Raw genomic sequence first — 57,671 nt, forward strand, 5'->3', positions numbered from 1 at the left:
GGGAACGACTTGGCCGGACGCACGTTGGCGTACAGGTCGAACTTGCGACGCATGGCGACGTTGATCGAGCTGAAACCCTCGCCAACCGGCGTGGTCAGCGGGCTTTTCAGCGCCACCTTGTTCTTGGTGATCGAGGCCAGGGTGGACTCGGGCAGCAGATCGCCGTGCTTTTCCAGCGCGACCAGGCCAGCGTCGGCGTATTCGTAGGTCAGGCCAGCTTGCAGCGCGTCGAGCACGAACAGCGTGGCATCCATGATCTCCGGGCCGATACCGTCGCCGCGGATGACCGTGATTGTCTGCGTCATAACGTTGGGTTTCCGAACTTGAAGGGGGAAGCGCCAGCCGGAAAGCCGGCGGATCGGCGCAATGAGGTTTCACCGGCAATTATGCCCGATGCCGGTGAAGGCGCCCAAACCGACCATCGTCTAAGAGCGGAAGGCGCCCAGACGCAACGCGCCACCTCGATGGGTGGCGCGCGCCTTGCTGGATTTTACCAATCGCCAATCCCCATTCCCGCGCCTCAGCGACAGACTCAGTCGTGCGCGTGCTGGGCTGGCGCCTGCGCGCCGCCTTCGAGCTGGTCGAGGAAATCCACCGCGCGACGCAAGTGCGGGATCACGATGGAGCCGCCGACCACCAGGCCGACCGAGAAGGTTTCGAAGAACTCTTCGCGACTGACGCCGGCTTCCTTGCACTGGGCGACGTGGTAGCTGATGCAGTCGTCGCAGCGCAGCACCATCGAGGCGACCAGGCCGAGCAGTTCCTTGGTCTTCACATCCAGCACGCCCGCCTGGTAGGTCTGGGTGTCCAGCGCGAAGAACCGGCGCACCACCTGGTTCGGCTCGGCCAGGATGCGCTGATTCATGCGCTGACGGAACTGCGTGAACTCGCGCAGGCGGTCGGTGCTGCCGTCGTCGGAATCACTCATGCCTGACCGCCCGCGCTGCCGGCCAGCAGCGGCTCGAGCTTGCCGGCCCGGTGCATGGCCATCATGTCGTCGTACCCGCCTACGTGAACGTCGCCGACGAAGATCTGCGGCACGCTGGTGCGCTTGGCCAGGGCAACCATCTTGTCGCGCTCGGCCGGGTCCAGGTCAATCCGCACTTCGTTCCAGGTCTTGCCCTTGCTCTTGAGGAAATTCTTGGCCGCCACGCAATACGGGCAAATGGCGGAGGAATACAGGGTGATCTGCGGGCCGGGGGCCGCGTCCTGATCAGTATGGTCTTGGCTCACGGGAAACTCCGTGGTTGGTGTGAAGTCCACCACATGGTACCGGGCGACTGGAATTTCCATGTCGTCACCGCAACACTGTGGGTTAATCGATGATTCACGCCGTCGCGCCGTGCTGCCCGCATGCTCCGCGCACTACCTGGGAGTTCCACTTGCGCCTGCTACCGCTCGCCACTGCCCTCACGCTGGCTGTTGCCATGGGTGTGGCACCTGCGCAGGAAAACCGCCTGCCCGACATCGGCTCGTCGGCCGGTGAGTTGTTGACCCCGGCACGTCAGGCCGAGTACGGCAAAATGATGCTGGCCGAGTTGCGCAACTACGACTACGTGCTGGACGACCCGCTGATCACCGACTGGCTGCAGACCATGGGCACCCGGCTGGGCGCAAACAGCGACCAGCCGCAGCAGCCATTTACGTTTTTCATGCTGCGCGACCGCCAGATCAATGCGTTCGCCACGCTGGGCGGCTATGTCGCGGTCAACGCCGGACTGGTATTGACCGCCGAGCGCGAGGACGAAGTGGCGGCGGTGCTGTCGCACGAAATCGCCCACGTCACCCAGCAGCACGTGCTGCGTGGGGTGGAACGGGCGCAGCGCGACCAGATCCCGATCCTGCTCGGCATGCTGGCGGCGGTGGTGGCGGCGCAGCAGGCCGGGGGCAACTCCAAGGGCGACGCCACCATGGCCACCATCACCAGTGCGATGGGGCTGATGCAGCAGCGGCAGATCGACTACACGCGCTCCAACGAATCCGAAGCCGACCGACTGGGCATCCGCACACTGGCGCGCAGCGGTTACGACGTGGATGCGATGGCCGGCTTCTTCGAGCGCATGTCGGTGGCGATGCGCGCCAATGAAGGCGGCTACAGCGCACCGGATTTCCTGCAGACCCACCCGGTCACCGTCACCCGTATCAGCGAAGCCAAAGCGCGCGCCGAGCAGATGAAGAAGAACACCGTGGTGCTGACCACCTCGGTACCGGGGGGGAGCCGCCAGGAGCGCGTGGACCCGGCCGACCCGTCGCTGTCGGAACCACTCAGCCGCAATGGCAACGCGCTGCTGCCCTACGCCCTCCGGCTGCCGGTGGACGCACTCAGCCGTGGTGCCGACCAGCGAGGCTTCGATTGGGCCAAGGAGCGCCTGCGCGTGCTCAGTGCGAGCACGCCCGATGCGGCCATTCGCGAATACGAAAACCTGCGCCGCAGCGCCAAGCAGGGCCTGACCGATGCGCAGCGTTACGGGCTGGCGCTGGCGCAACTGCGCAACAGCGGGAGCCGGCCGGGCGAGCCGGTCGCCGAGCTGAGCAGCCTGCTTGAGGCGCATCCGGATAATCTGTGGCTGGCGCTGGGCCTGAGCGAGGCGCAGGCGCGCGTGGGCCAGCGCGAGGCGGCCAATGCGCGCTTCGATGCGTTGCTCAAGCAATCGCCGAACAACCGCGCGGTGGCGCTGACCTATGCCAGCGCGCTTAACGAGCAGGCCAGCAAGGAGTCCGGCCAGCGCGCGCGCCAGGTGCTGGAACCGTTGTTGCACCGGAGCAGCGACGACCCGTTGCTGCAACAGAGCTACGCGCGTGCCTGCGAGCTCTCCGGCGACCAACTGCGCGCCAGCGAGGCGTATGCGGAAGCGGCGTTCCTGAATGGCCGCGCCGAACAGGCGCTGATCCAGCTGGAAGCGCTGAAAAAGAAAGATCTCGACTATGTGACACGGGCCCGTGTGGATGCGCGCATCACCGCCATCACTCCGACCGTGCTGGAGCTGCGCCGCCAGGGCATTCGCGATCCGGATTTATCCACGCGCTGAGCGCTGGTGGGCGTCGCCAGCTGTAGCCGACAGCAGCGTGTGGACTGGCCGCCTGCGGCCATGCAACTGCCGAGTCCGCTGCGCCAGGCCATCACCATCGCGCAGGCGACGCCAGCAATGTCACATTAGAGTCACAAAACCGTAGTCTACTGGCGATCACCACAGCCAGACGGTAAGCCCCGCGTGCAGAAACGCATTCTGATCGTCGATGACGAACCCGCGATCCGCGACATGGTGGCGTTCGCGCTGCGCAAAGGCGAGTTCGAGCCCATCCATGCCGGTGATGCCCGCGAGGCGCAGACCGCCATCGCCGACCGCGTGCCGGATCTGATCCTGCTGGACTGGATGTTGCCGGGTACCAGCGGGCTGGACCTGGCACGGCGCTGGCGCAAGGAGCAACTGACCCGCGAGATTCCGATCATCATGCTGACCGCGCGTGGCGAGGAAAACGACCGCGTCGGCGGCCTGGAGGCCGGCGTCGACGACTACGTGGTCAAGCCGTTCTCGGCCCGCGAGCTGCTGGCACGCATCCGCGCGGTGATGCGGCGCACCCGCGAAGACGACGAAGACGGCAGCGTGGCCGTGGGACGCCTGCGCATCGATGGCGCCGCGCACCGCGTGTTCGCCGGCGATGCACCGGTGCCGATCGGCCCGACCGAATATCGCTTGCTGCATTTCTTCATGACCCACCCGGAGCGCGTGTATACGCGCACCCAGCTGCTGGACCATGTCTGGGGCGGCAGCGTGTATGTGGAAGAGCGCACCATCGACGTGCATATCCGCCGCCTGCGCAAGACGCTAGAACCGTTCGGCCTGGAAAACATGGTGCAGACCGTGCGTGGCTCGGGCTATCGTTTTTCTTCGGCGACCTGACGTGCCGCAAAGCCAGCCGGCCGCAGTCTGGCCGGCCGGCTGCCTACCTGACGCTTCGTGGTAACGCCTTCCATGCCCCAACATATCCGTTCCGCCTGGCTCAAGACGCTCGGCACCCTCGCGCTGTTGTTGGGCGCTGCCGTCGTCGCCGGCGTGCTGATCGGGCATGTGTGGATGGCCCTGACGCTCACCGCCCTGGGCGTACTGGCCTGGCATTACTGGCGGCTGCGCCAGGTGCTGCGGCGGCTCACCGCACGCCAGCGTGCCGAGCCTGCCGCCGGCATCGGCGCCTGGAACGAACTGGACCGGCTGCTGTATCGCAGCCAGGCCGAAATGCGCGGGCGCAAGCGGCGCCTGATCGAGATGTTGCGCACCTACCGCGCCGCGGCGCAGGCGCTGCCGGATGCGGTAGTGGTGGTGGATCGCAACAGCCAGCGCGTGCAGTGGTTCAACAAGGCGGCGGGCGGTTTGCTCGGCCTGCACCATCCCGGCGACATGGGCGTATCGGTGGTGGAGCGACTGCAGCCGTTGCCGCTGGCGCATTGGCTGGCAGCCGGGCGCAATGCCGAACCGATGCTGGATGCCGCCTCGCCGGCGGACCCGGATCTACGCCTGAATCTGCGCCTGATTCCCTATTCCGACGACTACTGGCTGCTGGTGGCGCGCGATGTCAGCAAGCTGCTGCGGCTGGAGCAGGTGCGTCGCGATTTCGTGGCCAACGTCTCGCATGAATTGCGCACACCGCTGACGGTGGTGCATGGCTATCTGGACATGCTCGACCCGGAAGACTTCCCCGATTCGGGCCCGATGCTGGCGGAGATGCGCAAGCAATCGCAGCGCATGGCGCAGTTGGTCGAAGACCTGCTGACGTTGTCGCGACTGGAATCGCAGGAAGAACTCGGCGAAGAACACGTGGCGATGGCGCCGATGCTATCGACCCTGCGTCGCGAAGCCGAGGCGCACAGCCAGGGCCGCCACACCGTTGACGTCATCGACGAGGCTGGCGTGGACCTGCTCGGCTCCAACAAGGAACTGCACAGCGCGTTTTCCAATCTGGTCACCAACGCGGTGCGCTACACGCCGGGCGGCGGCACGGTGACGATCCGTTTCGTACGCGAAGGCGATGGCGCGGCGCTGGCCGTGCGCGACACCGGCTACGGCATTCCCGCCTCGCACCTGCCGCGTATCACCGAACGCTTCTATCGCGTGTCCAGCAGCCGCTCGCGCGAGAGCGGCGGCACCGGGCTCGGGCTGTCGATCGTCAAGCACATTCTGGGGCTGCATCAGGCGCGCCTGGACATCGAAAGTGAAGTGGGACGCGGCAGCGAATTTTCGTGTCATTTCGTGGCTGCACGTGTCGTGCAGCGCGAACCATCGGTGCCACTGTCACGCTCGGCGTGATATGTAGTCAGTGCGCGCCCGGCGCGGTGCGATGGTCGCGTCTCGTGCGCCGCATCGCCTTCGCTGCAGTTGCGCGGTAACCACGCACATAACCCGTCTTGATGATCGATTCCATGGGCCACGCCAAAGAACTGCACGACATCACACCCGGCGACGACATCGCCACCGATCCGTTGCGTGATCCGGCGCTGTACATCAACCGCGAGTTGTCGCAACTGGACTTCAACTTCCGGGTGCTGGCGCAGGCGCTCGACGAGCAGGTGCCGTTGCTGGAACGGCTGCGCTTCCTGTGCATCTCGTGCACCAATCTGGACGAGTTTTTCGAGATCCGTGCGGCCACCGTGCGGCACGCGCAAGAGTTCGGGCTGCCGCCGGCACCGGACGGGCTGAGCCCCACCGCCATCCTCAACGCCGTGCACGACCGCGCTGCCAAGCTGGTCGAGCAGCAATACCACGCGTGGAATGAAGTGCTGCGCCCGGCGATGGAGGACGCCGGCGTTGCCGTGCTCAGCCGCTCGGCATGGACTTCGCGCCAGAAACGCTGGCTGCGTGCCTACTTCCGCAACGAGATCATGCCGGTACTGTCGCCGCTGGGGCTGGACCCGGCGCATCCGTTCCCGAAGATCCTCAACAAGACCTTGAACATCGTGGTGGTGCTGGAAGGCCAGGACGCGTTCGGCCGTGCCGGGCATCTGGCCATCGTGCGCGCCCCGCGTTCGCTGCCGCGCATCATCCAGCTGCCGGCAAGCCTGTCGCCGGAGGGCGCGCAGAGTTTCGTATTCCTGTCCTCGGTGTTGTCCGAATTCGTCGACGAACTGTTCCCGGGCATGCAGGTCATGGGCTCGTATCAGTTCCGCGTCACCCGCAATTCCGAGTTGGTGGTGGACGAGGAAGAAGTCGAAAACCTGGCGCTGGCCTTGCGCGACGAGTTGGTCACGCGCGGCTACCGGCCGGCCGTGCGGCTGGAGATCGCGCACGATTGCCCGGCGCCGATCCTGCGCACCTTGCTGCAAAATTTCGGCCTGAATGAAAACGCGGTGTATCGCATCGTGGGGCCGGTCAACCTGAGCCGCGTTACGCAGGTCTACGATCTGGTGCAGCGCCCCGAACTCAAGTACCCCTCGTTCAATCCGCGCACCTTGCGCGACAGCGAGGGCATCTTCGAGATCGTCAAAAAGGGCGATGTATTGCTGCATCACCCCTTTGATGCGTTCACTGCAGTGCTGGATGTCATCCGCCAGGCCGCGGTCGACCCGAACGTGCTGGCGATCAAGCAGACGCTATACCGCACCGGCAAGGATTCGTTGATTGTCGATGCGCTGATTCTGGCCGCACGCAACGGCAAAGACGTCACCGTGGTGGTGGAGTTGCGTGCACGCTTCGACGAAGAAGCCAACCTGGGTCTGGCCGACAAGCTGCAGGAAGCCGGCGTGCAGGTGGTCTACGGCGTAGTCGGCTTCAAGACCCACGCCAAGATGCTGCTGATCGTGCGGCGCGAGGGGCGCAAGCTCAAACGCTACGTGCACCTGGGCACCGGCAATTACCACAGCGGCACCGCGCGCCTGTATACCGACATCAGCCTGATCACCGCCGATGCCGAGATCGGCAACGATGTGCACATGCTGTTTCAGCAGTTGTCCGGGCTTGCCCCGCGCATGAAGCTGGACCAGCTGCTGCAGTCGCCGTTTACGCTGCATGCCGGCGTGCTGAAGCGGATCGATCGCGAAACGCGGCTGGCCCGCAAGGGTCGCCCGGGCCGCATCATCGCCAAGATGAACGCCCTAAACGAACCGCAAGTGGTGCGTGCGTTGTACATGGCGTCGCAGGCCGGGGTGCAGATCGATCTGATCGTGCGCGGCGCCTGCACGCTGCGCCCCGGTGTGCCGGGCGTGTCGGACAACATCCGCGTGCGCTCGATCGTGGGGCGCTTTCTGGAACATAGCCGCGTGTACTGGTTCGGCAACGACGGCGCCGCCGAGTTGTATTGCGCCAGCGCCGATTGGCTGGAACGCAATCTGTTGCGGCGGGTGGAGACCTGCTTCCCGATCCTGGAACCGGATCTGGCCAAGCGCGTCTACCGCGAGGTACTGCAGAACTATCTGGACGACAACGTCAGTGCCTGGGAACTGGATGCCGAAGGCGTGTACCACAAGCGCACGCCTGCCCCGGGTGAGCCACCACATTCGGCGCAGGTGACTTTGCTCGATCGGATCTGAGCAACGCTGCAGCACGCAAGGTGGGAAGCCGTTCGCGCAGACGCGCGGCATACCCGCAACGGCGGCCTGCAGGTGGCACCCAGCGATTGCGAACACCAGCTGCGCCCTGACGCTGATGGGCCCACGCATGACATCTCACGGGGCCAACGGCCCATCGGCTACCATGCGGCCATGCCAATGCCCTCCCCCACGATTCCGCCCCTGCGCGATGGCGATTTTCTTGCCGCCATCGACCTAGGCTCCAACAGTTTCCACATGGTCATTGCGCGCTACCTGATGGGTCAGCTGCGCGTCGTCGATCGCCTGCGTGAGACCGTGCGCATGGCCGATGGCCTGGATGGCAAAGGTGGTCTCTCCAACGAGGCACGTCAGCGCGCGCTCGAATGCCTGGCGCGCTTCGGCCAGCGCATTCGCGACGTGCCCTCGCTGCGCGTGCGCGCCTTGGCCACCAACACGGTGCGTCAGCTGCGGTCGCCGCAAGCATTTCTGATGCCGGCCGAAACCGCGCTGGGGCATGCGATCGAGGTGGTCAGCGGGCGCGAGGAAGCGCGCCTGATCTATCTGGGCGTGACCCATGCGCAACCGCCCAAGCCCGATCAACGCCGGCTGGTGATCGACATCGGCGGTGGCTCGACCGAATTCATCATCGGCCAGGGCTTCCAGACGCTGGAACGCGAAAGCCTGCAGGCCGGTTGCATTGCCAGCACGCGGCGATTTTTCCCGGGCGGCAAGTTGTCGAAGAAAAAATGGAAGGATGCGCTGACCGAGATCGGTGCCGAATTTCAGCAGTTCGCCGGCCAGTACAAGGCGCTGGGCTGGCATGAGGCGATCGGTTCGTCCGGCACGCACAAAGCGATCGGCGAAATCTGCGCGGCGATGAAGCTGACCAAGGGTGCGATCACCGCGCAGGCGCTGCCGGCGCTGCGCGATGAGCTGCTCAAGGCCAAGCGCATCGAAGACATCCAGCTGCCCGGCCTGGCGGCCGAGCGGCGGCCGATCATCGCTGGCGGCATCCTGGTGCTGGAAGCTGCATTTCAGGCGCTGGGTCTGGAGAAACTGATGGTCAGCAAGGCGGCGATGCGCGAAGGCATCCTGTACGACATGCTCGGCCGCGGCGGCCAAAACGACCCGCGCGATAGCTCGGTGGCCTCGCTCGTGCAGCGCTACGGCATCGATGAGGTGCAGGCGCAGCGCGTGGAAGCCACGGCCTGCCGCCTGTTCGATCAGGTCTGCGAATCCTGGCAACTGGATGGCGACGATGCGCAGGTACTGCGGCGTGCCGCACGCCTGCATGAGTTGGGCCTGATCATCGCGCACAGCCAGTATCACGTGCATGGCAGCTATATCCTGGAACATTCGGATATCGCGGGTTTTTCGCGGCAGGAACAGCAGGTCCTGGCGGCGCTGGTACGCACGCACCGGCGCAACGTGCCCAAGACCGCCTTCGATGCGCTGCCGGACCGCCTGCTGCTGCCCACCCGACGCAAGGCCGCGCTGCTGCGGCTGGCCGTGTTGCTGCACCGTGCGCACGAAGCGGATCCGATCCCGACACTGGAACTCACCGCCGACGACACGCGGCTGTCGTTGATCCTGTCGCAAAGCTGGATCGACTCGCGCCCGCTGCTGCGCGCCGACCTGATCGGCGAAGTCGAAAGCATGGCCGGCCTGGGCATCGCGTTCAAACCGTTTGTGACCTGAGTTCTGCAGCCTCAGGCGGGATTTGGGATTTGGGATTTGGGATTCGGGATTAGAGTGGCTAACAAAACGTAGCGAGCAGTCGTCAGGCGGGTGTGGACGGCGCGGAGGAACCGGAGTGTACGAGTGGTACATGAGGATTCCGAGCACCGGCCGCGCCCGCCTGGCGGCTGCGCAGTAGTTTTGTTAGCTGCTCTTAGTCGGCTGCGGGGCTTTGATGTCTCTACCTGACGGGCGGCGGTTGCGCTAGACGCAGGCAGTGCGGCGCCTTTGCGAATCACGAATCCCGAACTCCTAATCCCGTCGCACTTGTCACCGCCGCGTCTTGTCGGCGCAACATCAATGCCATCGCCCTGCCGGAAGCTAGCGAAAACCGGAGAACGGGCATGCGCTACGCGATCGTTACCGAAACCTACCCCCCCGAGGTCAACGGTGTTGCATTGACCGTGCATGGTCTGGAAACCGGCCTGCGCGCGCGCGGACACCAGGTGGATGTGGTGCGTCCACGCCAGAGCGTCGATACCGCGGCGACCGATGCGCTGCTGGTACGCGGTGCATCGCTGCCACGCTACCCGGGATTGAAATTCGGCCTGCCGGCCACGCACCGTCTCGTACGTCATTGGCGCGGCACGCAGCCGGATGCGATCTATGTGGCCACGGAAGGCCCCCTGGGCTGGTCGGCGATGCGCGCAGCACGCCGGCTTGGCATTCCGGTCGCCACCGGCTTCCACACCCGCTTTGACGAATACCTACCCGACTATGGCGCCGCCTGGCTGCAGGGCACCGCGCTGCGCTGGATGCGGCGCTTCCACAACCAGGCCGATGCCACCTTGGTACCCACGCGTGAGCTGCAACAGTTGCTGCGCAATGACGGCTTCGAGCGCGTGCAATTGCTGGCGCGCGCGGTGGACAGCCAGCAATTCGATCCTGGCCGTCGCGATCTCGCATTGCGCGCCGAGTGGGGCATCGAAGGCGAAGGCTTTGCCGCCATCTACGTCGGGCGCATCGCCAACGAAAAGAATCTGCCGCTGGCCGTGCATGCCTTCCGCAGGTTGCAGCAGATTCGCCCGAAAGCGCGTTTCGTGTGGGTGGGCGATGGCCCGGCACGCGAGAAGATTGCGCACGAAAATCCCGACTTCATTTTCTGCGGCGTCCAACGTGGCGATGCATTGGCGCGTCACTTCGCCAGCGGTGATCTGTTCCTGTTCCCCAGCCGCAGCGAAACCTTCGGCAATGTGACGCTGGAAGCAATGGCCAGCGGTGTGGCGACAGTCGCTTTCGATTACGGCGCGGCGCGCGAATATCTGCGCAATGGCCATACCGGCGCAGCGGTGGACACCGACGAGGCCTTCATCCAGGCCGCCGTCGCACTCACCGAAGACGATGCAGTGCGCCAGCGCATGGGCACGGCAGCGGCACAGGCCATGAAAAAACTGCACCCAGACAATGTGGTCTCCGATTTCGAAGCCTTGTTGCTGGGCATCAGCGCTGCACGGGGGCGTTATGTCGTCAACGCGGCTTGAGGTCTTGCGCGGTCACGAAGCGCGCTGGTGCCGACGCGCCAATCACTGGTGCCGGCGTAACCCGGTCCGGCGCGCATTCGCCACCATCAGCCGCTTGGGCGACGGCGTGTTCTGGTACGTCTTGATGGGCTTGCTGGTAGTGCTCGACGGCATGGACGGCGTGCGCGCATCGGCGCACATGGCTGCCACCGGTGTGCTCGCATTGACGTTGTACAAGGCCCTCAAGCGCTGGACCCGCCGCCCGCGGCCCTACGCCGCCGACGTGCGTATCCGCGCATGGGTGGCTCCGCTGGACGAGTTCAGCTTTCCCTCCGGCCACACCTTGCATGCGGTGTCCTTCAGCATCGTGGCACTGGCGTACTACCCATGGCTTGCCCCCTTGCTGGTGCCGTTTTCGGCCGGCGTAGCGCTCTCGCGCGTGGTGCTGGGCCTGCATTACCCCAGCGATGTGCTCGCCGCCACGGTCATCGGCGTCCTGCTGGCCAGCCTGTCGTTGTGGGGGCTGCCGGTGATGTTTGGGTAAACACCGGCCGTTTGCGACAGCGTCACTACGTGACGTGCATGCAAACAAGCAACCAAGGCGGAACCGCCGGGCAGAAAGGTTTCTTTGCCTCACCCTTCCCCACCGGGAGAAGGTGCCCCGCAACGGCGGATGAGGGTACGGGCCAAGCCTCGTGCACTTGCCTTGGAAATTCTTTCGCGAACGCCGGAAAAGTCACGACGCAGCACATTGCGACGTCAGCGTGCGGCTTCGCCCCCCCTCCCCCGCCGCTCCACGCCTTGGCCCACCCCTGCGGCGCGTGCGCACCAATGCACGCGCGCCGGTGGCGCGCACCGTGCATTGCCGCCTCGCAGCGAAAGGTGGCGAGCCCTAAGCGCTGTGCTTTCAATCACTGATCGCCGATCACTAATGACGCTCGCTGATCGACACCCCCCGAACGTGCATTCCGGAATCACCAACCCGCAATTTCGAATCCTGACCGGAATCCCGCATCCCGAATTCCCGTGCTCGCCCCTGACCGCCCCGCGCTCCCGCCGTACAATGGCGCGATGACGACACTGTTCATTTCCGACCTGCATCTGGACCCGGCCCGGCCGGCGATCACCGCGCTGTTTCTGGATTTCCTGCGCACGCAGGTCCCCGGCAGCGATGCGCTCTACATCCTCGGGGATCTGTTCGAAGCCTGGATCGGCGATGACACCCCGTCCACCGCTGCCGATGAAGTGGCGGTGGCATTGCATGCGGTGGCCGATGCCGGCGTCCCGGTCTTCTTCATGCCGGGCAACCGCGATTTCCTGGTGGGCGATGCCTACTCGCAGCGCGCCGGCTTCCGCATTTTGCCCGACCCCACCGTGATCGACCTCTACGGCCATACGACGCTGCTGCTGCACGGCGACCTGCTGTGCACCGACGACACCGCGTATCAGGCCTTCCGTGCGCAAACGCGCGACCCCGTGTTTCAGGCGCAGTTTCTGGCGCAGCCGCTGGCCGCCCGGGTGGCCTTCGCGCAGCAGGCGCGTGCGGCAAGTCAGGCCCGCTACGCCGAACTCAAGCAAGGCGACCAGGCGCAGCTGGAAACCGTCACCGACGTGTCGCAGGCCGAGGTGGAAGCGACCTTCGTACGTTACGGGCTGGATCGCATGATCCACGGTCATACCCATCGCCCTGCAATCCATACCCTGCAAGCCGGTGGCAACACCTGCACGCGCATCGTGCTGGGCGACTGGTACGAGCAAGGCTCGGTCTTGCGCGTGGATGCCGATGGCGTATCGCTGGAGCAGCTGGCGTTGTAAGACAACTCATCCACACGCTGTGCCTGCACTGGCAAGACACAGCGATGCTGAATTAAATGCCCGCGCCGGATCTTCTCAAGCGCGCCTTATGCGACCGCCTCGCCGCTCCGTAGGAGCGTCATTGCTCTTGCTGAAATCTGCGCGCAAATCAGTCTGCATTGTCAATCAATGACTGCAACGCATCACTGCATGCTTCGCGCACGCTCGGAGTAGTCGACGAAATCCGCATTCACTACGTCGTACCACAGCAACGTGCCATCCGCCTGCACGCGGAAACGGTCGCGTACCGGGCTGGTCTGCGGGTCGCCAGGGCAACCGTCGCCGTGGCGTTCGCGCACCGCAAAATCGAACGCGTCCGGCGAAGGCGCATCGCCTTCCTCGGCCATGAGGCTGATGCAGTTGTCCGGGTACACATGGTCGCTCTGCAAGCGGGCTTCAAGCATCTTCAACGCACGGGTTTGCGCGTCGTCACTGGCAGGCGCTGCAGGCGCGGTAACGGCGGGCTTGGGCTGCGTGGCAACGGGGTCGGCCGGTTGCTGCTTGCACCCGGCAGCCGCCAGCGCGGCCAGGAGAACAAGCGCATAGCGCAGGGACGTGGACATGAGAGCTCCGCTCGACAGGACAGGACAGGGCCGGCAGTCACCGCCGGTGCGCCTAGTCTGCGCGATCCACGCGCGCGGGTGTAGTCAAAAAGCCCGGCAGGTGCGGTGCCGGGCCGGACTTGGATCAGTCCACAACACTCAACGGAAGCCGGCAATCGTGGCCTTGGTGTTGACCAGCACGCGTTGGTTGTCGGCGGTACTGGCATTGCCCATGGGCACGCCGTTGTAGCTGATGTTGGGGTTAGACCAATAGTTCAGACGCGGGCAGCCGCCGGAGCAATCGTAGGCCATGATGGTGCGCCAGCTGTTGCCGTAGCGGTAGCCGTGGCCATAGGCGTAGGGCGAGGTGCTTGGGTCGTTGGTGGCATCGTGGCGTGCGCTCTGCAGATGCCCGATTTCATGCGCAAAGCTGTAGTAGCCGGTGGCGCAATCCCAGTACACCGAAGCGAATGCGCTTGCAGCGGTTGAGCCGATTCCCGATGCCAGACCGCAGTAGCTGCTGTTGTCCAGCACGATCACGCCCACATCGGCGGTGTAGGTGTTGCGGCTGGTGTGGATGCTGTCCATGTAGCCATCGTTGGTCACGCGGAAGCGCTGCAAGTCGGTAGTGAAGTTGCCGGTCTCGGTATAGCTGGTGGTCTCGTAGCGCGCCAGCTGCAGGGTGATGCCGACGTTGCTGTTGATGTAGCCCTGGTTGGCTTCGGCCACCGCCAGCTGCACCAGCGATTGCATGTTGCCGCCGTAAGCGGTCACGGCCTTGTTGGTGGCAACCACCAGCACGCGAATGGTCGCCGGGCTGCCGGATGAGGCAGCAGCGGCAGTGACGCGTCCATCGCCGGGCATGTCGAACGTCGGCAGCAAGCTGTAGTCGGCCGGATGTTCCTGCGGCATGCGTTGCTCATCCACTTGCACCAGCACGTGACGCCCATCGGCGAGCGGACGCAGGCGATACAGCTTGCCGGCGTAGCGAATGGTGCCGGTGACGGTGTCGCCGCTGCGCACCAGGATGGCCGAGTTCAGCGGGTCGACGCCCGAGAGCGTGCGTGCCCGAGTGCCGGCACGCGGGCCGAGGTTGCCGTACCACACGCTATCGCCGCCTTCCAGCGCATCGACCTTGGCCTGAGTGGCGGTGATGGTCTGGCCATCCAGCTGCAGTTCCAGCAATTTTTCCGCGGCGGTCACCGCGCCGGCATCGAGCTGGACCACCTGCGCATTGGCAGTGGACGGCGCGCTCAACACGCGTTGCAGCGAAGGTTCGGCTGCCGCGGTGGCGGTGGCGCCGCGGCTCAGCGCAGGACCGGTTTGATACAGCGGTTTGCCAGCAGCGGCGGCCGAACCGGCCAAGCACATGGCGATCAGACCCACCGTGGTGCACATCGACTTCGACTTCATCGTCTTTCTCTCCTAAGACATGAAAGTTACGGATGCGAAACACCGGGCCCCTGCCCCCGGGACGCCATTAGGGCGCGTTGCAACGTACCTAATGCAAGTTGTTACAACAGAAAATTACAGTTCTGTGATGTTTGCCGATGACTGGATGCGATTCCGGCCGCATGCGCGGCGACGTAGCGCACAGTTTCGGTTGAAGGGGTGTCGGCAAGACGCGCGTCATGCTGCATCGCCGATGTTGCAGCGGTGGGAGGCAGACGAAGTACGCAGATAGACCGACAGACCGAACGTCGCTCGCCATCCAACGCGCGTCGATCAGGCGGGCATCGCCGTTGTTTGCTGGGCCCGTATCGAATGGACATGTCGGATGCCAGTTCTAGGGGCGCGGCCGGCAGCCACTTGTTTGTTGTTCCTGGCGTTTTGTCAGCCGCTCTAACGAGAAGGTTCTCGGTTGTCTTGGAAAGTGTCGGCGCGCTGCATGCGGCGCGTGCAAAGCGCTTGATCCGTGCTTTGGCTGCAGGACCCTTACCTGCCCACCATCGCGGGACGCGCGGTGAATCCGTCCATGCAGGCTCTTATGCAGCAGCCATGCCGCACCAGGTCCCGCGACGGTGGTCGGCCAAGGACCGGTCGTGATGGCCGGTATGCCTGGCTTTTGGAGCGAGCCATCGACCAAGTCCCTGGCGTGTGTCTCTCACCGCGTGCAGGACGTGGTGACCGCAAGGGCTGGCTTCGCTGCGTCGCTTCCGGTTGGTGAGGGCACGGCAGCCTCGACCAGCGCAACTTGCGAAGCGCGGATGGCACCGAGCGCGCCTACATCACTGTGCGACCCGTGCCCGACAGAGCATGCGTGTGTGCCCCTGCATGACAGCGGCATCGAATCACGCGCTTAGCCGGCCTGCTCCACCAGATCAGCGAGTTCGTCTTCGTCGAAACCGGCAAGCAGCCGCGCCTGCAGATTGAACGGGCCATGCAGATAACCGCCGGCATATTCGCGCAACAACGCCTTGAAGCGCGCCCTTGGTTCGATACCGGCCTGTGCGCAATACCAGCGGTACCAGCGCGAGCCGGCGGCCACGTGCGCCACTTCCTCGCGCAAGATGGTCTCCAGCACCTCGGCCGTGGCGGCATCGCCGAGCGCACGCAGTTTGACGATCATCGCCGGTGTGACATCCAGGCCGCGCGCTTCCAGCACCCGCGGCACCAAGGCCATGCGTGCCAGACCGTCATGCGCGGTTTTTTCGCACATTTCCCACAAGCCGTTGTGCGCGGCAAAGTCGCCGTAGTCGCGATCGTGTGCCTGCAGGCGTGCGCGCAGCAGCATGAAGTGACGCGATTCGTCGTCGGCCACCGCCACCCAATCGGCGTAGAACCCATCGGGCAGACCACGGAACCGATAGACCGCATCCCAGGCCAGATCGATCGCATTGAGTTCGATATGCGCAATCGCATGAATGAAGGCAGCGCGTCCTTCCGGCGTGCCCAGTCCACGCCGCGGCAGCTCGCGCGGATGCACCAGCACCGGCGTGGCGGGCCGGCCCGGCATGCGGATCGGCTCCGGCGCAGGCGCTGCCGGATCGATCGCAAGATGGCCTGCGCGAAAGGCTGCGGCGTAGTGTTGGGTCAACGCAACTTTCTGCAGCGGGTCGGCCTCGGCAAGGCACAGGCGCGCAGCGTCGAACAGATCGGCATTTTCGAACGAGCCGATGCTCATGCTGTCGACCACATCAAATGATGGCTCGCTGCGGAAACGCGGCGCACCCGCATGCGCTCACAGGCGTTTCGCCTAGAACAGCCTGCCGGCAGCGCCAGCCCGGCAAACGCGGCCAATCGGCCGCGTCGCCGCGGTAACTCAGGCGCGGCGACGCTTCTTGGCATCGTCCGAGCGCAGTTGCTGGATGCGTTCGAAATAGCCCGGCTCGATACCGGTGATGTATTCGCCGTTGAAGCACGAGGAATCGAACTGCTGGATGTCCGGGTTGCCCTCGCGCACGGCCACTTCCAGGTCTTCCAGATCCTGGTAGATCAGCCAGTCGCAGCCCAAAAATTCCTGGATTTCCAGCTCGCTGCGGCCATGCGCGATCAGTTCTTCGGCCGCCGGCATGTCGATGCCGTAGATATTGGGATAACGCACCGGCGGCGCGGCCGAGGCCAGATACACCTTGCGCGCACCGGCGTCGCGCGCCATCTGCACGATCTGCCGGCTGGTGGTGCCGCGCACGATCGAATCGTCGACCAGCAGCACCACGCGGTTGCGGAACTCCAGGTGGATCGGATTGAGCTTGCGCCGCACCGATTTCTGCCGCTCGCCCTGCCCCGGCATGATGAAGGTGCGGCCCACGTAACGGTTCTTGACGAAACCCTCGCGGTATTTCACGCCGAGCACATTGGACATTTCCAGCGCCACATCGCGCGAGGTATCCGGGATCGGGATGATGGTGTCGATATCGTGGTCCGGGCGCAGCCGCAGGATCTTCTCGCCCAGCTTCAGGCCCATGCGCATGCGCGCCTTGTGCACCGAAATATTGTCGATCATCGAATCGGGACGCGCGAAGTACACGTACTCGAAGATGCACGGCGCGTTGACGGTCGGCGCAGCGCAGACTTCCGAAAACAGCTCGCCGCGCGCGGTGATCACCATCGCCTCGCCGGGACGCACGTCGCGCACGCGCTGGTAGCCAAGGATGTCCAGCGCGGCCGATTCGGAGGAGACGATGTATTCGGTACCTTCGGCGTGTTCGCGCTTGCCCAGCACCAGCGGACGGATGCCGTGCGGGTCGCGGAAGGCCACCAGACCCAGGCCCAGCACCACGCTCACCACCGCATAGCCGCCCTTGCAACGACGGTGCACGCCGGCCACCGCGCGGATTGCCGCCTCGGGGGTGAGCATGCGCTGCGCGTCCAGTTCGTAGGCGAACACGTTCAGCAGCACTTCGCTGTCCGAATCGGTGTTGATGTTGCGGCGGTCGGCTTCGAACACCTGCTGGCGCAGGGCCTCGGTGTTGATCAGGTTGCCGTTGTGGGCCAGCGCGATGCCGTAGGGCGAATTGACGTAGAACGGCTGCGCCTCGTCCATGCCTTCCGAGCCTGCGGTCGGGTAGCGGCAATGCGCGATGCCGACGCGACCTTCCAGCACCGCCATCTTCTTTTCGTCGAAGACATCGCGTACCAGGCCATTGGCTTTTTGCACGCGCAAGCGCGTGCCGTCGGCGGTGGCGATGCCTGCGGCGTCCTGCCCACGATGCTGCAGGACGGTCAGGCCGTCATAAAGTTGCCCGGCGACGTTCTGGTTGCCGACAATACCGACGATGCCACACATGGTGCGCGTTCTCCGCTTCGGCTTGCGCCGTTACTGTGAAGGGGGCCGTGCCTGGCCGTGGGATTCGACCCGAGCCGGGTCGCTTTCTCCGCCGCGAACCTGCGCCGGATCGATGTTGGCCGGCATCGCCTGCGCCGGACTGCGTCCGTCGCTGGCGGCGTTGCCGGGTTTGCCGAGCGCCCGCGACACGGTGTCGCTCAGTCCAGACCCGGACAGCATTTTGCCCAGGTCCGTATTATCGCCTGTCGAAGGCAACTTCCCCAACTCCGTGGGCAGGTTGCCCAGTTCCATGGATGGCATGTCCATCGACGGCATGCGCCAGGCCGGAAGTTGCGCCCGCATCCAGCCTGCGCCTGGCTGCAGCATGGGCAGCAGCACCGACTGGCGCCATGCCGGCTCGCGCGGCAGCGGGGTGAAGCCCATCAGCAACACCAGCACGCTGGCCAGAAACCCCCCGCGCACCACGCCCAGGCCGAAGCCGAGCATGCGGTCGGTGCCGCCGAGCTTGATCGCATCCACGCCGGCGCGGATCACCATGCCGATCACCGCCACACTGATCAGCACGCCGACGAACACCATCGCGTAACCGCCGAACGATTCGGTGGCCGACGGATGCTTGCCATCGGCCAGCCAGCGCGCGGCCGCGCCGCCGAACATGAAGGTCGCCCAGCCGGCCAGCAACCAGGACAACGTGCCGACCACGATCGCGACGAAGCCGCGCAGCAGGCCCAACAAAGCCGACACCAGAATGATGACGCCCAGCACCATGTCGATCATCGGCAACCTCTCCGCGCGGCGCGTACGCCGCTAGTGCAATCTGGCTCGGTCTTCATTGCCCTCCCCTCCGTGGGTGCGAGGCGTTCGGAAATCCACTGACTGCGGGCCGCGCAGTGCAGGCAGTTAGCGGACCCATGACGGGGCGCCAGCACTGCAGTGTACGAGCGGCTGCCACATGCGCAGCGGCCGCGTTTGCTTGCGGCCGGCGCACAGGTTACGGATGTGGCCGCACCATGCCGGAAATACCGACCTTGGCTGCCACCTGCGCACGCAACTGTTCGGCATCGCCGCGATTGGCGACCGGGCCGACACGCACGCGGTTGAGCGCGCCCTTGTCGGTCCGTACCTGTTCGACGAAGGCGCTGAAGCCGGCAGCGCGCACGCGGTCGCGCAAGGCATCGGCATCTTCGGCGCGCGCGAACGCACCCAGCTGCACTGCAAAACCGACCGAACTGGCCGCGGGCGCTGCCGGCGCAGTAGCTGCCGGCTTGGCAGGCTCAGGCCTGGCAGCGACGTCGGGCTTGGCGACGGCAGGCGTCCGGGTTACAGGCTTGGCGACTTCGGGCTTGGCCGGCGCGGGCTTGGCCACTTCGGTCGGCTTGGGCGCGGCCACCGGCTTGGCGGGCTCTGGCGGCAGGCTTTCGGTCTTGGTCGGTGCGGTGGTGCTGGCGGCGGCGACGCTGCTGCCAGGTTTCGCGACGGTCGCCGGCGCTGGCGTGCTGGCGACCGGCGCCGGAGCGGCGGCGTTGGCATCCAACGTCACCACCTGGGCGTTGACGTCGCTGCGCACCTTCACTGCCTGCAGGCGCGCCGATTCGGCCTGGGCCTGGTCGGCATACGGTCCAATCCGCACGCGCCAGGCCGGGCGGCCGTTGATCTGGGTTTTTTCGCTGAAGCCGGGCAACTGCGCCTGCTTGAGCCGCGCGATCACCGCATCGGCGTCGGCGCTGGTGGCGTACGCACCGAAATTGACCGCGTAATTGCCAGCGGCCACTTCCGGCGCGGAAGGCGTGCTGGACGGGGCGGCAAGATCGGCCGCATCGGGGTTGTTCTGCACCGGCGACGGCGCACCGGCCATGCCCAGCGCGCCACCGGCCGGCGCATTGCCCGGGGTGACCAGCGGCAATTCGCGGGTTTCGAACTCGCCATTGGCGGGTGCTGCCGGTGCCTCGAGCGGCACATCGGCCACACCGCTCGACGGCGCGGGGCCCTTGACCAGCATCGGCAGGAAGATCACGGCAAGCGCCACCAGAACGATGGCGCCAATCAGTCGCTGTTTCAGAGCAGTGTCCACAGTAAAGAGCGCTACAGGCGTGGCGGGGTGCCGCAGTGATTATAAGGCCGGCGCCACCTCGCCGACCCTAGTGGGCTGAACGAAGTGCGTTCAGCGCGTCGGCAACGGTGTGAAACGAGCCAAACACCAGCACGCGGTCGCCGGTCCTGGCCATGTCCAGGACCGCGCGCACTGCGCTGGCAACGTCGCGATGGCACGGCGCTTGCGCGGCGGCACTGCCCTGCAGACGGGCCTGCAACGCCTGCGCAGATTGCCCGCGCGCGCCCTCCAGCCCCGCCAACACCCAGTGATCGATCTGCGCGGCGACTGCCTCCACCACGCCCAGCACATCCTTGTCGGCCAATGCGGCGTAGATCGCATAGCTGCTGCCGGCGTGCGCCTGCGTACCAAGCGCGGCGGCCAGCGCGCGCGCGGCCTGCGGGTTGTGGCCGACATCCAGCAAGACCTGCACGCCATCGACTTCAAGGCGCTGCAGTCGGCCGGCCACTTGCGCGTTGCCGATGCCCTGCGCCCAGGCTGCAGCGGGCACCTCCAACGGCAACGCCTGCAATGCGGCGATCGCGGCAGCGGCGTTGGCCAGCTGCACCGGCGCGTGCAGTGCCGGCATCGGCAATTCCAGTGTCACTGCCACATCGCGCCAGCGCCAGCGTGGCGCATCGGATTGCGGGCTCTCGGCGTGCGGTGTGTCGATTGGCTCGAAGAAATAATCGCTGCCGGCACGGATCGCATTGGCACCCAGCTGGTAGGCGCGCCGCAGCACGCTGGACGGCGGATCGATCTCGCCCAGCACCACCGGCTTCCAGGCGCGGATGATGCCGGCCTTCTCGGTGCCGATCGCCTCGCGGTCTTCGCCTAGCCAATCGGTATGGTCGATATCGACGGTTGTGATCACCGCCACATCCGAATCGACGATGTTCACCGCATCCAGGCGTCCGCCCAGGCCGATTTCCAGCACCGCCAACTCCAGCGTGGACCGCTGAAACAACCACAGCGCCGCCAGCGTGCCGAACTCGAAGTAGGTCAACGCAGTGTCGCCGCGTGCTGCCTCAACTGCGGCAAACGCGTCCACCAGCTGCGCGTCGCTAGCCTCGTTTCCATCGATGCGCACGCGCTCGTTGTAGCGCAGCAAGTGCGGCGAGGTGTAGGCCCCAACCTTCCAGCCTGCGGCACGGCCGATCGCCTCGATGAAGGCCACCGTCGAGCCCTTGCCATTGGTCCCACCCACGACGATGACGTGCGTTGCCGGCGCTTCGATCTGCAGCCGCACGGCGACCTCGCGCACACGCTCCAAGCCCATGGCAATGGCGCTGGGATGCTGCTGCTCGATGTAGGCGAGCCAGCCGGAGAGCGTAGTGGGGGTGGTCATGGGGTTACCTGATGTCGTGCGACCGACATTATCGCGTTTGTGACGCCAGTGTGGCCTACCAACGGTCGCAACACTGGGTGCATGGCCTGGGCAGATGGCGCTGGCGAGGCAACGCACCTTAGAGCGGCTAACAAAGCTACTGCACAGCAGTCAGGCGGACGCGGTCGGTGCTCGGAATCGGCATGGACCACACGTACGCTCCGGTTCTGAGCGCGCCGCCCACACCCACCTGACGACTGCTCGCTACGTTCTGTTAGCCGCTCTTAGTTTCCTGACGGGCAATGGTGCGCATGAGGCAAAGATGAAATCGCAAGTCATCACCTGAGCGACCACATCACGCCATCCAGGACGGCAGGTCACGACCCAATCACTGATGGGTGGCATTGAGATGAAGATTGCGCACTGTGGAGCCAGCAGCGGAGCGTTTCCCCTCGATCACTGCCTGTACATGTCCGCCACCCAAATCAGGAGCTTCACCAGCCAACATACAAAGCCGTTGCGGGGCCCCACGCGGCATGGGGTCCACGGTCACCGCATGCGGGCATAGCAAACTCCCAGACGCCGAGCGGATCACGACATCTTCTGAGTACACATCGCCAAAGACTTGTGTCCATACCCAGGGACCGAGTCTGACAATCAATGCCCATCCCAGCATCGCAATGACGATCCCCAGCAACGACCATCGGAACATGACGCTACCGACACCATGTCCTTCGATCTGACGTTGAAGCCGGCCAGTTGCATTGGCCCAGAGCAACAAGGAAAAAAACATCGCAGCTGCAACACATGCGACCACAACGGTCAGATCGATTAATGCATTCGTCGGCGGAAGAAACCTGAAATAGTGGACTAGCAGAAAAAACGCGAATGTCAGAAAGAGGCAGGCGAGCTGCAGACTTCCTGTGTACCGCGACATGTCCATGATGACTCGTCTGCGTCCTGGTAGACCTGCGCTGACGTCGCCAGACGCTACAACGCCCGATGCTTGGCCTCGCCAAAGAACGGTGTGTGGTGGGCGCAGTCGTTGAGGCGGACCACTTCGAGGTGCTCGACGTCATCGCCTTCGAACAGATTGAGTGTGGTCGGGGCCTGGCGGAAGCTCCACAACTTGGACAGCGGCAGCCCCAGGATCTTGCACAGGATCACGCGGTTGACCGCGTCGTGCGCGACCACCAGCAAGGTGTCGTCGGCGCCCAGTCCATCGGCGGCGCGCACCAGGCCGCGCCAGCTACGGTCCAGCACCTGGCGCAATGATTCGCCGCCAGGCATCAGCACGGTGTCGGGCTCTTCGCGCCAGGCGCGCAGACGCGCGGGATCCTTGTCGTTGATCTCGCTGGCCAGCAGGCCCTCCCATTCGCCGTGCGCGATTTCCTGCAGGTCGGCATCGGTCTGCAGCAGTGACTCGCGCGCCGCGCCCAGCGCGGCCTTGGCAGTGGCCTGCGCGCGCGACAACGGCGACGCCACTGCGCGATCGATCTGCAGCGTGTGCAGCCGTTCGCCCAATGCGCGCGCCTGGCCTTCGCCGACCGGCGACAGCGGAATATCGATCTGGCCCTGGTAACGGCCTTCGGCGTTCCACGGCGTCTCGCCGTGACGAGCAAGCAGGATGCGCATGCGCTGGGAGTTCCTTGGGGGAGGGACCGGCTCGCCGCAGCGAAACCGGACCGCATCATAACCCCTGCCGCCGCCCCGCCGGCCGGCCGCGTCAGCGCACGCCGAGTTCCTTCAAGAGCTGTGGTGCCGGGGCGACTTCGGTCATGATCCAGCGCAGATAACGACTATCCACGGCGATCATGCGGGTCATTGCCGGGTCGAAGACCCAGTTGCTGCTCACCGACTCCCAATTTCCGTCGAATGCCAGGCCGACCAGCTTGCCCTGCGCGTCCATCACCGGCGAACCGGAGTTGCCACCGGTGATGTCCAGGTCCGACAGGAAGTTGACCGGTACCGTGCCCAGGCGCTTGTCTTCCAGGCCGGCATAGCGCTTGGCCTTGACCGCATCCAGCAGGGCCTTGGGCGAATCGAACGGATCGACGCCGGTGTCCTTGGCGGCGACTCCCTCCAAGGTGGTGAACGGCGTGTAGGCCATGCCATCCTTGGGTGTGTAGCCCTTGACGTGACCGAAGGTGATGCGCAGCGAGGAGTTGGCGTCCGGATAGACGAACTCACCCTGGCTCTTCTTGTAGTCGGCCAGCGCCTGCAGATAGCGCGGGCGCGCCAGCAGTTCCTCGCCTTTGCGACGTTTTTCCTCGCGCTCGATCTGCAGCAGCGCCGGCATCAGCGCCACCGCATAGCGCAGCGCCGGATCGTCGCTGGCCTCGAACGCCGCGCGGTCGGCATGCAGCCACTTCAAGCGCTCTTCAGTGCTGCCCAGCGTGGTGCCGGCCAGTCGCGCCGCGGCGGCCTGCGCGTCGGCGCCGGCCAGCCACTGGTCCAGCGCCGGCAAGCGCTGCGCAGCGGGCAGCTTCAGGTACTGGTCGAACCAGTAGCGCTGTAACTGCCCATCCATCGAGGCGACGTAGCGACGCTCCATCTGCTTCTGCGCGCCCTCGATCTCCGGCAGGTCGCGCTCTTGGTAGCCTGGTTCGCGTTCGGCGTCAGGTTTGGCGCGTTCGATTGCCAGCCGGTACAGCGACAGCGCGCTGCCGAGCACGCCGGTACGGCGCATCTGGCGCAGGACCAAGTCGCGGTCGCGGGTGGCCTTGGCCTGCTCGTCCAGCGCCAGCAGTTGCGTATGTGCCTGCAGCGCGGCGCGGCCGTCGCGGCCCTGGCGCTTGAGCCAGGCCAGCACGGCGCGTTCCTCGGCCTGCTTCTGCGTGGCCGCGTCGATGCGCGTGAAACCCTGCAACTGGCCTTCGTAGTTCTTGGCTGCGTTGTTCCAGTTGGCCATGGTCGCGGCGTACTTCACCTGGATATCCGGGTCCTGCTTGCCGGCCTGCTCGACCAGTGCGATCAGGTCGCGGTACTGACGTCCAGCGATGGGATAGGCCCAGTTGGCGGTGTTGTCGAATTCGGCGGCCAACGCGTAGCGATTGGTGCGACCCGGGTAGCCGGCAACCATCACGAAGTCGCCGGCGCCCAGCGGCTGGTCGGCAAATTTGAGGAAGTGCTTGGGACGGTACGGCACATTGTCCTTGGCATAGGCGGCGGGCTTGCCGTCCTTGCCGACATAGGCACGGTAAAACGAGAAATCGCCCGTGTGGCGCGGCCACATCCAATTGTCGACGTCGCCGCCGAATTTGCCGATCCCCGATGGCGGCGCGTAGGCCAGGCGGACGTCGCGGATCTCCAGGGTGCGGAACAGCCGGTAGGTGTTGCCGCCGGAAAAGCTATACAGCTCGCAGCGGTAACCGGCCTCGGACTCGCAGGCCGCGACCTGTGCCTTGTCGAACGTTTCCAGCGCCTGGGTGCGCTTGAGCGCATCGTTACCGGCGCCGTCGATCGCCGCCTTCGCCTGCTCGGTGACGTCGGTGATGCGGTCGAGCACGTAGATGCGCGCGTTCGGCCCGGCGCTCAGTTCCGCGCCGGCGCTGGTGGCGCTGAACCCGTCGCGGATCAGATTCTTCTGCGCAGTGGAGTTGAGTTGGATCGCGCCGTAGGCGCAATGGTGATTGGTCACCACCAGCCCTTGCGGCGACACAAAGCTGGCGGTGCAGCCGCCAAGCGACACCACGGCGCCCATCGGATCGCCGGTCAGGTCGGCCAGTTGCTGCGGCGAAAGACGCAAGCCTGCTTGCTGGAGTGGGCCGGCAATCTCCGGCAATTGTTGTGGAACCCACATCCCCTCGCCGGCCTGTGCAGATGAAGTCACTGCCAGCGCGGCCAGCATGGAAACAGCAAGTAGGTTCGGACGCATCCACAGCCCCAGGGTTATTTTCGTTATAGTGTAACGCTGGCGTCTGCGAACTACCCCATGACTGATGGCAGGGTCTGCGTGTGCTGTCTCGACACGCAGACATGGTCGGCGCGCAGCACGCGCCAGCTGATCGGCCCGCAGCGTACCGGGGCTGAGCGTCGGCTTAGACGCGGCCGAACGCGGGGTCGCTACGACTGGACCTGCCGGTTTCCAGATGCCCGGCCAGCCGGCGACGGAAGGCGCTACCCGGTTGCTCGACCACAAGGTCGTACCAGTGATCGCTGGCGGCGAGCGCTAAGCGAATGGTCTCGCGCTGACCTGCGGCCAACTGCAACGTGCGTTCGGTTGGATCTGCGTAGTCCAGCGCACGTAGCTGCAAGGTGCATGCGTGCTGCCCCGCATTGCCGATCTCCAGCACCAATGCGTCGCCATCCTGCCGCGCATCTACCCACGGCGCTGCCGATGGCGTGGAGGTCGGTGAACTCTCGCCAGCGAATTCGCGCAGGAAGCCATTGGGCCCATGCACACGCAAAGCGTACGCACCGTGCTGTGTCGCCCCGACCGGCACATCGTCCAGCTGCGTGCCGGGCAGCACCGTGTAGTACCACGGGCCGCCGCTGGCAGCGCTGCTGTAGACGTTGAACGCTGCTGCAGCTGCGCCGCTATTGATGAACTGCAACTGCAGGCCTACGGCATCGTGCACGCGTGCGTGCACCTGCAAGGCATATGGCAGCGCCCGCGCAGGACGTTGTCCTGGCTCCTGTTTCGGCATCGTTGCGGCGGTGGGTGGCGCCGGCTGCGGTTTATCGCGTACGGCAGCTGTACGTGCGCGATAGTCCTCGACCGACGGCAACGCGCTCAATGCCGAATCGTCCGGCTTGCGGAAGTCGAACACGCTGGTGAGATCGCCACTCACCGCGCGACGCCACGGGCTGATGTTCGGCTCGGCCACGCCGAAGCGCCGCTCCAGCAGGCGCAGTACCGAAGTGTGATCGAATACCTGCGAGTTGACCCAGCCACCGCGCGTCCAAGGTGAAATCACCAGCATCGGCACGCGAACACCCAGACCGATCGGCAAGCCGTCGTAGACCTCGCCGCGCGTGTCGACATTGCTGCGGCCCATGCGTGCGTCCAGTGCCGGCAATGGCGCGGGCACATGATCGAAGAAGCCGTCGTTTTCGTCGTAATTGATGATCAACGCGGTCTTTGCCCACACCTCCGGATTGGAGGTGAGTGCATCGATCAAACGCGCCACCAGCGACTCGCCGTACGCAGGCGGTGCTTCCGGGTGTTCGCAATAGGCGGTGGGCGGAATGACCCACGACACCTGCGGCAGACGATTGGCCTGCACATCGGCGGCGATCGCGGCAACCAGATGCTCGGCCTGGGTGGTGGCGGCATTGTCCGCGGTGGAACCGGGCACGCATGCACGGGCACGCTGGTAACGCTCGTCGTCTGCGTGCAGATCGCGATAGTGCGAAAAATACGCCAGCGAGTTGCAGCCGAAATTGTCGTATTCCTGATACACGCGCCAGTCCACGCCGGCAGCCTGCAGACGCTGTGCGTACGTGGTCCATTCCAGCGCTGCATAGCCGAGCGCGTCGCGCGCCATGTCCGCGGTCCAGTTGCCATCGTCGGCATTGGTCACTGCCTGCGCACCGACGTTTCCCACGCTCGGGCCGCTGGTACCGGTGAACAGATACATGCGATTGGGGTTGGTCGGCCCGTGCAGGGAGCAGTAGTAGCCATCGCAGATGGTGAACGCGTCGGCAAGCGCGTGGTAGTAAGGGATGTCGTGACGCTGGAAATATCCCATCGTCAATTCGCCCTTGTACGGGACCCACGCATCGTATTCGGCCCAGCGGACCGGATCCTGCCCATGGCCGGCCTTCCAGGAGTGATCCAGGCTCTTGATCAGGGGCGCGCAGGTATTTTGCGAATCGAACGCAAACGGCAGCAGGCGCCGTCCATCGGCTGCGGGCTGGCTCCATACCGGATGACCATCGCGCAGTTGCAGCGCGCGCGGATCGCCGAAACCACGCACGCCACGCAGTGCACCAAAGTAATGATCGAACGAGCGGTTTTCCTGCATCAGGATCACCACATGTTCGAGATCGCGCAAGGTGCCGGTCCGCGAGTTGGCTGGCAGCGCAAGCGCGCGGCCGATCGACGATGGCAAGGCGCCAGCAGCGGTGAGCGCGGCCACGCGCTTGAGGAAATCGCGGCGCGAAGGGGAAGACGTCATGGCGGCAAAACCTGCAGAAAAGTACGCGTACGTCGACACGTATAGCGGGCGAGCGCGACAGTTTTGCGACAGCCACCGTCATCAATGTTTCATGAGCCGTTGACACCCTGCGTCGCGAAACGCCGGCGTTACGCCGTGCATCCGCCCTCAGCCGTGCCCGAACAGGACCGCCCCATGACTTCCGCTCGTCGCTTTCATGTCACTCCGCTGGCGCTTGCCCTGGCAACGCTGCTTCCCGTCATCGCGCAGGCCGCGTCGCCCGCCGACCCGGCCGACCCGGCTGCCGTTGCTCCGGCGGAGGCAGCGCTGCCGGCCGATGCCAATGCCAATGCCAATGCCAATGCCACGCAATTGGATGCGATCAACGTGGTGTCGCAAGGCAGCACGCGCCAGGTGCAGCGCATCAGCCGGCAGGACATCGAGCAGCTGACACCCGGCAGCAGCGCATTCAAGGCGGTGGAAAAACTACCGGGCGTGCAGTTCCAGTCCGCCGATCCGTTTGGCACGTACGAATGGTCCACACAGGTCACCTTGCATGGCTTCGATCAAAGTCGCCTGGGTTATACGCTCGACGGTATTCCACTCGGCAACATGAGCTACGGCGTGACCAATGGCTTGCACATCACGCGCGCCATCATTTCGGAAAACCTCGGGTCGGTGGAGATTGCGCAAGGCGCCGGCGCGCTTGGCACTGCGTCCAATACCAATCTGGGCGGCACGATGCAGTTCTACTCGGCCGATCCGCTGACCACGCCCGGCGCGCGGTTGGTGCAGACGGTGGGCAGCGACGCGACGCGCCGCACCTTCGTACGTGCCGACACCGGCGATCGCGATGGATTATCGGCATATCTGTCCTACGCCAATGCCAGCACCGACAAGTGGAAGGGCTATGGCGATCAAAAATCCGAGCAGGCCAATCTCAAGACGGTGTACCAATGGGGCGACGGCAACCGTCTGAGCCTGTTCGTGGATACCTCGCGGCGCAAGGAATACGACTACATGGATCTGTCGTTGACCAGCCAGCGCGCGCTCGGCTGGGATTACGATTACCTGCAGCCGGATTGGGCCACCGCCGTGCAGATGGCACGCGCTTATCAGAACACCGGCGCCACCAGCGGCGTGGCCAACGGCTACCCGCAATCGCTGGCTGGCCTGCCCAGCGACTACAGTTGGCTCGATGCCAGCTACTACGCCGGCGGCGGCCTGCGCCGCGACAATCTGGCCGGCTTGTCGGGCACCTTCGTGTTTGGCGGCGCCACGCTCGATGCCAGCGGCTATTACCACGGCAATCGTGGCGAAGGGCAATGGGTGACGCCGTATGTGCGTACCTCTGCAGACATTCCATTGTCGATGCGCACCACCGACTACGGTCTGGACCGCTTCGGCGGCACCAGCGCATTGAAATGGTCGTGGGGCAATCACGATCTGGAAGTGGGCGCATGGGCAGAAAACGCGCGCACCTCGCAGGGCCGCAATTACTTCGCGCTCGGCACCCAGGGATACACCTCCCTGTACAACGTGTACGAAGCGCAGACGCCGTTTCGCCGCGATTTCCTGCAGCGCTACACCACCCAGACCCGCATGCTGTACCTGCAGGACACCGTACGCCTGCTCGACGACCGCTTGACCCTGAACTACGGCGCAAAGGCGCTCAACACCACCACGCGCGCGCAATCGCTGGTGCCGACCACCGCACTGGCGCAAGGCCGTATCCGTGCCGAAGATAATTTCCTGCCGCAGGTAGGCGTGAACTACAAACTCGATGAGCGCCAGGACCTCTACGCGTCCTACAGCAAGAACATCGCCGCCTTCGGCTTCACCCCGTTCGCCACCTCGCAAGCCGCCTTCGACCGCAGCCGCGCCACGCTGGAGCCGGAGCAATCGCAGACCGTGCAGGTGGGCTATCGCGTGCAGGATGCGCAGTTCCAGCTGTCGGCTGATGCCTACTTCACCAAGTTCTCCAATCGCCTGCTGACCACCTCCCCGTGCACCGCGGTGCAGACCTGCGCCTCGATCCTCAGCAACGTCGGCGCAGTGCATAGCACCGGTGCGGATCTGGCACTGATGTGGCGCCCGACCGAAGGCTTGAGCTGGTTGAACTCGCTCTCGTGGAACCGCTCGCGTTACCAGGACGATTACCTCAACAACGGTGTGGTCGCGACGTCCGGCAAGGATGTGGTCGGCATCCCGGCGTTGATGTTCTCTTCCAGCGCCAGCTATCAGATCGGCAACCTGCGTTTGGATCTGGATGGCAAGTACGTGGACAAGCGCTACATTACCTTCCTCAACGACTCGCAGGTGCCGTCGTACTGGCTGTTCAATGCCGGCGCGCGTTACGACTTCGGCCGTGTCGGCGGTGTGGCGGATGTGGCCCTGGCGCTCAACGTCAGCAACCTCACCGACAAGCGCTACTTCGCCAGCACCGGCACCAACGGCTATGTCGCCTCCGATCCGGATGGCTATAACCAGACCATGGTGGTTGGCGCACCGCGGCAGTACTTCATGAGTCTGGATGTGAAGTTCTGAGCAACTCTGCACCGTCCAAGGCGCCCTCACCCGACGCTACGCGCCACCTTCTCCCGCGTGCGGGAGAAGGCAGGCCGACGGCGCCCCGGCGCCGTGAGCCGGTCTGCCGCGCCCTTTCCCGAGCCTTCACGTTCGCTCGGCTTGTTCGGCGTAGCCGCCTTCAGGCTTCATCGGTTTTCTGTCTGCCCTGCTGCTCCTTTCTGCTTTCCCTGCGTGGTGGCCTGCATGCTTGCTGGCCTGCCTGTTTCCCGAAGTCCCTACCCTTCCCCCGCTCCCTACCCTTCCCCCGCCTGCGGGGGGAGGTGCCCGAAGGGCGGATGGGGGCACCCAGCCCGCATCCGACGCATGCTGTCTGCCACCCAACCGAGCGCCACCGGCGTTTCGCACCCGGACTGCACGCACCCGCAGAGCACTGTTCTTGCACCCCCACATGGCACCAGCCTCACCCCGCATATAATCGAAGGCTTATCTTTCACTCAGCAGGCCCGCCAGATGGCGCAGACGATGAAGGCGCTGGTCAAGCGCGAAGCGAACAAAGGCATCTGGCTGGAACAGGTTCCCGTGCCCACGCCCGGCCCCAACGAGGTGCTGATCAAGCTGGAAAAGACCGCCATTTGCGGCACCGATCTGCACATCTACCTGTGGGACGAGTGGAGCCAGCGCACCATCAAACCCGGCCTGACCATCGGCCATGAGTTCGTCGGCCGCGTGGCCGAGCTCGGTTCGGCAGTGACCGGTTACCAGGTGGGCCAGCGCGTGTCGGCCGAAGGTCACATCGTGTGCGGCCACTGCCGCAACTGCCGCGGCGGCCGGCCGCACCTGTGCCCAAACACGGTGGGCATTGGCGTCAACGTCAATGGCGCCTTCGCCGAATACATGGTGATGCCGGCCAGCAACCTGTGGCCAATTCCCGACCAGATTCCCTCCGAGCTGGCCGCCTTCTTCGACCCCTACGGCAATGCCGCGCACTGCGCGCTGGAGTTCGACGTCATCGGCGAAGACGTGCTGATCACCGGTGCCGGCCCGATCGGGATCATTGCCGCGGGCATCTGCAAGCACATCGGCGCGCGCAACGTGGTGGTCACCGACGTCAACGACTTCCGCCTCAAGCTGGCCGCCGACATGGGCGCCACGCGCGTGGTCAACGTGTCCAAGACCTCGCTCAAGGACGTCATGGCCGACCTGCACATGGAAGGCTTCGATGTGGGCCTGGAAATGAGCGGCAACCCGCGCGCGTTCAACGACATGCTCGACTGCATGTACCACGGCGGCAAGATCGCCATGCTCGGCATCATGCCGCGCGGCGCCGGTTGCGACTGGGACAAGATCATCTTCAAGGGCCTCACCGTGCAAGGTATCTACGGCCGCAAGATGTACGAGACCTGGTACAAGATGACGCAACTGGTGCTGTCGGGTTTCCCGCTGCAGAAGGTGCTGACCCACCAATTGCCGATCGACGATTTCCAGAAAGGCTTCGACCTGATGGAAGAAGGCAAGGCCGGCAAGGTCGTGTTGAGCTGGAATTGACCGCACAAACCGCTTGAACGCAAAAGGCGCCCGAGGGCGCCTTTTGTGTGTTCGCTCAGTGCAGCCGTGTCACGGCCAGGTCACCGTGGCGGTGGCGACGGTCCGGCCTTCGGTATTGGGACGACCGAAACCGAATTCGGCAGGCTCGCTGGTGTCGTAGTAGCCGATGCTCAACGCAAGCGGGCCAACGCTCTTGCCGACGGTAATCGCGTAATCGTCGTAGTCGTGATCCACCTGCTTCAGCGCCGATGTGTAGCGGGTGTGCCCGACATGCGCACCGATGCTGAACTTGTGCGGCAACGGCCAGTTGGCATCCAGCGCATAGTAATAGCCGTCGGTCTTGGTGCCGTACAGATCGTTGGTGTATCCGACGGTGAGGCTGTAGGTCTTCAGAAACGTCGTCTTGGTGACCAGTTCGTTGTAGTTCGTCTCGCCCGCACCCGGATAGTTGTAGCGGGTGACCGCGACATCGAGGTCCCACTGCTTGCCCAGTTCGACACCATAGCCGACCGTTGCATCCACTTCCCAGTCCGGATCGCCTTCGCCGGGATCGACGTTGGATGTCCAGGCGGCCACGTAGAAGCCGGAAGGATGCTTGTAGGTCAGCCCGGCCTGGAATGCGGGATCCCCGTTGGTCTGGGACACACCGCGGAACACGTAGTCGCTGGTGACTGCAAAGGTGCCGGTGAACGGCGACACGGGGGCTTCCTCTTCCTGCGCCTGCGCCAACGGCGCGGCACTCAGCGAAAGCAAGAGACAACAAGCAAGCGTAGACATCTTCATGGGGGCATCTCCTAGAGCGATGGGTGATCGAATCGCGCGAATCGGCACTGACTTCACTTCATAGTTGGACTGCCATTGCAGCGCAACATAAAAGTATCGCTCGCTTGACACAGCGCACACCCTCGGCGCGTCAGAGGCCGATCGGAGTGCTACCGGCAACGTCATCGACTCCAGAAACCGCTTCTTGAGACGCAGTCTGCAAAGAATCGCCGCATTCCCCTACACCACGTCAGGCCAGACCGCAGTCCGCCAGGTCCCGGTATCGTCGCCGCTACCGCCATCTGCTGGTCGAGCCAAGCGCTTTCCCCATCCGCACGGCGGGCATCCTCGCCCATGCGCGGGGGAGCATCGCTGACGATCATACGGCAGGAAAGACCCCGTAATGCCGCGCCGCCAGCCGCAACTGCTGCCCCGGCTGGAAGCTGCCAGCCGATGCCGGCAGCTCCACTTCCACCTCGTTGCCGGCGGGCTCCAGCGTTGCGCGTAGGCGCAGGCGTGCCCCGCTGCGCTGCGACCACGCCACCGTCGCCGGCCAGCCAGCCTCATCGGGCACCAGATCTTCTGGCCGCACATAGACCTCTACCGGCCCCGCTGCCAACGCGGCATTGGCCAGCGGCAGTGCATGCCCCGCCACCTGGATCTGGCCTTGCGCCAGCACGCCAGGAATCCGGTTCACTGCCCCAACGAACGAATATACGAATGGCGAAGCCGGCTTGTCGTAGATCATTGCCGGGGTGTCGAGCTGCTCGATGCGGCCGCGGTTGAGGATGGCCACCCGGTCGGCCAATTCCAGCGCTTCTTCCTGATCATGGGTGACGAACACCGTGGTCAGGCCGGTGCGCTCGTGCAGCTCGCGCAGCCAGCGGCGCAGATCGCGGCGCACCTGCGCATCCAGTGCGCCGAACGGCTCGTCGAGCAACAACACGCGCGGCTCGATTGCCAGCGCACGCGCCAACGCCACGCGCTGCCGCTGGCCGCCGGATAGCTGAGTGGGATAACGCTGTTCCAGGCCCTGCAGCTGCACCAGCGCCAGCAGTTCTTCCACGCGTGCACGAATGCGCGCTTCGGCCCAACGCGCATTGCCGCGACGGACGCGCAGGCCAAACGCGATGTTCTCAAACACGTCCATATGCTTGAACAGTGCGTAATGCTGGAACACGAAGCCGACCCGGCGCGATTGCACGCTCATGCGGGTGGCATCCTCATCGCCAAACAGCACCTGCCCGCCATCGGCATGCTCCAGCCCAGCCATGATCCGCAGCAGCGTGGTCTTGCCCGAGCCGGAAGGCCCAAGCAACGCCAGCAACTCGCCCTGGCGCACATCCAGGGTGATGTCGTCCAGCGCGGTAAAGGTCTCGAACTGCTTGCGCAGGTGGTGAATGCGGATGCCCATGATCACCTCAGTGGCGGTGGTTGGCGGCCAGCGAATCGCCGTGCCGCCATTCCAGATACGTCTTCAGCGCCAACGTCAGCAGCGCGGTCAGTGCCAGCAGCGAGGCGCAGGCAAACGCTGCGCTGTAGGCATATTCGTTGTAGAGAATTTCCACATGCAGCGGCAGCGTATTGGTGCGTCCACGGATATGCCCGGACACCACCGAGACCGCACCGAACTCGCCCATCGCACGCGCCGCGCACAGCAACACGCCGTACAGCAGGCCCCAGCGGATATTGGGCAGCGTCACTCGCCAGAACATCTGCCACCCGTTCGCGCCCAGACTCAGTGCCGCCAGTTCTTCGTCGCTGCCCTGCTGCTCCATCAGCGGCATCAATTCGCGCGCGATGAAGGGGAACGTCACGAACGTGGTCGCCAGTACGATGCCCGGTAACGCAAACACGATCCGCGGCAGCTGAATCACACATTCGCCAAGCGCCGGCAGCTGCACATGCCAGCCTTCGTCGATCAACGGCCAGGCCCAGCCGCTGCGGCCGAAGATCAGCACGAAGATCAAGCCCGCCACCACCGGCGAGACCGAGAACGGCAGGTCGATCAGGCTGATCAGCAAGCGCTTGCCGGGGAATTGGTGCTTGCTGACCGCCCACGCCGCCGCCACGCCGAACACCAGGTTCAGCGGCAGCACGATGGCAGTGACGATCAGGGTCAGCTTGATCGCCGACAATGCATCCGGGTCGACGATCGCGCGCAGAAAGGTCTCCCACCCGCCACGCAAGGCCTCGGCGAACACCAGCACCAGCGGCAGCAGCAGAAACGCCAGCAAAAAGAGCAAAGCACCCAGGATCATCAGCCATTGCACCCAACGCGGCTCGTTGGTGGCCGAATCGGTGATGCGACGCGCCTGCTTGGTCATGGCATGGGTCGGCAACATGGAGGGCAGCGAAGAAACGGCATCGCTCATGCGGGCCTCCGTTGATAGCGCAGCAGGCGTGCCTGCAACGTATTGACCACTAGCAAAATCACGAATGACAGCAACAACATGGCCGCGGCAATGGCGGTGGCGCCAGCGTAGTCAAACTCTTCCAGCCGGATGGTGATCAGCAGCGGCGCGATCTCGGTCGAATTGGGCAGGTTGCCGGCGATGAAGATCACCGAGCCGTACTCACCCACGCCGCGCGCAAACGCCAATGCGAATCCGGTCAGGACCGCCGGCCATACTCCCGGCAGCACCACCCGCCACACCGTCTGCCAGCGCGAAGCGCCCAATGTGGCAGCAGCAGCCTCTATTTCACGATCGCTCTCGGCCAGCACCGGCTGCACCACGCGCACCACGAACGGCAGGCCGACGAACACTAAAGCCAGCACGATGCCCAGCTGCGTGTAGGCCACCTTGATACCGATCGCCTCCAGCCAGCGGCCGACCCAACCATTGCCGCCATACAGCGCGGTCAGCGCAATGCCGGCCACCGCCGTCGGCAATGCAAACGGCAGATCGATCACCGCATCGAAGAAACGCTTGCCTGGAAACTGATAGCGCACAAACACCCACGCCACCCAGGTACCCATCACCGCATTGAAGGCGCCAGCCGCGAGCGCGGTACCGAAGCTCACCTGCAGTGCCGACAGCACGCGCGGCTCGCTCCATACCCGCCATAGCCCCTCCCAACCCAGACCGCTGGTCTTGATGAAGATCCCCAACAACGGGATCAACACAATCAGGCCAAGCCAGGTCAGGGTGATTCCCAGACTCAAGCCCAGCCCCGGCATCACGCGTCGGCGCGATGACGGCGCTGGGTGGGGTGCAACCGACATCGACATCGTCTACTTGTTTGCCTGGATCTGGTCGAACACGCCGCCGTCGGCGAAGTGCTCCTGCTGCGCTTTGTCCCACGAGCCGAACGCTTCCTGGATGGTCACCAACTTGATGTCCGGAAAACGCGCTATGTCGGCCGGGTCGGCAAATTCGGGATGCCGCGGGCGATAGAAGTGCTTGGCTGCCAGCTTCTGTCCTTCCGGCGCGTACAGATAGCGCAGGTAGGCTTCGGCCACATCGCGCGTGCCGTGCTTGTCGACGTTCTTGTCGACCAGCGCCACCGACGGCTCGGCCAGGATCGACAGCTTGGGCACCACGATCTCGAACTTGTCCTTGCCCAGCTCCTCGCGCGCCAGCAGCGCCTCGTTTTCCCAGGCCAGCAGCACATCGCCGATCCCGCGCTGCACGAAGGTGGTGGTGGCGCCGCGCGCGCCGGTATCCAGCACTGGCACATTGCGGAACAACGCCTGCATGTAGCGCATGGTGCGCTCGCGGTCGCCCTTGAAAATATGGTCGGCGTACGCCCAGGCGGCCAGGTAGTTCCAGCGCGCACCACCGGAGGTCTTGGGATTCGGTGTCACCACCGCCACCCCCGAGCGCAGCAGGTCCGGCCAGTCGTGGATGTTCTTGGGGTTGCCCTTGCGGACCAGAAACACAATGGTCGAGGTATACGGCGCACTGTTGTCGGGCAGCCGCTTCTCCCAATCGGTATCGATCAGTTTGGCCTTCTGCGCGATGGCATCCACGTCGTAGGCCAGCGCCAGCGTCACCACATCGGCCTCGATGCCATCGATCACCGCGCGCGCCTGCTTGCCAGAGCCACCGTGCGAGGTTTCCACGGTGACGGTGTCCTGCGGGTGCTGCTGTTTCCAGTGCGCGGCAAAGGCGGTGTTGTAGTCGCGGTAGAACTCGCGGGTGGGGTCGTAGCTCACGTTGAGCAGCCCGATCTCGCGTGCGCCCGCCGGGCCGGCCAGGACCAGCAAGGCGCAAAGAAGGGAAGCAAGACGGAAACGGGGGTATGTCACGACGATCTCCTGGCCGGTTGAGCACAGCTGAACAGCAAGCATGCCATGCTGCGCAGCGGCACGCAGGCGGTGAAATGACATCAGCGCCGCCGCTTATGCCGATTTTGCATGACGTAGTGGTATGCCACCGTGATCGTTAACATGGCGCTTCTTTCTGCCACTGCAACCGCCATGACCACCGCTCCCGCCGCGCTGACCGCCCATTACGCCGCCGAACTGGACGCCATCCAGGCCCAGGGCCTGTTCAAGTCCGAGCGCATCATCACCGGCGCGCAGTCGGCGCAGATCACCCTGGCCGATGGCCGCCACGTCCTGAATTTTTGCGCTAACAATTATCTTGGCCTGGCCGACCACCCGGACATCATCCAGGCCGCCAAGGACGCGCTGGATAGCCACGGTTTCGGCATGGCCTCGGTCCGTTTCATCTGCGGCACCCAGGATCTGCACAAGCAGCTCGAACACACCATCGCCGAGTTCTTCGGGACTGAAGACACCATCCTCTACGCGGCCTGCTTCGATGCCAACGGCGGCCTGTTCGAACCGTTGCTCGGCGAACACGACGCGATTATTTCCGACGCACTCAACCATGCTTCCATCATCGATGGCGTGCGCCTGTGCAAGGCCAAGCGCTTCCGCTACGCCAACTGCGACATGGCCGACCTCGAAGCGCAGCTGCAGGCGGCAGACGCGGCCGGTTGCAAGACCAAGCTGATCACCAGCGACGGCGTGTTCTCGATGGACGGCTTCATCGCCCCGCTGGACGAAATCACCGCCCTGGCGCGCAAATACAACGCGCTGGTGCATATCGACGAATGCCACGCCACCGGCTTCCTTGGCGCCACCGGCCGCGGCTCGGCCGAGGTCAAGGGCGTGCTGGACCAGATCGACATCTTCACCGGTACGCTGGGCAAAGCCATGGGCGGCGCACTCGGCGGCTTCACCACCGCAAAGCGCGAAGTGATCGAGCTGCTGCGCCAGCGCTCGAGGCCCTACCTGTTCTCCAACTCGTTACCGCCGCACGTGGTGGCTGCCGGCATCAAGGCCTTCGAGATGCTGGATGCCGCCGGCGAGCTGCGTACGCAGCTGATCGAAAACACCCGCTATTTCCGCGAGCGCATGGCCGCCGCCGGTTTCGACGTCAAACCGGGCGTGCATCCGATCAGCCCGGTGATGCTGTACGACGCACCGCTGGCGCAAAAATTCGCCGAGCGCTTGCTGGAAGAAGGCATCTACGCCATCGGCTTCTTCTTCCCGGTGGTGCCCAAGGGGCAGGCGCGCATCCGCACCCAGATCAGCGCGGCACATACGCGCGAGCACCTGGATCAGGCGATCGAGGCGTTCATCAAGATCGGGCGCGAACTCAAGGTCATCGCCGCCTGACATGCGTACGGTCCTGCGCCAACGGCTGCTGCTGGCGGCGCAGACCGATGCGCAGGCGCAATTGCTCGACGGTCATTGGGACACGCGCTGCCTGCACTGCCGTCGGCATCTGCAGGTCCGCGCCGATGGCGAGCCGCTCGGCCACACCACGCTCGAACACGTGGTGCCGCAAGCCTGGTTCGGTCGTCGCACGGCGGCATCGCTCTGCGCGTTGGTGGGCGGCGATGCCAACGATGCGCGCAATCTCGCCCTGGCCTGTGCTGGCTGTAATCACGCCAAAGGCCGCCGTCACGATGCCAACGGCGCGGGCGATGCGCGCGCTTACGAAGTGGTGAGCGCCCTGCTCAGCGCGCGTCTGGCGCGCTGGCGGGCGCCGGCACCAGCGCTCTGACTTCCTCGGCGCTCAGCATTCGCCACGCGCCTTTGCCTAGCTCGCCCATCGCCAGCGGGCCGATCGCCACGCGCATCAGCCTTAGCACACCGATCTCCACTGCGGCCAACAACCGGCGGATCTGCCGATTACGGCCTTCGTCCAACACGATTTCCAGCCAGGCATTACGCTGGCCTTCGCGCAGCACGCTGACCTGCTTGGCGCGCAACAGCACGCTACCGCCCTCAGGATCGGGATCAACCACACCGGCCTGCAACTGCGCCAGCTGCGCGGCACTGGGCCGGCAATCGATCTGCACGTGATAGGTCTTGTCCGGTCCGGTCGTCGGGTCGGTCACCGTCGCCGCCCACTGCGGGTCGTTACTGAAAAGCAGCAGGCCTTCGCTGGCCTTGTCCAAGCGCCCGACCGGAGCGATCCAAGGCAGCCCAGCGCCATCGAAACAACGGTAGACCGTGTCCCTGCCCTGCTCATCGCGCACGGTGGTGACCATCCCGCGCGGCTTGTTGAGCATCAGATAGCAACGTGCCGGCCCTGCCAGGGGCTGCCCGTCGACGGTGATTGAGGATTGCTGATCGGCGCGGATCGGAAATTCGGGATCGCGCACCACGCGTGCCGAGACGCTCACCCGACCATCGGCGATCCAACGCGCTGCCTCGGTGCGCGAACACACCCCAAGCTTGGACAACACGCGCGCCAGCCCATGGCGTGGCGCAGCAATGACGGGTGCGGCAGCGGACGCACGCGTTGCGCCTGCCGCACCCGGACCACGCTGACGTTGCCGGGACGTTGCCGGCGGTAGCCGCCGGGGCATGCCGTCCCGACCGCGCGGCTTACTTGTTCTCGACCGGCTTGGCGTCGGCCGCAGGTGCGGCGGGCGCTGCCGGTGCCGCGCTGGCGGCCGGACGTGCCTTGACCACGCGCACACCGCGCGCCTTCATCCAGGCATCGAATTCTTCTGCCGTCATGCGCTTGCCGTTCTGGCTCATGTCGAAGCGCCACGGGGTGTTGTCGAACGCCGTCTTGGCCTTGTAGGCCGCCGGATCATTCGGGTTGACGGTGCCGCCGGGCGGCATGACCTTGGCCAGATCCTGGCAGCCCTCCACGCGCAGGCGCAGCAACACGCGATCCACCGACTGGTCGCTGGTATAGGGCTGTGCCAGCACACCGGTGGGCATGCCCAACTGCACGCTGCGGGTGTAGAACTCGGCAGCCGCCGGTGCGACAGCGGTAGCGGGCAACGGCAGCGGCTGGGACACCGTGCTGCCAGCGCAGTTCGGAGCGGCGTAGGCGGCGGGAATCAGAGCGAGACAGAGCAGTCCTGCCGTAGCGGTACGCAGCATCGGGTTCTTCCAAGTATGAGTGTGGTGTTGACGCGGCGAGTGTAGGCAGCGATGAACGCTGTTTCAACAGGAACCGTGCCGGGATGACAACACAGACAGGATCCGCGGCGCTTGAGCGCGCTTTTCCAGTGCCTGCATAGACAAAACCCGGCGCAAGGCCGGGTTTTGTCTGCAACAGAGCTAGCGGTCCAATTAGTTCTGGACGTTCAGCTCGGTACGACGGTTCTTCGCACGACCTTCCGGATTGTCGGAACCATCCGGGTTGGTGTTCGGAGCAATCGGGCGGCTCTCGCCGTAGCCGATCGGGCCGACCAGACGCGACGCATCGACGCCGTTCTTGGTCAGGTAGTCGTACACGGTGGTCGCACGACGCTCGGACAGCTTCTGGTTGTACGCGTCGGTACCCTTCGAGTCGGTGTGACCGGCAACCTCGACCTTCAGGTCGGGGTAACGCTTCAGGATCTCGGTCGCTTCGCTCAGGATCGAGATCGCGTCCGGACGCAGGGTCGACTTGTTGAAGTCGAAGTTCACGCCCTTCAGGTCGATCGAGACAGGAACCGGGCAACCGTCCGGACCGATGGTCTGGCCAGGCTGCGAGTTCGGGCACTTGTCGTCGCAGTTGTTGACGCCGTCACCGTCGTCATCCAGATCGGCGCAGCTCGGAGCAACCGGAGCCGGAGCCGGCGGCGGAGCGGTCGACGGAGCCGGTCCCAACGGGATCACGACGCCGACCGAAGCCAGCACGTCACCGAACCAGTCTTCGCGCGGAGCAGCAACGCTCTGGTCGTTGAAGTCAGCGCGGTAGGCCAACTCGGCACGCACGGCGACGCGCTTGTCGAAGGTGGTCTGCAGACCGACACCAGCCTTGGCGGCAAAGTTGCCGTCCTTCTGCTGGCCCGGCGAAACCGGGTTCGGGGTCGCGTCGAATTCTTCTTCCGAACGCTGATAGCCCAGACCGAACAGCAGGTAGGGGTTCCAGCCGCGGCCTTCCTGGATGAAGTGGCGACGCAGGTCGAACGAGATGCCGTACTGGCTCCAGTTCAGATCCTGGTTGGCATCGAAGTTGGGGTTCTGATAGTTCAGTTCACCGTCGATCGACCAGTTCGGGCTAACGAACTTGCCCAGACCCAGGGTCACGAACGGGGCATCATTGGTCAGACGATCGCTGTCCTGGAAGTTGAAGCCAGCGCTACCGGTCAGGTACCAACGGTCATCGAACTCCTGCGCGGAAGCAGCCTGGGCAACTGCCAGACCGCCGAGCAACGCGGCAGTGAGAATTTTCTTGTTCATTTATACAGCTCCTTCTTTGGGAGATAAAACCGATAGAGGCGTTGTGCTTGGTAAAGATGCTCGTCACATCCAGAGCCATCGGGGCGCAGATTAAGCCGGCCTCGGTGAAGATCGCGTTAACGGTCATATAACATGTGAAAGCAATCACCAGGTTCCGCAATCCCACGCAATACTACGTATACAGCTTTATGAAGGAAAGGACCGGGTACCCAATTCGGATAGTTCGCCTGCATGAACCGCAGCCCAATTAAGCTGACTGAAGACGCTTCCAAACCGACTGATTTTTAGCGTTCCAAGCGCGACAGGAGACCACATTGGTGAACGTCGAGCCCCGTCCGAGCTGAATTGTGGGGTTGATGGTTGCAGAGGACTTGCTCCACAACGCACCCTGAACTTCCCGCTCAGGAGCGTCCCGATGAAAGCCGTCGCCCTCACCCGCCATCTTCCGATCGATGACCCCGTGTCGTTACTTGATATGGAACTTCCGGCGCCTGCAGCGCCATCGGGGTATGACTTATTGGTGCGGGTGGAAGCGATCTCGGTGAATCCAGTCGATACAAAGGTGCGCGCGCCCAAGCTGCAGCCATTGCAGGCGCCGAAGATCCTGGGCTACGACGCAGCCGGGGTGATCGAGGCGGTCGGTCCGGAGGTCACGGCCTTTGCCGTCGGCGACGAGGTCTACTACGCCGGCGATATCGGGCGGCCGGGCAGTAACGCGCAGTACCAACTGGTGGATGCACGCATTGCCGGATGCAAGCCGACCTCGCTTAGCTTCGCGCAGGCAGCCGCGCTACCGCTGACCACCCTGACCGCGTGGGAGCTGCTGTTCCAGCGCATGCCATTTGCCTTCGACGGTGCCCGCAATCGCGGCAGGCATTTGTTGATCATCGGCGGCGCTGGCGGCGTGGGCTCCATCGCGATCCAGTTGGCGCGACATGCCGGCTTCACCGTGATTGCCACCGCCTCGCGCCCGGAGAGCATCGAGTGGGTACGCCAAATGGGCGCGCACCACGTGATCGATCATCACCAGCCGCTACAAGCGCAACTGCAGGCGTTGGGGATGGACACAGTGGATGCTGCGCTCAATCTGGCCGACACCGACCGCTACTGGCAGCAGCTGGGCGAGGTGCTCGCACCGCAGGGGCACGTGGGCTTGATCGTGGAGCCGCGCGGGCCGCTGATGATCGGCGACCCTTACAAAGCCAAGTGCATCGGCATCCATTGGGAACTGATGTTTACCCGCGCACGCTACGCGACCGACGATCTGGTCGAACAGCACCGCATCCTCAACCGGGCCGCCAGCCTGATCGATGCTGGCGAACTGCGCACCACGCAGACGGACACGCTGTCGCCGATCAATGCGCAGCATCTGCGCGAGGCGCATCGTCGTCTGGAAAGCGGCAACACGATTGGTAAATTGGTGCTGGCCGGTTGGTAATGCACCGGCCGGGCTGGGTTCGCTGACGCAATGCGTTGGGGTGCACACAGCGCCTGCGCATTGGGACGCGGTTCGTGCAGGCGGCAGCGAAGGCGTATTTCTGATCGAGCCCCGCCGCATCCAGCGGCAGCGCCGGATGCCTGAGGACTTGCCGCCAGCCGCGTTTGCCGGCATCGTGCGCACTCCGTACGCCAGCGTATCCACATCATGTCGCCCGCCACCGGCCCGTCCGCTTCACCCTTCCCGCATCTGTTCACCCCGCTCGATCTGGGCTTCACCCAACTACGCAACCGCGTTCTGATGGGCTCGATGCACACGGGCCTGGAAGACCGTGCGCGCGATTTCCCCAAGCTGGCGGCGTATTTCGCCGAGCGCGCTGCCGGCGGCGTGGGCCTGATCGTGACCGGTGGGTTTTCGCCAAACCTGGTGGGCTGGCTCAAACCGTTCGGCGGCAAGTTGTCGTGGCCGTGGGAAGTCCGCCCGCATCGCCAGGTCACCCGCGCGGTGCACGAACACGGGGCCAAGATCTGCCTGCAACTGCTGCATGCCGGGCGCTATGCCTACCACCCGCTGTCGGTGGCGCCATCCAAGCTCAAGGCACCGATCAACCCGTTCACTCCGCGCGCCTTGTCGGCCGGTGCGGTCGACCGTCAGATCGCCGCCTATGCGCGCGCCGCGCGGCTGGCGCGCGAGGCCGGCTACGACGGCGTTGAGGTGATGGGATCGGAAGGCTATCTGATCAACGAATTCACCGCCGCGCGCACCAATCGGCGCAGTGACGCCTGGGGTGGCGATGCCACCAAGCGCATGCGCTTTGCGGTGGAAATCGTGCGACGCATTCGTGAGGCCTGCGGGCCGGATTTCATCATCATCTACCGGCTATCGCTGGTGGATCTGGTCGAAGACGGCAACCAATGGCAGGAAATCCTGGCGCAGGCGCAAGCGATCGAAGCGGCTGGCGCGACCATCATCAATTCCGGCATCGGTTGGCACGAAGCGCGCATTCCCACCATTGCCACCTCGGTGCCGCGCGCCGCGTTTGCCGGCGTCACCGCCAAGCTCAAGCCGCATCTGCGCATTCCGGTGGTAGCGACCAACCGCATCAACATGCCGGAAGTGGCCGAGCGCATCCTGGCCGAGGGTGCCGCAGACATGGTGTCGCTGGCGCGGCCGCTGCTTGCCGATCCGCAGTGGACCAATAAGGCGCGCGCTGGGCAGTCGCACACCATCAATACCTGCATTGCCTGCAATCAGGCATGCCTGGATCACGTGTTCGACAACAAGCTGGCGACCTGCCTGGTCAACCCACGCGCTGCGCACGAAACCGAGCTCAATTACACGCCAACCACCGCGCCCAAGCGGATTGCCGTGGTCGGTGCCGGCCCGGCTGGCTTGGCCTGCGCGACGGTGGCAGCAGAACGCGGGCACCGGGTGACCTTGTTCGATGCAAGCGATGCGATCGGTGGGCAGTTCAATGTCGCCAAACGCATACCCGGCAAGGAGGAATTCAACGAGACCTTGCGTTATTTCGGCCATCGCATCGAGGCGACCGGTGTGCAATTGCGCTTGAACACCCGCGTGCAGTCAGCCGATCTGAAAGATTTCGACGAGATCGTGCTGGCGACCGGCATCGAGCCGCGCAAGGTGGAGTTCCCAGGCGCCGATCATCCGATGGTGGTGAGCTATCTGGATGTCGTGCTGGGCCGGCACGTGGCCGCAGACAAGGTGGCGATCATCGGTGCGGGCGGTATTGGCTTTGATGTCGGTGAATTTCTGGTGCACTCGGGTGAATCGCCGTCGCTGGACCCACAACGCTGGATGGCCGAATGGGGCGTGGATCCGAGCTTTGAAGCACGCGGCGCCTTGACCAAACCGCAGCCCGAGCGCCCTGCCCGTCAGGTCTGGCTGTTGCAGCGCAGCCCTGGCAAGCCCGGTGCGCGCCTGGGCAAGACCACCGGCTGGATCCACCGCGCTACGCTCAAAGCCAAGGGCGTCAAGATGCTCGGCGGCGTGGAATACCTGAGTGTGGACGATGCCGGGTTACGCATTCGCGTGGAAGGCAGCGAGCAATTGCTCGACGTCGGCACGGTGGTGATCTGTGCCGGGCAGGAGCCGCGTCGCGAGTTGCTTGCCGCGCTGCAAGCCAATGGCCAGCAGCCGCATTTGATCGGTGGCGCGGATGTGGCCGCCGAACTGGATGCCAAACGCGCGATCAACCAGGCGAGTCGGCTGGCAGCGACGTTGTAAGGTGTTCGCCAGGACGGCGCGACTACGACGCCGTCGCTGCGTTCGAGTTTCGACTGCACTGCCGACCTGCATGCGGCGTGACCAACGCCGGCATGCATCGCGGATGCGGTGGTCTGCCACGCCGGCCGCGGGCGTGCGCCTCGGCTATAGGCACTCGCATGTCATCGCCACCGCGCGCATTATCTACTGCGCTACCGCCTGCCGCATTGCGTGCCTACGCGGCAGCCCATTTCGGCAAGAGCCTGCTCTGGTACACCGGCCAATTGCTGCTGATTTTCGCGTTGACCGACTACAGTGGCCTGAGCGCCCGTTGCGGCCGGATCTTCGATGGCGGGCAGATGGATCGTCAACGCAATGATGGGGCTCATTACTGCACAGCGTTGGGGTGATGGCACGAGCTTGGCGTGGGTGGGAGGAACGCAACGGTAAGGCATTGCGTTGGCCGCAGTGGCGCTGTCGCTGGTGCTCATGACTCCGCTGCTTCCACCCGCCGCCCGCCCGGCCAGCGTGTTGCTGCGCAGCCTACCTGTCACGCAAAACACGCTGCTGGGGCTTGCACGCCGGCGTTGGCGCGGTGCACGTGGTGTCAGCGCAGTGCGCCTGATCGGAAACGGCTCGGCAGCGTTGCTGGTCGGCGCGGCAATCGGGCTGGTGTTGACGACCGGCTCTCACAATGCAGCGGCGACGGCATTGCTGATCGTCGCACTTGTGAGCAGCATCGCGCTGCTGTCGACGTGGTGATTACACCAGGCGCTGCAACCGCACGTTCACCATGTTGCGAAAGTAACGGCATCGATGCCTGCAGTGCGATGGCAGCGCAAACAATCACTGCCACTGCCACTGCCACTGGCGGCGGCACTGGCCCTGGCCTTACCGACCTTTACCAAGCTGACGCCGTCTGTGGCGCAGTTACAACATGGCGCTGCTGGATGGCGCAGCGCGGTACTGATAGTGCCCTCTGATTGATGCCTGCTGCATGCGTTGATGAGTCGCAATTGCCGCGACAGCACCAACTGTTGTCCCAAGATGCGATCACGCTGGGTGATCTGTCGTTTCGACTGAGATCTTCGCCAGATGCATGCGGGTTTCTGACGCCAGTCCATGTTGCGCTGACTGTTGCACTTGGCACCTCAGCGTTTCGTTGCGCTGGTGCATATGTGCCTTTCCGCATTTGCGCGCCTCTGCACGCTTATGCCAATAACGATGCGATCTCGGAAACACAGTGCACCTCACTCGAACGCACTATCGACACATCGAATGATCGACAGGTCTTTTTCAGCCTACCGCTCAACAACTTCGAACATCATCCAATGACGGCAACCACGTAGGGATGCCAAATCAGCTTTCCTTGCAACAGTTGGCACCGCCGTCTCCGATGCTGCCATCAGAAACATGCGCCAAGGGCGCGCATCTATCCGCATCAACGGATACTGCATAAATCAGCGGCCGTGCAGCGCACATGACACCTGCATCGCATGCGCTTCGCAATTCGCTGCTTCCGACGCTTTCAACGCTTCCGCAACGCGCGCGCATCTGTATGAAGCAGCGTAAGCAGTGGCAGTACGCAGCTTCACTCCAATCGCCACACCATCGCGTGATGAAGGCGTGCACACATCTCGCAATATTCTGAAATCCGTTTGCTCTGGCGCGTTCCAGCGACAATTCAAAGCAGCACGCAACGGCGTCGATACGCGCGAAACGGCGAAGAAGTCGTGCAACACAGGAGTCGCTGGGACGATGCGGCGCAGATCCTATGCTGCGATGCGCGGCGCAGTGTTGCGCATCGCCAGGCACTGCAAGCAATCGCAATCGTCAACCCCTCTCATTCAGCCAAGATTATGTGATCGACGCCTACCTTGCGCCAACTTTTTGACCTGCCGCATTTGGTGGGCACCTTCGGCAGACGTTCTTTCGCCGGAGACTTTGGCGACCAATGTCAGGCCGCCTCCCCATGACGCCAAGCCCTCTGCACTGGTGCATCCACATTGGATGCTCTGCAGACCGGCCCATACGGAGCAAGGAGTTCTATGAAACTGGTTTGGATACTCTGGCTGTCGCATGTATTGCCGCAGCCAGCCGCAGATTCGCTGTGTTTGAGTACGACCGTTTATCTGGAAGCGCGCGACCAGACCTTGCGTGGCCAACAGGCCGTCGCGGAAGTTGCGTTGCGTCGTCTGGATAGTGGTTTGTGGGGCGACTCGATGTGTCAGGTGGTTACTGCACGCAAGCAGTTTGCACCGACAATCGTGGCGCCGGGCACGCAGCTGAAGAACGACGATGCCTGGAACAAGGCGTTGGACGTGGCACTGGCGGCGCAGCGCAACTGGGCACTGCCGGTCGGCCAGCGCAAAGAGATCGTACCGGGTGCCAGCCACTTTGCCGCAAGCGCAATTGCGAGCCCCAGCTGGCGTAATGCCTATCAGGTGGCCACCATCGGCGACCATACGTTCTATCGCGTGCAAACACTGCGCCCGCGCAACGCGTCCTGAGCCCGCCGTGTCGCGGCGCATCTATAGACACATACCGCTGACACGCCCAACTGCTGAGATGCGCTGATCACGCGCTTGATACGCTCTCATGTATCGAAGCCGCAGCGGCATGGTTGGCGTGCTGAGCGCGCGTCGCGATCGTCAGCCCACACCGAACTGGTTGGAAAATTGCGTGCGATATCCGCATTTTGGTGAGCGCCAAGGCCAGAGATTGAGCAAGGTGCTGCCGCTTGTCTCTCCGGCGCCAGCACTGGCAATCGCCCTGCCGCCACTCCAGCTGTCGCAGCCGCCACGTCGACCGATCTCGCGCCGCCGCAGCCACGCCACCCGCCGTTGCGCTCCACACCGAGTCATTCGCCGGCTAAGCTAGCGCCTTCACTCCCGTGTGGATCGCCCATGAAGCTGTATACCAAGCCCGGCGCCTGTTCGCTGGCAGATCACATCGTGTTGCGTTGGTCTGGGTTGCCGTTCGACCTGAGTGTGGTCGATGCGGCGACGATGAAATCCCCTGAGTACCTACGCCTGAATCCAGCCGGTGCTGTGCCATTGCTGTTGGTCGACGATTGGGCGTTGACACAGAATGCTGCCATCCTCAATTACATCGCCGATATCGCACCACTGACCGGCCTCTCAGGCGATGGCACCGCGCGCAGCCGTGCCGAAATCAATCGCTGGATCGCCTTCGTCAATGCCGACGTGCACCCCGCGTTCAAGCCGATCTTCGGCAGCACCGCGTATCTGCAGGACCCTGCGCTGATTGCGCGCAGCCACGACGATGCACGCAGCAAATTGCGCACGCTGTACGCGCGTGTCGATGCGCATCTGCAAGGTCGCACCTGGCTTGCCAGCGACAGCCATACCGGTGCCGATGCGTACCTGTTCGTTACCTTGCTGTGGGCGCAGAAAGTCGCCGTGAATCTGGATGGCTTGGACGCGCTGCAGGCGTTCGTGCAACGCATGCTGGCCGACGCCGATGTGCAGGCCGCACTGAAGGCCGAGGGCCTGACCTGACAGCGCCGGCATCGCGACACGACACGCAAAAAAAACGCCGGGCAGTGCCCGGCGTTTTCATGACAGCAGCGAGCCAATGACTCAGCCCAGCAGGTGCGACACGCCGCTGCGCTCTTCTTCCAGCTCGGCCAGGGTCTTGTCGATGTGCTTCTGGCTGAAGTCGTCGATCGGCAGATCCTTGACCAGGGTGTACTGACCGTTCTCGGTGGTGACCGGGAAGCCGAAGATCACGCCTTCCGGAATGCCGTAGGAGCCGTCCGACGGCACACCCATGGTGACCCACTTGCCGTTGCTGCCCAGCACCCAATCACGCACGTGATCGATGGCCGCATTGGCAGCCGACGCTGCGGACGACAAGCCACGCGCTTCGATGATCGCCGCACCGCGCTTGCCCACGGTCGGGATGAAGGTGGACGCGTTCCATTCCTGGTCGTTGATCGCATCGCCTACCGAGGCGCCATCGGAGGTGGCGAAACGGTAGTCCGGGTACATGGTCGGGCTGTGGTTGCCCCACACCACCAGCTTCTCGATGCCGCCGACCGGCTTGCCGAGCTTGAGCGAGAGCTGGCTCAGCGCGCGGTTGTGGTCCAGACGCAGCATGGCGGTGAAGTTCTTCGGGTTCAGATCCGGCGCCGACTTCATCGCGATGTAGGCGTTGGTGTTGGCCGGGTTGCCGACCACCAGCACCTTGACGTCGCGCTTGGCGACCTTGTTCAGGGCAGCGCCCTGCGCGGTGAAGATCTTGGCGTTTTCCAGCAGCAGGTCCTTGCGCTCCATGCCTGGGCCGCGCGGACGCGCACCGACCAGCAGGGCGACGTCGATGTCCTTGAACGCCACTTCGGCGTCGTCGGTACCGACCATGCCGGCCAGCAGCGGGAACGCGCAATCTTCCAGCTCCATCATCACGCCCTTGAGCGCGGCCTGGGCCTTCTCATTGGACAGTTCCAGCAATTGCAGGATCACCGGCTGATCCTTGCCCAGCATTTCGCCGGAGGCGATGCGGAACAGCAGGGCGTAGCCGATCTGGCCGGCAGCGCCGGTCACAGCAACACGAACAGGTGCTTTCATGGGGTGTTTCCTCTGCTAAAAAGCGTTGGTGGGGGTCGCGCGCTGGCGTGGCGCAAGGCCTGGCGGCGCGCTGTGACAAGCAAACGGCCGCACATGGCGGCCGTTCGACGTGATGCGATCAGGCGGCGAGGATCTTGTTCCACTCCGCAACGCGGTCGGCCTTGGCGGCCAGCACAGCGTCGGTGTCGCCTTCGATGGTGAGCGTATTGATGGTGTCGCCCTGGGCCACGCTATCGACCACGTCCAGGCCCTGGGTGACCTTGCCGAACACGGTGTGCTTGCCGTCCAGCCACGGGGTGGCGGTGTGGGTGATGAAGAACTGGCTGCCGTTGGTGTTCGGGCCGGCGTTGGCCATGGACAGCACGCCGCGCTCGTGGCCGACGCCGTTGTTGGCCTCGTCTTCGAAACGGTAGCCCGGGCCGCCGCGGCCGGAACCTTCCGGGCAACCGCCCTGGATCATGAAGTCGGCGATGACGCGGTGGAAGCTCAGGCCGTTGTAGAAGCCGCGCTTGGCCAGATTGACGAAGTTGGCAACCGTCAGCGGGGCCTTCTCCGGGTACAGCTCGACAACGATCGGGCCGCGGGAGGTGTCAAAGGTGGCGATCAGGGACATGGAAATCCTTGCAGGTTCTGGAGTGATCAACAGCCCATTAGGATACACCCGGGCGTGCGACCGGCCGCGTGGTTACGACCATGGTCCAAAGCCTGCCCGGCCCGGCCATGGGCCTCGTCACGCTGACTGAATGGGCGATCTGAACGGACTTTTGCCAATCCGCAACGGTAGCGCAACGAAACCGCTATAATGTCGGGCTTACCTCATCTCAAGACTGGCGCCAGACAGGGGCCCTTTCCGCATGTCTATCGAAAAACTCCGCAATATCGCCATCGTCGCGCACGTCGACCATGGCAAGACCACCCTCGTCGACTGTCTGCTGAAGCAGTCCGGCACCCTGTCCGAACGCACCGTGTTGGCTGAGCGCGTGATGGACAGCAACGATCAGGAAAAGGAACGTGGCATCACGATCCTGGCCAAGAACACGGCCATCACCTGGAACGGCAACCGCATCAATATCGTCGACACCCCGGGACACGCCGACTTCGGCGGCGAAGTCGAGCGCGTGCTGTCGATGGTGGACTCGGTGCTGATCCTGGTCGACGCGATGGACGGCCCGATGCCGCAGACCCGGTTCGTGACCCAGAAGGCGTTCGCGATGGGCTTCAAGCCGATCGTGGTGGTCAACAAGATCGACCGTCCCGGCGCACGCCCGGACTGGGTGATCGACCAGGTGTTCGACCTGTTCGACAAGCTCGGCGCAACCGACGAACAGCTGGACTTCCCGATCGTCTACACCTCCGCGTTGAACGGCTACGCCAGCCTGGATTCGGACGTGCGCGACGGCGACATGACCCCGCTGTACGAAGCGATCATGCAGCACGTGTCGGCCCCGGACGTTGACCCGGACGGCCCGTTCCAGATGCGCATCAGCCAGCTGGACTACAACAACTTCGTCGGCGTGATCGGCATCGGCCGCATCCAGCGCGGCGTGCTGAAGAAGAACATGCCGGTCAGCGTGATCGACCGCGAAGGCAAGAAGCGTCAGGGCAAGGTGCTGCAGGTGCTGGGCTTCCTGGGCCTGGAGCGCATCGAGCAGGACACCGCCGAGGCCGGCGACATCGTGGCCATCTCCGGCGTGGCCGAGCTGACCATTTCCGACACCGTGTGCGCGCTCGATCATCCCGAAGCGCTGCCGGCGCTGACCGTGGACGAGCCGACCATCTCGATGACCTTCCAGGTCAACAACTCGCCGTTCGCCGGCAACAAGGACCTGTCCGGCGGCAAGTTCCTGACCAGCCGCCAGCTGCGCGACCGCCTGGACCGCGAGAAGGTGCACAACGTGGCACTGAAGGTCGAGGAAGGCTCCGACGCCGACAAGTTCCTGGTCTCCGGCCGTGGCGAACTGCACCTGTCGGTGCTGATCGAGAACATGCGTCGTGAAGGCTACGAGCTGGCCGTGTCGCGTCCGGAAGTGATCATCAAGGAAATCGACGGCAAGTTGATGGAGCCGATCGAACAGCTGGTGGTGGATATCGAAGAACAGCACCAGGGCGGCGTGATGGAAAAGCTGGGTACCCGCAAGGGCCAGCTGAAGAACATGGAGCCGGACGGCAAGGGCCGTGTGCGTCTGGATTACATGATCCCGGCGCGTGGCCTGATCGGCTTCCAGAACGAATTCCGCACCCTGACCCAGGGCTCGGGCCTGCTGTTCCACGTGTTCGACCATTACGGTCCGAAGGAACAGGGCGCGATCGCCAAGCGCCAGAACGGCGTGATGATTGCCAATGCACCGGGCGCCACGCCGGCCTATGCACTGGGGCCGCTGGAAGAGCGTGGCCGCCTGTTCGCCGCCGAAGGCGACAACGTGTACGAAGGTCAGCTGGTCGGTATCCACTCCAAGGACAACGACCTGACCGTCAACGCGATCAAGACCAAGCCGCTGACCAACATGCGCGCTTCGGGCAAGGACGATGCGATCAAGCTGACCCCGGCGATCAAGTACACGCTGGAACAGGCACTGGACTTCATCGAGGACGACGAGCTGGTGGAAGTCACCCCGAAGGAAATCCGCCTGCGCAAGAAGTTCCTGACCGAAAGCGACCGTAAGCGCGCTGGTCGTTCGGGCTAAGTTGTCAGGCCGACACGCGTGAGCACCAAACCCTATAGCCCGGATCCGCGCGCGCATCCGGGGCTGCATGTGATCGCCTTGCTTGAGGCGGTCAAGGGAACGCTTGCGCTGTTGGCGGCGACGGGCCTGGAACTTCTGGGCCCGCTCCCGCTGCAAAATGCGGTCATCACCCTGATCCGCCGCTTCAATCTGGACCCGGAGCACGGCGCACTGCCGTCGTTGCTCAAGACCATCAGCCCCGATGCCGTGCATCTGGCCGCTGCCGCCATGCTGGCCTACGGCCTGCTGCATGTGGTGGAAGCCTGGGGATTGTGGCGTGCCAAGGCCTGGGCCTCGGTACTGGGCTGCCTGTCGGCGGCCATCTATCTGCCTTTCGATATCTACGCCATCGTCCGCCATCCTGGCTGGACCGCCTGGGCCGTGCTGGCGATCAACCTGATCGTGGTCGGCGTGCTGGCACGCGATCTGGTGCGACGCCGCCAGCGCTGAGCCGCCCTGCCCGTTTGCGGGCACATCATCCGTTGTCACCCCGACGCAGCGCCGTTAGCCTGCGACCTCTCCCCGGGGAAGATCATTCATGCGATTCACCACGTTGTCTTTCGCGCTGCTTGCTGCACTGTGCGGTTGTGCGCATGCCGATGACCCGTCGCGCCCGGCGACCGGCACCCCAAAAGAGTCTGCCGCCCCCTCCATCGATCTGACCGAGGCCGACGTGGCCGGCCTGCAAGCCCGCATGAGCAGCAGTCAAAGCAGCAGCCTGCAGCTCACGCGCGCGTATCTGCAGCGCATTGCCAGCATCGATCGCGCCGGCCCCACGCTCAACGCGGTGATCGAACTCAATCCGCAGGCCGAAGCCGACGCGCGCGCCTTGGACGCCGAACGCAGCGCCGGGCGTGTCCGTGGGCCGCTACATGGCATCCCGGTGCTGCTCAAGGACAACATCGACGCGCTGCCGATGGTCAACAGCGCCGGCTCGCTGGCACTGGCCGAGTTCCACCCCAGCCGCGATGCCTTCCTGGTACAACGCCTGCGCACCGCCGGCGCGGTGATTCTAGGCAAGACCAACCTCAGCGAATGGGCCAATTTTCGCTCCACCCAGTCCAGTTCCGGCTGGAGCGGGCGCGGCGGGCTGACCCGCAATCCGTATGCACTGGATCGCAATCCCTGCGGCTCCAGCGCCGGCACTGGTGCGGCCATCGCGGCCAGCCTGGCCACTGTTGGCATCGGCACCGAAACCGATGGCAGCATCACCTGCCCTGCTTCGGTCAACGGACTGGTCGGACTCAAACCGACCGTGGGCCTTGTCAGTCGTGACGGCATCATCCCGATTTCCGCCAGCCAGGACACCGCCGGGCCGATGACACGCAGCGTCGCCGATGCGGCCGTGCTCCTGCAGGCCATCGCCGCGCCCGACCCGCAGGATCCGGCCACCGCCAAGGCGCCAGCGACCAGCGTCGATTATCTCGCCCACCTGAAGCCCGACTGTTTGCGTGGTGCGCGCCTGGGCCTGTTGCGCAATCCACTGCGCGAAGATCCTGCGATTGCCGCAGTATTGGATCGCGCCGTACAGACCTTGCGCACGGCCGGTGCCACGGTGATCGAGACCCGCCTGGCCACCGAGGGGCAGTGGGATGCCGCCGAGCAAACGGTGCTGTTGGTCGAATTCAAGGCCGGCTTGAACGCGTATCTGCAAACCCACGCTGCGCCCGTGACGAGCCTGGAACAGGTGATTGCCTTCAATCGCAAGCATGCGCAGCGCGAGATGCCGTATTTCGGGCAAGAGTTATTCGAACAGGCGCAGGCGGCGCCGGGTCTTGACGACGCGGGGTATGCGAGCGCGCGCGACACTGCCAGGCGGCTAGCCGGGCCAGAAGGCATCGACGCAGCATTGAAGGCAGATCGCCTGGATGCCTTGATCGTGCCCACGACGGGCGCGGCGTGGATCACCACGCTCGGCAAGGGCGACACCTTCCCGGGTGCTGGCTATGGCGCTGCGGCGGTGGCCGGCTACCCGAGCCTGAGCGTGCCGATGGGACAGACCCAGGGCTTGCCCTTGGGTCTGTTGTTCATGGGCACCGCCTGGAGCGAGCCGCGCCTGATCGAGCTGGCGTATGCGTACGAACAGCGCAGCCATGCGCGCTTTACGCCTGGCTATGCGCCGCGTGCGCCGGCTGCGCCAAGATCTGCCACGTCAGGGACTGCGCCTGTGGCACCGCCGGGTTCTATCACGCGTGATTGAGCGCCGCTACACCTAGCGCACAAGCGCAAGAACCGCCCCGGCGGGTATTTGCGCGTTACCTGCCGCACACCCTAGATGCCGGCAGGTAGCGCCATACGACCCGCTAAGAGGCCGCCAAGAACATTGCCAGCAGTCGTCAGGTGGGCATGGACGGCGCGCTCACAATCACAATCGCATGCACGAGTGGTACATGCCGATTTCGGACACCGGCCGCACTCGCTTGGCGGCTGTGCAGTCGGTTTCTGAGCTGCGCTAGATGGTGGTCGCGGGCTCGCCGTCCTCGGCGCCCGGCGAACGCACGCTCTCCTGTGCAATCGGCTCGGCGGCGCGCGATGGTGCTTTTTCCTGCGACGCGATTTCAGCGCGAATCCTCGGCAATGCATACGCATGCTCGCGGGTCAGGAAATCGATCATGCGTTCGCGCACCAGGCAGCGCAGGTCGAAGGCATCGCCCGAGTTGCGCGCGCTCACCAGCAGTCGGACCTGGATGGTGTTGTCGCTGGTGTCGGTAATCTGGGTCACACACACGCGGCCATCCCATAGCGGCTCGCTGTGACAGATGCGCTCCAGCTCCGCGCGTACCGCTGCAATCGGCGTGCGGTAATCCAGCCACAGAAACGCGGTGCCGAGCAGATCGGCGCTGCTGCGCGTCCAGTTCTGAAACGGGTTTTCGATCCACCAGGTCAGCGGCACCACCATGCGGCGCTCGTCCCAGATCCGCACCACCACGTACGAGCTGCCGATCTCTTCGATGCGGCCCCACTCGCCTTCCACGATCACGACATCGTCCAGGCGAATCGGCTGGGTCAATGCAATCTGCAGGCCGGCGATCAAGTTGCCGAATACCGGCTTGGCCGCGATACCGGCCACCAGCCCGATGATGCCCGCCGAGGCCAGCAAGGTCTTACCGATCTGGCGCACCTGCGGAAAGGTCAGCAGGACGACAGAAATACCGAGCAAGATCACCGTGCCCATCAGCACGCGGCTCAGTACCCGCGTCTGGGTCTGGATGCGACGCGCGGTGAGGTTGTCCGACACTTCGATCGGGTTGCTGCGCAAGATCGCCGCCTCGCCAGCAGCCACCGCGCGCACCAGCAACCAGGTGACGCAGCCGACGATGCCCAGGTGCAGCAGATGCTGCACCGCTGCCAGCGCCTTGCCGGCCAATGGAGTCGCTTCGGTGGCGATCCCCAGAAACAACAGCGGCAAAATGAAGGCCGCCGGCAGCGTGATCACGCGAATGATGCGCGCACGGCGATAGTCGCGGCCCTGCATGCGGCGGAACAGCCACAGCATCAGCGACCAGGTGACGACACCCGCCAGCAGCGCGGCGCCTAGCGGGATTGCGTATTCGCGGATGACGTTCCAATCGGCAGTCAAACCGTTCCTCCTGTGGGGGGAAAGAGGGATGGCTGCAAGAGCATGCCGCACGCGGCATGAGCATCACGTCATGCGCACGGTGCGGTCACGCGCCCAGCGGCTGCGAGCTCACCTGCTGTTGCTTGCGCACGATCGCCATCGCAATTTCCAGCGACTGCTCATAGTTCAAGCGCGGGTCCACGCTGGAGCGATAGGCCCGCTCCAGATCACGCTCGGTCAGCTCGCGCGCGCCGCCAGTGCACTCGGTGACATCTTCGCCGGTCAGTTCCAGATGCACGCCACCCAGCCGCGTACCGGCGGCCGCATGCAGGTCGAAGGAGACTTCCACTTCGTTGCGGATGTTGTCGAAACGACGCGTTTTATAGCCATTTCCGGTGCTTTCGGTATTCCCATGCATCGCATCGCACACCCACAGCACCCGTCGCCCATCGCGCTTTACGGCATCCAGCAGCGGCGGCAACTTCTCGGCGATCTGCGCTGCGCCCATGCGATGGATAAAGCTCAAGCGCCCGGGCTCGTCGTCGGGATTGAGCACATCGATCAGGCGCAGCAGTTGATCTGGCTGCACCGACGGCCCGACTTTGATCGCGATCGGGTTGCGCACGCCACGCAGGTATTCCACGTGCGCCCCATCCAGCGCCGCGGTGCGCATGCCGATCCATGGGTAGTGGGTGCTCAGATTGAACCAGCCCCACTGCCGCGGCACCTGCCGGGTCAGGCCTTCTTCGTACGGCAGCAGCAAGGCTTCGTGCGAGGTGTAGAAGTCGATGCGATTGAGGTTGTACACCTCCGCACCGGACAGGGTTTCCATGAAGCGGACGGCATCGCCGATCGAAGCGACCATCTTCTGGTAGTCCGCCGCCAGCGGTGAATAGCCCACCCAATCCAGATTCCAGTATTCGGGGTGATGCAGGTCTGCGAAGCCGCCGTCGATCAACGCACGCACGAAGTTCATCGTCATCGCCGACCGCGAATGCGCGGTGATCATGCGGCGTGGATCGGGCACGCGCGCCGCTTCGGTGAAGGCCGGCGCATTGATCACATCGCCGCGGTAGCTCGGCAACGTCACGCCATCGCGGGTCTCGGTATCGGCCGAACGCGGTTTGGCATATTGCCCGGCAAAACGGCCCACCCGCACCACCGGCAAGTGCAGCCCGTGCACCAGCACCAGGCTCATCTGCAGCAGTACCTTCAACCGATTGGAGATGGTACCCGACTCGCAATCGCTGAAATTTTCCGCGCAATCGCCGCCCTGCAGCAGGAAGCGCTTGCCTTCCTGCGCTTCCGCCAGCTGGCGCTTGAGCGCAAAGATTTCCCACGAGGTCACCAACGGCGGGAGCTGCCCCAACTCGCGCATGGCGGCCTGCAGCGCGATCTCATCCGGATACACCGGCAGCTGCAATGCAGGTTTGCCGCGCCAGCTGTCCGGCGCCCACGCTGCGGCGGCGGGATCGGAAACGGGAGTGGGGGCGGAAAGATTCATGAAAGGGCTCCTAGGCAGTCTGCGATGTTGGCAGAGCCGGAACGCTACGCAAAGCACCCGCATGCCAAGCGCACCGGATTGCCATCGCAGCGCCCGCAGTGGCACTGGCGCGCAAGCGCCTGCGACCTGAACACCAAGCAACATCCCCGATTCGAGCCATGACTTTCGACCTACGCTAGCGCTCGTCAATAAGTCCAATGTTACAAAATAACAACACCCCTCCCCTCACCCGCCTCGCGAAACTGCCATGACTCCTCGCCTTCTGTCTGCTGCCATTACCGTCGCCCTGCTGGCCGCACCCGTCGGTGCGGCGTTTGCCGCCGATGCCGACTCCGAGCGCACTACCGATCTGGATACGGTCAATGTGATCGCCAAGCTCGAGGCGGCGCGCAATGCCCTGTCACCGGATATCGGCAGCAGCCAATTCGCCATCACCGCTGAAGATATCGATCGCCTGCCGCTTGGCGCCGCGACTCCGCTCAACCAGGTCCTACTGCAGGCACCGGGCGTGGTGCAGGATTCCTACGGCAGCATCCACGTGCGCGGCGACCACGCCAACCTGCAGTACCGCATCAATGGCGTGATGATTCCCGAATCCATCTCCGGCTTCGGCCAGAGCCTGGAGCCGCGCATCATCAAGAACCTCAAACTGCTCGATGGTGCATTGCCGGCGCAGTTCGGCGATCGCACTGCCGCGGTGGTCGACATCACCACCAAGAGCGGTGCAGAACTCGGCAATGGCGGCAGCGTCGGCATCACCGCTGGCTCATTCGGCACCATCAACC

At 64.4% G+C, this 57,671-nt stretch carries 46 protein-coding genes, 2 other RNA genes and 1 pseudogene (2 of these 49 running past the window's edge); 22 read left to right on the forward strand and 27 right to left on the reverse strand.

Annotated elements, in window-relative coordinates:
- The 3 genes from XpruCFBP8353_RS13080 to grxC form a co-directional block, all read right to left on the reverse strand.
- Nucleotides 1-305: the beginning of an isocitrate dehydrogenase gene (locus tag XpruCFBP8353_RS13080; protein ID WP_010368534.1), read on the reverse strand. 703 nt of this gene lie to the left of the window's left edge; the window shows 305 of its 1,008 coding nt (coding positions 1-305); the start codon lies at nt 303-305; its stop codon lies off the left edge, out of view.
- A gap of 227 nt (nt 306-532) precedes the next feature.
- Complete coding sequence (locus XpruCFBP8353_RS13085) at nt 533-928, reverse strand: carboxymuconolactone decarboxylase family protein (RefSeq protein WP_101363596.1); 396 nt, start codon at nt 926-928, stop codon at nt 533-535.
- Nucleotides 925-1,233, reverse strand: a complete 309-nt coding sequence (gene grxC / locus XpruCFBP8353_RS13090; RefSeq protein ID WP_101363691.1) for a glutaredoxin 3 — start codon at nt 1,231-1,233, stop codon at nt 925-927. The genes XpruCFBP8353_RS13085 and grxC overlap by 4 nt, the downstream gene beginning before the upstream one ends.
- Nucleotides 1,234-1,382: 149 nt before the next feature.
- Here grxC and XpruCFBP8353_RS13095 point away from each other — a divergent pair, with 149 nt between their 5' ends.
- The 5 genes from XpruCFBP8353_RS13095 to ppx all read left to right on the forward strand — a co-directional run bounded on the left by XpruCFBP8353_RS13095 (nt 1,383) and on the right by ppx (nt 9,217).
- Nucleotides 1,383-3,029, forward strand: a complete 1,647-nt coding sequence (locus XpruCFBP8353_RS13095) for a M48 family metalloprotease (protein WP_101363597.1) — start codon at nt 1,383-1,385, stop codon at nt 3,027-3,029.
- Nucleotides 3,030-3,212: 183 nt separating this feature from the next.
- Entirely contained in the window at nt 3,213-3,902 is a 690-nt protein-coding gene (gene phoB, locus XpruCFBP8353_RS13100; protein WP_002806631.1) for a phosphate regulon transcriptional regulator PhoB, read from the forward strand.
- Between the two features lie 72 nt (nt 3,903-3,974).
- Complete coding sequence (gene phoR, locus XpruCFBP8353_RS13105; RefSeq protein WP_162301038.1) at nt 3,975-5,303, forward strand: phosphate regulon sensor histidine kinase PhoR; 1,329 nt, start codon at nt 3,975-3,977, stop codon at nt 5,301-5,303.
- Between the two features lie 113 nt (nt 5,304-5,416).
- Nucleotides 5,417-7,519, forward strand: a complete 2,103-nt coding sequence (ppk1, locus tag XpruCFBP8353_RS13110) for a polyphosphate kinase 1 (RefSeq protein ID WP_101363599.1) — start codon at nt 5,417-5,419, stop codon at nt 7,517-7,519.
- Between the two features lie 177 nt (nt 7,520-7,696).
- A complete protein-coding gene (ppx, locus tag XpruCFBP8353_RS13115) occupies nt 7,697-9,217 on the forward strand; it encodes an exopolyphosphatase (protein ID WP_207759635.1) in 1,521 nt (506 codons plus the stop codon).
- Between the two features lie 56 nt (nt 9,218-9,273).
- Here the strand turns inward: ppx and XpruCFBP8353_RS13120 are convergent.
- A non-coding RNA gene (locus tag XpruCFBP8353_RS13120) (sX9 sRNA) lies at nt 9,274-9,349 on the reverse strand.
- 251 nt (nt 9,350-9,600) lie between these two features.
- Between XpruCFBP8353_RS13120 and XpruCFBP8353_RS13125 the strand changes: the two genes are divergently transcribed.
- The 3 genes from XpruCFBP8353_RS13125 (at nt 9,601) to lpxH (ending at nt 12,531) form a co-directional block, all read left to right on the forward strand.
- Complete coding sequence (locus XpruCFBP8353_RS13125) at nt 9,601-10,737, forward strand: glycosyltransferase family 4 protein (RefSeq protein WP_101363601.1); 1,137 nt, start codon at nt 9,601-9,603, stop codon at nt 10,735-10,737.
- Nucleotides 10,718-11,260 (forward strand): phosphatase PAP2 family protein, encoded by a 543-nt coding sequence (locus tag XpruCFBP8353_RS13130; protein WP_101363602.1) that lies wholly within the window; start codon nt 10,718-10,720, stop codon nt 11,258-11,260. The genes XpruCFBP8353_RS13125 and XpruCFBP8353_RS13130 overlap by 20 nt, the downstream gene beginning before the upstream one ends.
- Before the next feature lie 527 nt (nt 11,261-11,787).
- Nucleotides 11,788-12,531: a UDP-2,3-diacylglucosamine diphosphatase gene (gene lpxH / locus XpruCFBP8353_RS13135; protein WP_101363603.1), complete on the forward strand. Its 744-nt coding sequence runs from the start codon at nt 11,788-11,790 to the stop codon at nt 12,529-12,531.
- A 182-nt stretch (nt 12,532-12,713) separates the two neighbouring features.
- Here lpxH and XpruCFBP8353_RS13140 read toward each other — a convergent pair whose 3' ends face one another.
- From XpruCFBP8353_RS13140 to folC, 7 genes are all read right to left on the reverse strand, one after another.
- Entirely contained in the window at nt 12,714-13,133 is a 420-nt protein-coding gene (locus XpruCFBP8353_RS13140; protein WP_101363604.1) for a hypothetical protein, read from the reverse strand.
- 138 nt (nt 13,134-13,271) lie between these two features.
- Complete coding sequence (locus XpruCFBP8353_RS13145) at nt 13,272-14,525, reverse strand: zinc-dependent metalloprotease (RefSeq protein WP_101363605.1); 1,254 nt, start codon at nt 14,523-14,525, stop codon at nt 13,272-13,274.
- An 886-nt stretch (nt 14,526-15,411) separates the two neighbouring features.
- Nucleotides 15,412-16,236, reverse strand: coding sequence for a ferritin-like domain-containing protein (locus XpruCFBP8353_RS13150; RefSeq protein ID WP_101363606.1), 825 nt, complete (start codon nt 16,234-16,236; stop codon nt 15,412-15,414).
- A 138-nt stretch (nt 16,237-16,374) separates the two neighbouring features.
- Complete coding sequence (gene purF / locus XpruCFBP8353_RS13155) at nt 16,375-17,841, reverse strand: amidophosphoribosyltransferase (protein WP_016902228.1); 1,467 nt, start codon at nt 17,839-17,841, stop codon at nt 16,375-16,377.
- Nucleotides 17,842-17,871: 30 nt separating this feature from the next.
- Entirely contained in the window at nt 17,872-18,618 is a 747-nt protein-coding gene (locus XpruCFBP8353_RS13160) for a CvpA family protein (protein ID WP_101363607.1), read from the reverse strand.
- 214 nt (nt 18,619-18,832) lie between these two features.
- Nucleotides 18,833-19,912, reverse strand: coding sequence for an SPOR domain-containing protein (locus XpruCFBP8353_RS13165; RefSeq protein WP_101363608.1), 1,080 nt, complete (start codon nt 19,910-19,912; stop codon nt 18,833-18,835).
- A gap of 67 nt (nt 19,913-19,979) precedes the next feature.
- Nucleotides 19,980-21,278: a bifunctional tetrahydrofolate synthase/dihydrofolate synthase gene (gene folC, locus XpruCFBP8353_RS13170; protein WP_101363609.1), complete on the reverse strand. Its 1,299-nt coding sequence runs from the start codon at nt 21,276-21,278 to the stop codon at nt 19,980-19,982.
- Nucleotides 21,279-21,460: 182 nt separating this feature from the next.
- Between folC and XpruCFBP8353_RS13175 the strand changes: the two genes are divergently transcribed.
- A non-coding RNA gene (locus tag XpruCFBP8353_RS13175) (sX9 sRNA) lies at nt 21,461-21,537 on the forward strand.
- A 108-nt stretch (nt 21,538-21,645) separates the two neighbouring features.
- Here the strand turns inward: XpruCFBP8353_RS13175 and XpruCFBP8353_RS13180 are convergent.
- The 4 genes from XpruCFBP8353_RS13180 to XpruCFBP8353_RS13195 form a co-directional block, all read right to left on the reverse strand.
- The gene (locus XpruCFBP8353_RS13180) at nt 21,646-22,200 is read right to left on the reverse strand and encodes a hypothetical protein (protein WP_101363610.1); all 555 of its coding nucleotides are present in this window, start codon (nt 22,198-22,200) and stop codon (nt 21,646-21,648) included.
- Nucleotides 22,201-22,247: 47 nt separating this feature from the next.
- Entirely contained in the window at nt 22,248-22,892 is a 645-nt protein-coding gene (locus tag XpruCFBP8353_RS13185) for a histidine phosphatase family protein (protein ID WP_101363611.1), read from the reverse strand.
- 91 nt (nt 22,893-22,983) lie between these two features.
- Nucleotides 22,984-25,059 (reverse strand): S46 family peptidase, encoded by a 2,076-nt coding sequence (locus tag XpruCFBP8353_RS13190; RefSeq protein ID WP_207759639.1) that lies wholly within the window; start codon nt 25,057-25,059, stop codon nt 22,984-22,986.
- Between the two features lie 238 nt (nt 25,060-25,297).
- Nucleotides 25,298-27,379: a phosphocholine-specific phospholipase C gene (locus XpruCFBP8353_RS13195; protein ID WP_101363613.1), complete on the reverse strand. Its 2,082-nt coding sequence runs from the start codon at nt 27,377-27,379 to the stop codon at nt 25,298-25,300.
- 84 nt (nt 27,380-27,463) lie between these two features.
- On the opposite strand from XpruCFBP8353_RS13195, the gene XpruCFBP8353_RS13200 reads away from it, so the two are divergent.
- A complete protein-coding gene (locus XpruCFBP8353_RS13200) occupies nt 27,464-29,905 on the forward strand; it encodes a TonB-dependent receptor (RefSeq protein ID WP_101363614.1) in 2,442 nt (813 codons plus the stop codon).
- Between the two features lie 492 nt (nt 29,906-30,397).
- Nucleotides 30,398-31,432, forward strand: coding sequence for an L-threonine 3-dehydrogenase (tdh, locus tag XpruCFBP8353_RS13205; protein ID WP_007968923.1), 1,035 nt, complete (start codon nt 30,398-30,400; stop codon nt 31,430-31,432).
- 69 nt (nt 31,433-31,501) lie between these two features.
- Here tdh and XpruCFBP8353_RS13210 read toward each other — a convergent pair whose 3' ends face one another.
- From XpruCFBP8353_RS13210 to XpruCFBP8353_RS13230, 5 genes are all read right to left on the reverse strand, one after another.
- Nucleotides 31,502-32,215, reverse strand: a complete 714-nt coding sequence (locus XpruCFBP8353_RS13210; RefSeq protein WP_101363615.1) for a TorF family putative porin — start codon at nt 32,213-32,215, stop codon at nt 31,502-31,504.
- A 358-nt stretch (nt 32,216-32,573) separates the two neighbouring features.
- Nucleotides 32,574-33,608: a sulfate/molybdate ABC transporter ATP-binding protein gene (locus tag XpruCFBP8353_RS13215; RefSeq protein WP_101363692.1), complete on the reverse strand. Its 1,035-nt coding sequence runs from the start codon at nt 33,606-33,608 to the stop codon at nt 32,574-32,576.
- A 7-nt stretch (nt 33,609-33,615) separates the two neighbouring features.
- Nucleotides 33,616-34,569, reverse strand: a complete 954-nt coding sequence (gene cysW / locus XpruCFBP8353_RS13220) for a sulfate ABC transporter permease subunit CysW (protein ID WP_101363616.1) — start codon at nt 34,567-34,569, stop codon at nt 33,616-33,618.
- Nucleotides 34,566-35,426, reverse strand: a complete 861-nt coding sequence (gene cysT / locus XpruCFBP8353_RS13225) for a sulfate ABC transporter permease subunit CysT (protein WP_101363617.1) — start codon at nt 35,424-35,426, stop codon at nt 34,566-34,568. Before cysT ends, cysW begins: the two co-directional genes overlap by 4 nt.
- 3 nt (nt 35,427-35,429) lie before the next feature.
- Nucleotides 35,430-36,527 carry a sulfate ABC transporter substrate-binding protein gene (locus XpruCFBP8353_RS13230; RefSeq protein ID WP_101363618.1) on the reverse strand — a complete coding sequence of 366 codons (1,098 nt, stop codon included), beginning with the start codon at nt 36,525-36,527 and terminating at the stop codon, nt 35,430-35,432.
- 90 nt (nt 36,528-36,617) lie between these two features.
- Between XpruCFBP8353_RS13230 and kbl the strand changes: the two genes are divergently transcribed.
- Together kbl and XpruCFBP8353_RS13240 are read left to right on the forward strand one after the other, a co-directional pair.
- Nucleotides 36,618-37,826, forward strand: a complete 1,209-nt coding sequence (gene kbl / locus XpruCFBP8353_RS13235) for a glycine C-acetyltransferase (RefSeq protein WP_101363619.1) — start codon at nt 36,618-36,620, stop codon at nt 37,824-37,826.
- Between the two features lies 1 nt (nt 37,827).
- Complete coding sequence (locus XpruCFBP8353_RS13240) at nt 37,828-38,217, forward strand: HNH endonuclease (protein WP_101363620.1); 390 nt, start codon at nt 37,828-37,830, stop codon at nt 38,215-38,217.
- Here XpruCFBP8353_RS13240 and XpruCFBP8353_RS13245 read toward each other — a convergent pair.
- The 3 genes from XpruCFBP8353_RS13245 to XpruCFBP8353_RS13255 form a co-directional block, all read right to left on the reverse strand.
- Complete coding sequence (locus XpruCFBP8353_RS13245; protein WP_101363621.1) at nt 38,171-39,028, reverse strand: pseudouridine synthase; 858 nt, start codon at nt 39,026-39,028, stop codon at nt 38,171-38,173. The two genes, XpruCFBP8353_RS13240 and XpruCFBP8353_RS13245, sit on opposite strands and share 47 nt — an antisense overlap.
- Before the next feature lie 19 nt (nt 39,029-39,047).
- Nucleotides 39,048-39,557 (reverse strand): hypothetical protein, encoded by a 510-nt coding sequence (locus XpruCFBP8353_RS13250; protein WP_101363622.1) that lies wholly within the window; start codon nt 39,555-39,557, stop codon nt 39,048-39,050.
- A gap of 192 nt (nt 39,558-39,749) precedes the next feature.
- Nucleotides 39,750-40,847, reverse strand: a complete 1,098-nt coding sequence (locus XpruCFBP8353_RS13255; RefSeq protein ID WP_010368610.1) for an OmpA family protein — start codon at nt 40,845-40,847, stop codon at nt 39,750-39,752.
- A 415-nt stretch (nt 40,848-41,262) separates the two neighbouring features.
- On the opposite strand from XpruCFBP8353_RS13255, the gene XpruCFBP8353_RS13265 reads away from it, so the two are divergent.
- The 5 genes and pseudogenes from XpruCFBP8353_RS13265 to XpruCFBP8353_RS13285 all read left to right on the forward strand — a co-directional run bounded on the left by XpruCFBP8353_RS13265 (nt 41,263) and on the right by XpruCFBP8353_RS13285 (nt 48,032).
- Nucleotides 41,263-42,285, forward strand: coding sequence for a zinc-binding alcohol dehydrogenase family protein (locus tag XpruCFBP8353_RS13265; RefSeq protein ID WP_101363623.1), 1,023 nt, complete (start codon nt 41,263-41,265; stop codon nt 42,283-42,285).
- A gap of 207 nt (nt 42,286-42,492) precedes the next feature.
- Nucleotides 42,493-44,532 (forward strand): NADPH-dependent 2,4-dienoyl-CoA reductase, encoded by a 2,040-nt coding sequence (locus tag XpruCFBP8353_RS13270; RefSeq protein WP_101363624.1) that lies wholly within the window; start codon nt 42,493-42,495, stop codon nt 44,530-44,532.
- A 158-nt stretch (nt 44,533-44,690) separates the two neighbouring features.
- Nucleotides 44,691-45,483: pseudogene (locus XpruCFBP8353_RS24620) on the forward strand (MFS transporter); the annotation flags it as partial.
- Nucleotides 45,484-46,559: 1,076 nt separating this feature from the next.
- Entirely contained in the window at nt 46,560-47,021 is a 462-nt protein-coding gene (locus XpruCFBP8353_RS13280) for a cell wall hydrolase (protein WP_010368619.1), read from the forward strand.
- A gap of 396 nt (nt 47,022-47,417) precedes the next feature.
- On the forward strand, nt 47,418-48,032 hold the full coding sequence (locus tag XpruCFBP8353_RS13285; RefSeq protein ID WP_101363625.1) for a glutathione binding-like protein: 615 nt from the start codon (nt 47,418-47,420) through the stop codon (nt 48,030-48,032).
- A gap of 81 nt (nt 48,033-48,113) precedes the next feature.
- On the opposite strand, the gene XpruCFBP8353_RS13290 is transcribed toward XpruCFBP8353_RS13285, so the two are convergent.
- The gene (locus XpruCFBP8353_RS13290) at nt 48,114-49,100 is read right to left on the reverse strand and encodes a malate dehydrogenase (RefSeq protein WP_101363626.1); all 987 of its coding nucleotides are present in this window, start codon (nt 49,098-49,100) and stop codon (nt 48,114-48,116) included.
- Nucleotides 49,101-49,218: 118 nt separating this feature from the next.
- Nucleotides 49,219-49,713: a peptidylprolyl isomerase gene (locus tag XpruCFBP8353_RS13295; protein WP_010368631.1), complete on the reverse strand. Its 495-nt coding sequence runs from the start codon at nt 49,711-49,713 to the stop codon at nt 49,219-49,221.
- Between the two features lie 241 nt (nt 49,714-49,954).
- Here XpruCFBP8353_RS13295 and typA point away from each other — a divergent pair, with 241 nt between their 5' ends.
- The 3 genes from typA to XpruCFBP8353_RS13310 all read left to right on the forward strand — a co-directional run bounded on the left by typA (nt 49,955) and on the right by XpruCFBP8353_RS13310 (nt 54,023).
- Nucleotides 49,955-51,784: a translational GTPase TypA gene (typA, locus tag XpruCFBP8353_RS13300; protein ID WP_101363627.1), complete on the forward strand. Its 1,830-nt coding sequence runs from the start codon at nt 49,955-49,957 to the stop codon at nt 51,782-51,784.
- 69 nt (nt 51,785-51,853) lie between these two features.
- Nucleotides 51,854-52,273 (forward strand): DUF2127 domain-containing protein, encoded by a 420-nt coding sequence (locus XpruCFBP8353_RS13305; RefSeq protein WP_207759640.1) that lies wholly within the window; start codon nt 51,854-51,856, stop codon nt 52,271-52,273.
- A 103-nt stretch (nt 52,274-52,376) separates the two neighbouring features.
- Entirely contained in the window at nt 52,377-54,023 is a 1,647-nt protein-coding gene (locus XpruCFBP8353_RS13310; protein ID WP_207759641.1) for an amidase, read from the forward strand.
- Between the two features lie 252 nt (nt 54,024-54,275).
- Here XpruCFBP8353_RS13310 and XpruCFBP8353_RS13315 read toward each other — a convergent pair whose 3' ends face one another.
- A complete protein-coding gene (locus XpruCFBP8353_RS13315; RefSeq protein WP_101363630.1) occupies nt 54,276-55,403 on the reverse strand; it encodes a mechanosensitive ion channel family protein in 1,128 nt (375 codons plus the stop codon).
- Nucleotides 55,404-55,488: 85 nt separating this feature from the next.
- Nucleotides 55,489-56,886, reverse strand: a complete 1,398-nt coding sequence (locus XpruCFBP8353_RS13320; RefSeq protein ID WP_101363631.1) for a class II 3-deoxy-7-phosphoheptulonate synthase — start codon at nt 56,884-56,886, stop codon at nt 55,489-55,491.
- Nucleotides 56,887-57,133: 247 nt separating this feature from the next.
- On the opposite strand from XpruCFBP8353_RS13320, the gene XpruCFBP8353_RS13325 reads away from it, so the two are divergent.
- On the forward strand, nt 57,134-57,671 hold the 5' portion of the coding sequence (locus XpruCFBP8353_RS13325) for a TonB-dependent receptor (RefSeq protein ID WP_101363632.1). 1,586 nt of this gene lie beyond the right edge of the window; the window shows 538 of its 2,124 coding nt (coding positions 1-538); it begins with the start codon at nt 57,134-57,136; its stop codon lies beyond the right edge, outside the window.

Source organism: Xanthomonas prunicola (assembly GCF_002846205.1).
Taxonomy (GTDB): Bacteria; Pseudomonadota; Gammaproteobacteria; order Xanthomonadales; family Xanthomonadaceae; genus Xanthomonas; species Xanthomonas prunicola.

Bases quoted from the DNA above. Each gene is read 5' to 3' on its own strand.
- XpruCFBP8353_RS13085 (WP_101363596.1), bottom strand. From the start codon at position 928: ATGAGTGATTCCGACGACGGCAGCACCGACCGCCTGCGCGAGTTCACG.
- phoR (WP_162301038.1), top strand. From the start codon at position 3,975: ATGCCCCAACATATCCGTTCCGCCTGGCTCAAGACGCTCGGCACCCTC.
- ppk1 (WP_101363599.1), top strand. From the start codon at position 5,417: ATGGGCCACGCCAAAGAACTGCACGACATCACACCCGGCGACGACATC.
- ppx (WP_207759635.1), top strand. From the start codon at position 7,697: ATGCCCTCCCCCACGATTCCGCCCCTGCGCGATGGCGATTTTCTTGCC.
- XpruCFBP8353_RS13125 (WP_101363601.1), top strand. From the start codon at position 9,601: ATGCGCTACGCGATCGTTACCGAAACCTACCCCCCCGAGGTCAACGGT.
- XpruCFBP8353_RS13130 (WP_101363602.1), top strand. From the start codon at position 10,718: ATGTCGTCAACGCGGCTTGAGGTCTTGCGCGGTCACGAAGCGCGCTGG.
- lpxH (WP_101363603.1), top strand. From the start codon at position 11,788: ATGACGACACTGTTCATTTCCGACCTGCATCTGGACCCGGCCCGGCCG.
- XpruCFBP8353_RS13140 (WP_101363604.1), bottom strand. From the start codon at position 13,133: ATGTCCACGTCCCTGCGCTATGCGCTTGTTCTCCTGGCCGCGCTGGCG.
- XpruCFBP8353_RS13145 (WP_101363605.1), bottom strand. From the start codon at position 14,525: ATGAAGTCGAAGTCGATGTGCACCACGGTGGGTCTGATCGCCATGTGC.
- XpruCFBP8353_RS13150 (WP_101363606.1), bottom strand. From the start codon at position 16,236: ATGAGCATCGGCTCGTTCGAAAATGCCGATCTGTTCGACGCTGCGCGC.
- purF (WP_016902228.1), bottom strand. From the start codon at position 17,841: ATGTGTGGCATCGTCGGTATTGTCGGCAACCAGAACGTCGCCGGGCAA.
- XpruCFBP8353_RS13160 (WP_101363607.1), bottom strand. From the start codon at position 18,618: ATGATCGACATGGTGCTGGGCGTCATCATTCTGGTGTCGGCTTTGTTG.
- folC (WP_101363609.1), bottom strand. From the start codon at position 21,278: ATGACCACCCCCACTACGCTCTCCGGCTGGCTCGCCTACATCGAGCAG.
- XpruCFBP8353_RS13180 (WP_101363610.1), bottom strand. From the start codon at position 22,200: ATGGACATGTCGCGGTACACAGGAAGTCTGCAGCTCGCCTGCCTCTTT.
- XpruCFBP8353_RS13185 (WP_101363611.1), bottom strand. From the start codon at position 22,892: ATGCGCATCCTGCTTGCTCGTCACGGCGAGACGCCGTGGAACGCCGAA.
- XpruCFBP8353_RS13190 (WP_207759639.1), bottom strand. From the start codon at position 25,059: ATGTGGGTTCCACAACAATTGCCGGAGATTGCCGGCCCACTCCAGCAA.
- XpruCFBP8353_RS13195 (WP_101363613.1), bottom strand. From the start codon at position 27,379: ATGACGTCTTCCCCTTCGCGCCGCGATTTCCTCAAGCGCGTGGCCGCG.
- XpruCFBP8353_RS13200 (WP_101363614.1), top strand. From the start codon at position 27,464: ATGTTTCATGAGCCGTTGACACCCTGCGTCGCGAAACGCCGGCGTTAC.
- tdh (WP_007968923.1), top strand. From the start codon at position 30,398: ATGGCGCAGACGATGAAGGCGCTGGTCAAGCGCGAAGCGAACAAAGGC.
- XpruCFBP8353_RS13210 (WP_101363615.1), bottom strand. From the start codon at position 32,215: ATGAAGATGTCTACGCTTGCTTGTTGTCTCTTGCTTTCGCTGAGTGCC.
- XpruCFBP8353_RS13215 (WP_101363692.1), bottom strand. From the start codon at position 33,608: ATGGGCATCCGCATTCACCACCTGCGCAAGCAGTTCGAGACCTTTACC.
- cysW (WP_101363616.1), bottom strand. From the start codon at position 34,569: ATGAGCGATGCCGTTTCTTCGCTGCCCTCCATGTTGCCGACCCATGCC.
- cysT (WP_101363617.1), bottom strand. From the start codon at position 35,426: ATGTCGATGTCGGTTGCACCCCACCCAGCGCCGTCATCGCGCCGACGC.
- XpruCFBP8353_RS13230 (WP_101363618.1), bottom strand. From the start codon at position 36,527: ATGTCATTTCACCGCCTGCGTGCCGCTGCGCAGCATGGCATGCTTGCT.
- kbl (WP_101363619.1), top strand. From the start codon at position 36,618: ATGACCACCGCTCCCGCCGCGCTGACCGCCCATTACGCCGCCGAACTG.
- XpruCFBP8353_RS13240 (WP_101363620.1), top strand. From the start codon at position 37,828: ATGCGTACGGTCCTGCGCCAACGGCTGCTGCTGGCGGCGCAGACCGAT.
- XpruCFBP8353_RS13245 (WP_101363621.1), bottom strand. From the start codon at position 39,028: ATGCCCCGGCGGCTACCGCCGGCAACGTCCCGGCAACGTCAGCGTGGT.
- XpruCFBP8353_RS13250 (WP_101363622.1), bottom strand. From the start codon at position 39,557: ATGCTGCGTACCGCTACGGCAGGACTGCTCTGTCTCGCTCTGATTCCC.
- XpruCFBP8353_RS13255 (WP_010368610.1), bottom strand. From the start codon at position 40,847: ATGAACAAGAAAATTCTCACTGCCGCGTTGCTCGGCGGTCTGGCAGTT.
- XpruCFBP8353_RS13265 (WP_101363623.1), top strand. From the start codon at position 41,263: ATGAAAGCCGTCGCCCTCACCCGCCATCTTCCGATCGATGACCCCGTG.
- XpruCFBP8353_RS13270 (WP_101363624.1), top strand. From the start codon at position 42,493: ATGTCGCCCGCCACCGGCCCGTCCGCTTCACCCTTCCCGCATCTGTTC.
- XpruCFBP8353_RS13280 (WP_010368619.1), top strand. From the start codon at position 46,560: ATGAAACTGGTTTGGATACTCTGGCTGTCGCATGTATTGCCGCAGCCA.
- XpruCFBP8353_RS13285 (WP_101363625.1), top strand. From the start codon at position 47,418: ATGAAGCTGTATACCAAGCCCGGCGCCTGTTCGCTGGCAGATCACATC.
- XpruCFBP8353_RS13290 (WP_101363626.1), bottom strand. From the start codon at position 49,100: ATGAAAGCACCTGTTCGTGTTGCTGTGACCGGCGCTGCCGGCCAGATC.
- XpruCFBP8353_RS13295 (WP_010368631.1), bottom strand. From the start codon at position 49,713: ATGTCCCTGATCGCCACCTTTGACACCTCCCGCGGCCCGATCGTTGTC.
- typA (WP_101363627.1), top strand. From the start codon at position 49,955: ATGTCTATCGAAAAACTCCGCAATATCGCCATCGTCGCGCACGTCGAC.
- XpruCFBP8353_RS13320 (WP_101363631.1), bottom strand. From the start codon at position 56,886: ATGAATCTTTCCGCCCCCACTCCCGTTTCCGATCCCGCCGCCGCAGCG.